51 protein-coding genes, 1 pseudogene and 1 riboswitch (1 of these 53 cut by a window edge) are annotated in these 56,295 nt (G+C 72.5%); of the genes and pseudogenes, 28 read left to right on the plus strand and 24 right to left on the minus strand.

The genetic code is table 11. The features are described 5' to 3' along the window. The first annotated feature begins 131 nt into the window (after positions 1-131). On the plus strand, positions 132-908 hold the full coding sequence (locus ACWEN6_RS18485; protein ID WP_452571286.1) for a maleylpyruvate isomerase family mycothiol-dependent enzyme: 777 nt from the start codon (positions 132-134) through the stop codon (positions 906-908). Between the two features lie 186 nt (positions 909-1,094). After that, positions 1,095-1,949 (plus strand): alpha/beta fold hydrolase, encoded by an 855-nt coding sequence (locus tag ACWEN6_RS18490; protein ID WP_452571287.1) that lies wholly within the window; start codon positions 1,095-1,097, stop codon positions 1,947-1,949. A 137-nt stretch (positions 1,950-2,086) separates the two neighbouring features. Here ACWEN6_RS18490 and rbsD read toward each other — a convergent pair whose 3' ends face one another. From rbsD to ACWEN6_RS18520, 6 genes are all read right to left on the minus strand, one after another. Beyond that, on the minus strand, positions 2,087-2,476 hold the full coding sequence (gene rbsD, locus ACWEN6_RS18495; protein ID WP_354840999.1) for a D-ribose pyranase: 390 nt from the start codon (positions 2,474-2,476) through the stop codon (positions 2,087-2,089). Beyond that, positions 2,473-3,492 carry a ribokinase gene (locus ACWEN6_RS18500; RefSeq protein WP_452571288.1) on the minus strand — a complete coding sequence of 340 codons (1,020 nt, stop codon included), beginning with the start codon at positions 3,490-3,492 and terminating at the stop codon, positions 2,473-2,475. The genes rbsD and ACWEN6_RS18500 overlap by 4 nt, the downstream gene beginning before the upstream one ends. A gap of 5 nt (positions 3,493-3,497) precedes the next feature. Continuing rightward, entirely contained in the window at positions 3,498-4,466 is a 969-nt protein-coding gene (locus ACWEN6_RS18505; protein ID WP_452571289.1) for a substrate-binding domain-containing protein, read from the minus strand. A gap of 131 nt (positions 4,467-4,597) precedes the next feature. Next, positions 4,598-5,566, minus strand: a complete 969-nt coding sequence (locus ACWEN6_RS18510; RefSeq protein ID WP_452571290.1) for an ABC transporter permease — start codon at positions 5,564-5,566, stop codon at positions 4,598-4,600. Then, positions 5,550-7,079, minus strand: coding sequence for a sugar ABC transporter ATP-binding protein (locus ACWEN6_RS18515; protein ID WP_452571291.1), 1,530 nt, complete (start codon positions 7,077-7,079; stop codon positions 5,550-5,552). The genes ACWEN6_RS18510 and ACWEN6_RS18515 overlap by 17 nt, the downstream gene beginning before the upstream one ends. After that, positions 7,076-8,200: a LacI family DNA-binding transcriptional regulator gene (locus tag ACWEN6_RS18520; protein ID WP_452571292.1), complete on the minus strand. Its 1,125-nt coding sequence runs from the start codon at positions 8,198-8,200 to the stop codon at positions 7,076-7,078. Before ACWEN6_RS18520 ends, ACWEN6_RS18515 begins: the two co-directional genes overlap by 4 nt. A gap of 171 nt (positions 8,201-8,371) precedes the next feature. On the opposite strand from ACWEN6_RS18520, the gene ACWEN6_RS18525 reads away from it, so the two are divergent. Both ACWEN6_RS18525 and ACWEN6_RS18530 read left to right on the plus strand, forming a co-directional pair. Beyond that, positions 8,372-8,569 (plus strand): hypothetical protein, encoded by a 198-nt coding sequence (locus ACWEN6_RS18525; RefSeq protein WP_354919846.1) that lies wholly within the window; start codon positions 8,372-8,374, stop codon positions 8,567-8,569. A 432-nt stretch (positions 8,570-9,001) separates the two neighbouring features. Next, positions 9,002-9,532 carry a dihydrofolate reductase family protein gene (locus tag ACWEN6_RS18530; RefSeq protein ID WP_452571293.1) on the plus strand — a complete coding sequence of 177 codons (531 nt, stop codon included), beginning with the start codon at positions 9,002-9,004 and terminating at the stop codon, positions 9,530-9,532. Positions 9,533-9,652: 120 nt separating this feature from the next. Here ACWEN6_RS18530 and ACWEN6_RS18535 read toward each other — a convergent pair whose 3' ends face one another. The 10 genes from ACWEN6_RS18535 to ACWEN6_RS18580 form a co-directional block, all read right to left on the minus strand. Continuing rightward, a complete protein-coding gene (locus tag ACWEN6_RS18535) occupies positions 9,653-10,546 on the minus strand; it encodes a hypothetical protein (protein WP_452571294.1) in 894 nt (297 codons plus the stop codon). Between the two features lie 52 nt (positions 10,547-10,598). Next, a complete protein-coding gene (locus ACWEN6_RS18540; RefSeq protein ID WP_452571295.1) occupies positions 10,599-11,102 on the minus strand; it encodes a hypothetical protein in 504 nt (167 codons plus the stop codon). A 179-nt stretch (positions 11,103-11,281) separates the two neighbouring features. Beyond that, positions 11,282-12,550, minus strand: a complete 1,269-nt coding sequence (locus ACWEN6_RS18545) for a hypothetical protein (protein ID WP_452571296.1) — start codon at positions 12,548-12,550, stop codon at positions 11,282-11,284. Further along, positions 12,540-12,959, minus strand: coding sequence for a hypothetical protein (locus ACWEN6_RS18550; protein WP_452571297.1), 420 nt, complete (start codon positions 12,957-12,959; stop codon positions 12,540-12,542). The genes ACWEN6_RS18545 and ACWEN6_RS18550 overlap by 11 nt, the downstream gene beginning before the upstream one ends. 257 nt (positions 12,960-13,216) lie before the next feature. Beyond that, complete coding sequence (locus ACWEN6_RS18555) at positions 13,217-13,384, minus strand: hypothetical protein (RefSeq protein ID WP_452571298.1); 168 nt, start codon at positions 13,382-13,384, stop codon at positions 13,217-13,219. A gap of 321 nt (positions 13,385-13,705) precedes the next feature. Next, entirely contained in the window at positions 13,706-14,350 is a 645-nt protein-coding gene (locus ACWEN6_RS18560; RefSeq protein WP_452571299.1) for a restriction endonuclease, read from the minus strand. Positions 14,351-14,442: 92 nt separating this feature from the next. Next, on the minus strand, positions 14,443-15,195 hold the full coding sequence (locus ACWEN6_RS18565; RefSeq protein WP_452571300.1) for a maleylpyruvate isomerase family mycothiol-dependent enzyme: 753 nt from the start codon (positions 15,193-15,195) through the stop codon (positions 14,443-14,445). 191 nt (positions 15,196-15,386) lie between these two features. After that, positions 15,387-15,761 carry an MmcQ/YjbR family DNA-binding protein gene (locus ACWEN6_RS18570; RefSeq protein ID WP_452571301.1) on the minus strand — a complete coding sequence of 125 codons (375 nt, stop codon included), beginning with the start codon at positions 15,759-15,761 and terminating at the stop codon, positions 15,387-15,389. Between the two features lie 170 nt (positions 15,762-15,931). Next, positions 15,932-17,299 carry a lectin gene (locus ACWEN6_RS18575; protein WP_452571302.1) on the minus strand — a complete coding sequence of 456 codons (1,368 nt, stop codon included), beginning with the start codon at positions 17,297-17,299 and terminating at the stop codon, positions 15,932-15,934. Between the two features lie 598 nt (positions 17,300-17,897). After that, positions 17,898-18,491: a dihydrofolate reductase family protein gene (locus ACWEN6_RS18580; RefSeq protein ID WP_452571303.1), complete on the minus strand. Its 594-nt coding sequence runs from the start codon at positions 18,489-18,491 to the stop codon at positions 17,898-17,900. 91 nt (positions 18,492-18,582) lie between these two features. Between ACWEN6_RS18580 and ACWEN6_RS18585 the strand changes: the two genes are divergently transcribed. Beyond that, entirely contained in the window at positions 18,583-19,035 is a 453-nt protein-coding gene (locus ACWEN6_RS18585; RefSeq protein WP_452571304.1) for a winged helix-turn-helix transcriptional regulator, read from the plus strand. Between the two features lie 105 nt (positions 19,036-19,140). Here ACWEN6_RS18585 and ACWEN6_RS18590 read toward each other — a convergent pair whose 3' ends face one another. Next, positions 19,141-20,844: a SpoIIE family protein phosphatase gene (locus ACWEN6_RS18590; protein ID WP_452571305.1), complete on the minus strand. Its 1,704-nt coding sequence runs from the start codon at positions 20,842-20,844 to the stop codon at positions 19,141-19,143. A gap of 501 nt (positions 20,845-21,345) precedes the next feature. Here ACWEN6_RS18590 and ACWEN6_RS18595 point away from each other — a divergent pair. The 3 genes from ACWEN6_RS18595 to ACWEN6_RS18605 all read left to right on the plus strand — a co-directional run bounded on the left by ACWEN6_RS18595 (position 21,346) and on the right by ACWEN6_RS18605 (position 23,934). Then, positions 21,346-22,359 (plus strand): methionine ABC transporter ATP-binding protein, encoded by a 1,014-nt coding sequence (locus ACWEN6_RS18595; protein WP_452571306.1) that lies wholly within the window; start codon positions 21,346-21,348, stop codon positions 22,357-22,359. A 53-nt stretch (positions 22,360-22,412) separates the two neighbouring features. Next, positions 22,413-23,012 carry a methionine ABC transporter permease gene (locus tag ACWEN6_RS18600; RefSeq protein WP_452571422.1) on the plus strand — a complete coding sequence of 200 codons (600 nt, stop codon included), beginning with the start codon at positions 22,413-22,415 and terminating at the stop codon, positions 23,010-23,012. Between the two features lie 82 nt (positions 23,013-23,094). Continuing rightward, positions 23,095-23,934, plus strand: coding sequence for a MetQ/NlpA family ABC transporter substrate-binding protein (locus tag ACWEN6_RS18605; RefSeq protein WP_452571307.1), 840 nt, complete (start codon positions 23,095-23,097; stop codon positions 23,932-23,934). A 26-nt stretch (positions 23,935-23,960) separates the two neighbouring features. Here the strand turns inward: ACWEN6_RS18605 and ACWEN6_RS18610 are convergent, their stop codons facing one another. Continuing rightward, complete coding sequence (locus ACWEN6_RS18610) at positions 23,961-24,605, minus strand: TetR/AcrR family transcriptional regulator (protein WP_452571308.1); 645 nt, start codon at positions 24,603-24,605, stop codon at positions 23,961-23,963. A 261-nt stretch (positions 24,606-24,866) separates the two neighbouring features. On the opposite strand from ACWEN6_RS18610, the gene paaZ reads away from it, so the two are divergent. From paaZ to paaE, 6 genes are all read left to right on the plus strand, one after another. Further along, positions 24,867-26,900 (plus strand): phenylacetic acid degradation bifunctional protein PaaZ, encoded by a 2,034-nt coding sequence (gene paaZ / locus ACWEN6_RS18615; protein ID WP_354919892.1) that lies wholly within the window; start codon positions 24,867-24,869, stop codon positions 26,898-26,900. Positions 26,901-27,007: 107 nt separating this feature from the next. Next, positions 27,008-28,039 (plus strand): 1,2-phenylacetyl-CoA epoxidase subunit PaaA, encoded by a 1,032-nt coding sequence (gene paaA / locus ACWEN6_RS18620; protein WP_452571309.1) that lies wholly within the window; start codon positions 27,008-27,010, stop codon positions 28,037-28,039. Continuing rightward, positions 28,036-28,317: a 1,2-phenylacetyl-CoA epoxidase subunit PaaB gene (gene paaB / locus ACWEN6_RS18625; RefSeq protein WP_354841075.1), complete on the plus strand. Its 282-nt coding sequence runs from the start codon at positions 28,036-28,038 to the stop codon at positions 28,315-28,317. Before paaA ends, paaB begins: the two co-directional genes overlap by 4 nt. Before the next feature lie 7 nt (positions 28,318-28,324). Then, positions 28,325-29,308: a 1,2-phenylacetyl-CoA epoxidase subunit PaaC gene (gene paaC, locus ACWEN6_RS18630; RefSeq protein ID WP_452571310.1), complete on the plus strand. Its 984-nt coding sequence runs from the start codon at positions 28,325-28,327 to the stop codon at positions 29,306-29,308. Next, a complete protein-coding gene (gene paaD / locus ACWEN6_RS18635; RefSeq protein ID WP_452571311.1) occupies positions 29,302-29,838 on the plus strand; it encodes a 1,2-phenylacetyl-CoA epoxidase subunit PaaD in 537 nt (178 codons plus the stop codon). The genes paaC and paaD overlap by 7 nt, the downstream gene beginning before the upstream one ends. Position 29,839: 1 nt before the next feature. Next, positions 29,840-30,937: a 1,2-phenylacetyl-CoA epoxidase subunit PaaE gene (paaE, locus tag ACWEN6_RS18640; protein ID WP_452571312.1), complete on the plus strand. Its 1,098-nt coding sequence runs from the start codon at positions 29,840-29,842 to the stop codon at positions 30,935-30,937. A gap of 79 nt (positions 30,938-31,016) precedes the next feature. On the opposite strand, the gene ACWEN6_RS18645 is transcribed toward paaE, so the two are convergent. Next, positions 31,017-31,748 carry a histidine phosphatase family protein gene (locus ACWEN6_RS18645; protein WP_452571313.1) on the minus strand — a complete coding sequence of 244 codons (732 nt, stop codon included), beginning with the start codon at positions 31,746-31,748 and terminating at the stop codon, positions 31,017-31,019. A 77-nt stretch (positions 31,749-31,825) separates the two neighbouring features. Next, positions 31,826-31,938, plus strand: a riboswitch (cobalamin riboswitch). Positions 31,939-31,972: 34 nt separating this feature from the next. On the opposite strand from ACWEN6_RS18645, the gene ACWEN6_RS18650 reads away from it, so the two are divergent. From ACWEN6_RS18650 to ACWEN6_RS18690, 9 genes are all read left to right on the plus strand, one after another. Further along, positions 31,973-32,194, plus strand: coding sequence for a CbtB domain-containing protein (locus ACWEN6_RS18650; RefSeq protein ID WP_354919907.1), 222 nt, complete (start codon positions 31,973-31,975; stop codon positions 32,192-32,194). Positions 32,195-32,213: 19 nt separating this feature from the next. Then, positions 32,214-33,017, plus strand: coding sequence for a CbtA family protein (locus ACWEN6_RS18655; RefSeq protein ID WP_452571314.1), 804 nt, complete (start codon positions 32,214-32,216; stop codon positions 33,015-33,017). A gap of 71 nt (positions 33,018-33,088) precedes the next feature. Next, positions 33,089-35,464 carry a VWA domain-containing protein gene (locus tag ACWEN6_RS18660; protein ID WP_452571315.1) on the plus strand — a complete coding sequence of 792 codons (2,376 nt, stop codon included), beginning with the start codon at positions 33,089-33,091 and terminating at the stop codon, positions 35,462-35,464. A gap of 77 nt (positions 35,465-35,541) precedes the next feature. Continuing rightward, positions 35,542-36,144 (plus strand): cob(I)yrinic acid a,c-diamide adenosyltransferase, encoded by a 603-nt coding sequence (gene cobO / locus ACWEN6_RS18665; protein ID WP_354841096.1) that lies wholly within the window; start codon positions 35,542-35,544, stop codon positions 36,142-36,144. Continuing rightward, positions 36,138-37,814 (plus strand): cobyrinate a,c-diamide synthase, encoded by a 1,677-nt coding sequence (locus ACWEN6_RS18670; RefSeq protein ID WP_452571316.1) that lies wholly within the window; start codon positions 36,138-36,140, stop codon positions 37,812-37,814. Before cobO ends, ACWEN6_RS18670 begins: the two co-directional genes overlap by 7 nt. Next, on the plus strand, positions 37,801-39,045 hold the full coding sequence (gene cbiE, locus ACWEN6_RS18675) for a precorrin-6y C5,15-methyltransferase (decarboxylating) subunit CbiE (protein ID WP_452571317.1): 1,245 nt from the start codon (positions 37,801-37,803) through the stop codon (positions 39,043-39,045). The genes ACWEN6_RS18670 and cbiE overlap by 14 nt, the downstream gene beginning before the upstream one ends. Before the next feature lie 85 nt (positions 39,046-39,130). Next, positions 39,131-39,958, plus strand: coding sequence for a precorrin-4 C(11)-methyltransferase (cobM, locus tag ACWEN6_RS18680; RefSeq protein ID WP_452571318.1), 828 nt, complete (start codon positions 39,131-39,133; stop codon positions 39,956-39,958). Further along, the gene (locus ACWEN6_RS18685) at positions 39,955-40,581 is read left to right on the plus strand and encodes a precorrin-8X methylmutase (protein ID WP_354919925.1); all 627 of its coding nucleotides are present in this window, start codon (positions 39,955-39,957) and stop codon (positions 40,579-40,581) included. Before cobM ends, ACWEN6_RS18685 begins: the two co-directional genes overlap by 4 nt. Positions 40,582-40,588: 7 nt before the next feature. After that, positions 40,589-42,358 carry a precorrin-2 C(20)-methyltransferase gene (locus ACWEN6_RS18690; RefSeq protein WP_452571319.1) on the plus strand — a complete coding sequence of 590 codons (1,770 nt, stop codon included), beginning with the start codon at positions 40,589-40,591 and terminating at the stop codon, positions 42,356-42,358. Between the two features lie 166 nt (positions 42,359-42,524). Here ACWEN6_RS18690 and ACWEN6_RS18695 read toward each other — a convergent pair whose 3' ends face one another. Both ACWEN6_RS18695 and ACWEN6_RS18700 read right to left on the minus strand, forming a co-directional pair. Then, positions 42,525-43,325 (minus strand): cobalt-precorrin-6A reductase, encoded by an 801-nt coding sequence (locus tag ACWEN6_RS18695; protein WP_452571320.1) that lies wholly within the window; start codon positions 43,323-43,325, stop codon positions 42,525-42,527. A 55-nt stretch (positions 43,326-43,380) separates the two neighbouring features. Beyond that, entirely contained in the window at positions 43,381-44,214 is an 834-nt protein-coding gene (locus ACWEN6_RS18700) for a GNAT family N-acetyltransferase (RefSeq protein ID WP_452571321.1), read from the minus strand. Positions 44,215-44,325: 111 nt separating this feature from the next. On the opposite strand from ACWEN6_RS18700, the gene ACWEN6_RS18705 reads away from it, so the two are divergent. Continuing rightward, complete coding sequence (locus tag ACWEN6_RS18705) at positions 44,326-44,508, plus strand: hypothetical protein (protein WP_452571322.1); 183 nt, start codon at positions 44,326-44,328, stop codon at positions 44,506-44,508. Positions 44,509-44,730: 222 nt separating this feature from the next. Beyond that, positions 44,731-47,561, plus strand: a pseudogene (locus tag ACWEN6_RS18710) (Tn3 family transposase). A gap of 404 nt (positions 47,562-47,965) precedes the next feature. On the opposite strand, the gene ACWEN6_RS18715 reads toward ACWEN6_RS18710, so the two are convergent. From ACWEN6_RS18715 to ACWEN6_RS18725, 3 genes are all read right to left on the minus strand, one after another. Further along, positions 47,966-48,373, minus strand: coding sequence for a hypothetical protein (locus tag ACWEN6_RS18715; RefSeq protein WP_452571323.1), 408 nt, complete (start codon positions 48,371-48,373; stop codon positions 47,966-47,968). A gap of 120 nt (positions 48,374-48,493) precedes the next feature. Then, positions 48,494-49,726: a serine hydrolase domain-containing protein gene (locus tag ACWEN6_RS18720; protein WP_452571324.1), complete on the minus strand. Its 1,233-nt coding sequence runs from the start codon at positions 49,724-49,726 to the stop codon at positions 48,494-48,496. 256 nt (positions 49,727-49,982) lie between these two features. Further along, complete coding sequence (locus ACWEN6_RS18725; protein WP_452571325.1) at positions 49,983-50,750, minus strand: SDR family oxidoreductase; 768 nt, start codon at positions 50,748-50,750, stop codon at positions 49,983-49,985. A 120-nt stretch (positions 50,751-50,870) separates the two neighbouring features. Here ACWEN6_RS18725 and ACWEN6_RS18730 point away from each other — a divergent pair, with 120 nt between their 5' ends. The 3 genes from ACWEN6_RS18730 to ACWEN6_RS18740 form a co-directional block, all read left to right on the plus strand. Further along, positions 50,871-51,758: a LysR family transcriptional regulator gene (locus ACWEN6_RS18730; protein ID WP_452571326.1), complete on the plus strand. Its 888-nt coding sequence runs from the start codon at positions 50,871-50,873 to the stop codon at positions 51,756-51,758. A 274-nt stretch (positions 51,759-52,032) separates the two neighbouring features. Further along, entirely contained in the window at positions 52,033-53,073 is a 1,041-nt protein-coding gene (locus ACWEN6_RS18735; RefSeq protein WP_452571327.1) for a tyrosine-type recombinase/integrase, read from the plus strand. Positions 53,074-53,234: 161 nt separating this feature from the next. Beyond that, positions 53,235-56,295 carry the 5' portion of a type 2 lanthipeptide synthetase LanM family protein gene (locus ACWEN6_RS18740; protein ID WP_452571424.1) on the plus strand. 146 nt of this gene lie beyond the right edge of the window, so 3,061 of the gene's 3,207 nt are visible here — the first part of the coding sequence; it begins with the start codon at positions 53,235-53,237; its stop codon lies off the right edge, out of view.

Genomic DNA, 56,295 nt, shown 5'->3' on the forward strand with positions numbered 1-56,295 from the left:
GAAGGGCGACGCACCGGTGATGAGACAGGTGAGAGGGCCGGATGATCTGGTGTCCGAAGCGTCACCATGTAATGCCGCCGGGGCCGGTTTCCCTCTCGGTGTGGGGACGGTGCGGGGTTACGCTCACGGGCATGACTGTGGGAGTTGGCTGGTCGCACGAGAGGTACTGTTCGGCGGTCGAGGCGGAGGTGGCGCGGCTCGCGAAGGTCGTGGAGGGGGCCGCCCTCGCGGTGGAGGTGCCCACCTGTCCGGGGTGGACGCTGGGGAAGCTGGTCAGGCACGTTGGGATCATCCATCGGTGGGCGGAGCACATCGTCCGTGAGCGGACCCGGACGCCGGTCACCTCGCGGGAGGTGCCGGTGAAGCTGCCGGAGGACGACGCGGAGTACTCCTCCTGGCTGGCAGAGGGCGGCGAAACCCTGGTGGCGACGTTGCGGGCGGCGGGGGGAGAGGTCCCGGTGTGGTCATGGGGAGGGGAGACGAACTCGGTGTTCTGGGCGCGGCGGATGCTGCACGAGTCCACGGTGCACCGGGCGGACGCCGAGATCGCGCTCGGGCGCGAGCCGGACATCGCCGTGCCGGTGGCGGTGGACGGGGCCGAGGAACTTCTGGACAATCTGCGGGTCGCCCCGTGGCTCGCCGAGGGGCTCGCCGAGCCGGCGGGGAGCGGAGAGCGGCTGCACTTCCACGCCACGGACGCCGGTGAGGCGGGGGAGTGGACGGTCACGCTGGTGCCCGGTGGCTTCACCTGGGAGCGGGGCCACGGCAAGGGCGAGGTCGCCGTACGCGGGACCGCCGGTGACCTCCTTCTCCTCCTCTACGGCCGCCGCGAGCCGGCCGAGGACCGCTACGAGGTCTTCGGCGACCGGCCCCTCCTCGACCGCTGGCTGACCAAGACCGCCTTCTGAGCCGACGGGAAGGGTTACGGCGGTGGCGGCGCCTGGTTGTGGTGGGGGAGCGGCGTCCTTCTGCCGCCATGGGGATGGTAGGCAGTGCACTTATTCGAGAGCGGTGCTCTTGACGGTGATGGGTGGTCTCGTATTGACTGGTCCTGCGGGAGAGCGGTGCTCTCGTCAAGCGGGAGGAGAGCGGCGATGGGGACCAGGTTTCTGGAGACGGCCGGCGGGCGGGTGGCGTACGACGTGACGGGGCCCGAGGACGGGCGGCCGGTGATCCTGGTGCACGGGATGGGGGACACGCGGGCGACCTTCCGGTTCCTGGGGCCGCGTCTGGCGCGGGCCGGGCACCGGGTGGCGGCGATGGACGTGCGTGGGTATGGGGAGTCGAGCGCCGACTGGCAGAGCTACGACGTCGTGCCGATCGGAGAGGACGTGCTGGCCCTCGCCCGCGTACTCGGCGGTCCGGCCGTCGTGGTCGGGCACTCCATCGGGTGTGCCTCAGCGGTGTGGGCGGCCGCGCGGGAGCCCGGGCTGGTCGCCGAGCTGGTGCTGATCGGCTCGTTCTCCGGGGACACGCCGATCAAGTCGTGGATGAGGCTCGCCTCGCGGGCGGTGGGGCGCAGTCCGTATCTGTGGAGCATGTTCCTGCGCTCGTCCTACCCGACCGCGCGGCCCGCCGACCTCGACGACCATCTGCGCGGGATCAGGACCAACCTGCGCGAGCCGGGACGGGCGGCGGCGCTGCGCGCCCAGATCGAGGTGTCCCTGGCGGGGGTGGTGACCCGCTATCCGGAGGTGCGCTGTCCGGCGCTGATGATCATGGGTACCAGGGACCGCGACTTCGCCGACCCGGCGGCCGAGGCGCGGTCGATCGCCGCCAAACTAGGTGGTCCTGCCGGAGTGCTGCTGATCGAGGGGGCGGGGCACTACCCGCACGCCGAGATGCCCGAGGCGACCGCGAAAGGCATTCTTGCTGCCCTTGACCATGGTCCTTCCGGCGGCCGCTTCGGTGGCGGGTCGGCCATGGGGTGTGCTGAGGCGACCGCGTGAGGCCTCCTCGCTGCTATTGGCCATGGTCTTCCCGGGGTCGCTTCGCTGACGGGCCGGCAACCGGGGTGTGCTGAGGCGGCCGCGAGGTGAAATGACAGGCTGCTGGGGGAGGGCGTCCCCGGGAGGGGGCCGACCGGTCAGAAGGCGACGCCGCAGCGGAGGATGACGTTGGCGTAGGGGTGAGCCTCGCCGGTGCGGACGATGAGCTTGCAGGCGCCGGTCAGGTGTTTGAGCCGCTCGTGCGGCACATGCGACAGGCGGGGGAGCCGTTCGGCCAGCAGGGCGGCGCAGCCGGGGTTGGCCGAGCGGACCTCCTGGGCGGCGATGGCGCTCTCGACCACGATCTCGGCCAGGATGCCGTCCAGCACGTCGGCGAACGAGGGGATCCCTGGCAGGAACGCCAGGTCCACGACCTGCGCGCCGGACGGCAGCGGCATGCCGCTGTCGCAGATCAGCACCTCGTCGGTGTGCCCGAGCCGGGCGATGGCCCCGGCGAGGGCGGCGTTGAGGATGCCCGTGCGTTTCATGGTCCCTCGACCTCCTCCAAGGTCGGAAACGAACTCTGGGCACCCGCCGCGCGCACCGTCGCGGCGCCGACCCGCACCGCGAACGCCGCGGCGGCGGCGACGCCGTCACCGCGCGCCAGCCGCCAGGCCAGCGCGCCGGTGAACGCGTCCCCGGCGCCCGTGGTGTCCACCACCTCGACCCGCGGGCTGGGGATCGCGGTGATCCCCGAGGCGTCGGCGACGAGGGCGCCGTCCGCGCCCAGGGTGATCACCACCGACCGGGGGCCGAGGGCGAGCAGCGCCTTGGCCTGGACGTGCGGCCGCGCCGTCACGCCGAGCACCATCGCGGCCTCGTGCTCGTTCACGACGAGCGGATCGCACCGGGCCAGCAACTCGTCCGGCACGGGAGCGGGCGGCGAGAGATTGAAGACCACGCGGCGCGCCGCCCGCGCCGCCGCGAGGACCGTGGGCAGGGGCGTCTCCAATTGGAGGGAGACGACCGGGGCCGAACGGAGCAGGTCGCCGGACTCCGCCACGTCCTGCTCGCTCAGCCGTGCGTTCGCGCCGGGGGAGACGATGATGCTGTTGTCGCCCTCCGGCCCGACCGAGATCATCGCCACCCCGGTCGGCGCGGCCGTCGGCCGCAGGTGGCGGAGGTCCACCTCGTCGCGTTCGAGGGCCTCGCGGAGCAGCCCGCCGTAGGCGTCGTCGCCGACCCGGCCGAGCATCGACACGCGCCCGCCGAGCCGGGCGGCGGCCACGGCCTGGTTGGCGCCCTTGCCGCCGGGATAGGTGGCCAGGTCCGAGCCGAGGACGGTCTCGCCGGGGCGGGGACGCCGGTCGACGCGGACCACCAGGTCCATGTTGACCGACCCCACGACCACGACGTCGTACGGCCACGGCACTCCACCACCGCCCGGCCCGGCGCCGGTGATCGTGGCGGGTCCGTCGGGTCGCGGCCACGGTGCGCTCCCGGTGGCATGGGGGTCGCCGGGCCCGTCCGGGGGGCGGTCGTTGATCACTTCATCGGTGGCCATGACGGTCAGGAGGCCGAGAACTCGGAGAGATTGTCCTTGGTGGCGATCTTCACCGGCACGTCGAGGGTGGCCGGCAGCTTCTCGCCGCCGGCGGCCTTGACGGCGTTCTGGACGGCCTGCTGACCGAGCAACGCGGGCTGCTGGGCGACGCTGGCGGCCAGGGTGCCGTCCTGGATCGCCTTGAGACCGTCGGGGGTGCCGTCGAAGCCGACGACCTTGACCTGCTTGCCGGCCTTGGCGCCGAGGGCCTTGATCGCGCCGAGAGCCATCTCGTCGTTCTCGGCGAACACGCCGGTGATGTCCGGGTGGGACTGGAGCAGGTTGGTCATGACGTCCAGGCCCTTGGTCCGGTCGAAGTCGGCCGGCTGCTGGGCGACGACCTGGATGCCGGCGTAGGCCTTGACGCCGTCGATGAAGCCCTGCCCGCGGTCGCGCGCGGCGGAGGTGCCCGCGACGCCCTGCAGGACGACGACCTTGCCCTTCTCACCCAGTTGCCCGGCCAGCTCCTTGGCCGCGAGCTTGCCCCCGGCCACGTTGTCGGAGGCGACCGTCTGGGCGACCTGGGCGTTGTTGACGCCGCGGTCGACGGCGAGGATCGGGATGCTGGAACGTTCCGCCAGCTTGACGGCGGGCGCGGCGGCGTCGGAGTCCACCGGGTTGAGGATGATCGCCTTCATGCTCTGGCTGGTGAAGTTCTGCACCTGATTGACCTGCTGGGACGCGTCATTCTGCGCGTCGGTGACGGTCAGGGTGGCGCCGAGCTTCTTGGCCTCGGCCTCGGCTCCGTCGCGCAACTGCACGAAGTAGGGGTTGTTGAGCGTGGAGATCGACATCCCGATCTTCACGCCCGAGCCGCTTGAGCCGCTTGAGCCGCCTGAACCCCCGGAGGAGGCGCCTCCGGAGGAGCCGGAGCCGCAGGCGGCGAGCCCGAGGGTGAGCGCCGCGCCGGCCAGGACAAGGGCGGGGATACGCATGATGGTCTACCTCGTTGGTGTCGCGGTGGTTCGGAAGGTCGGGGAAAGAGGGCATGGACGGTCTGGGCGGGCGGTGCGGCCGCGGGCGTATGGCGTGGTGGCGCGGCGACGGTGGCGCGGCGCCGGGGCGTTCAGCCGGCGCCGCTGCGGCGGAGGGTGTCGACCAGCACCGCCAGCGCGATCACCACACCGATGACGACCTGCTGCCAGAAGGCCGAGACCGACAGCAGGTTCAGGCCGTTGCGCAGCACGGCCAGGATCAGCGCGCCGACGAGGGTGCCGAGCGCCCGGCCCTTGCCGCCGGACAGGCTCGCCCCGCCGATGACGACGGCGGCGATGGCGTCCAGCTCGTAGCCGGACGCCGCCTGCGGCTGGGCGGAGGCCAGGCGGCTGGCCAGGACGATGCCGGCGATCGCGGCGAACGCCCCGGACAGGGCGTAGGTGATCAGCTTCTGCCGGTCCACCTTGATGCCGGACAGCCGGGCGGCCTCCTCGTTGCCGCCGATCGCGTACATCGCGCGCCCGGCGTACGTGCGGTTCAGCACGACCGCCGTGACCACGCCCATGAGGGCCATGACCAGCACCGGGACCGGCAGGTACCCGCCGAGCGTGTCGCCGAGACGGGAGACGGCGTCGGGCATCGCGATCGGGCTGCCCTGCGAGACGACCAGCGCCAGCCCCCGCGCCACGCCCAGCATGGCCAGCGTGGCGATGAACGGGGGCAGCCGGCCGTAGGCGATCAGCGCGGCGTTGACCAGCCCGCAGGCCAGGCCGACGACCAGCGCGACCACCGCCGCCACCGGCCAGGGAAGCCCGGCGGAGGTGGCCGTCCAGGCCAGCGTGATCGCCGACAGCGCCGCCACCGCGCCGACGGACAGGTCGATGCCGCCGGTGATGATGACGAACGTCGCGCCGAACGCCAGGATCGCGGTGACCGCCGCCTGGACGCCCACGTTGAGCAGGTTCGTCACGGTCAGGAAGTCGCCGGACATCAGCGACAGCGCGACCGCGAGCACGACCAGCGCGACGACCGGGCCGTTCTCGGCGAGCAGCCCGCGCAGCGCCGGGCGCCGGGTGAGCACGTCAGTGGACACGAGCATCCTCCACCTCGGTGACGGCCAGGGCCATCACCGAGTCCTGTGTCGCCTCGGCCGCGTCGAGCTCGCCGACGAGCCTGCCTCTGGCCATGACCAGCACGCGGTCGCTCATCCCGAGGATCTCCGGCAGGTCGCTGGAGATCATGAGGACCGCGTGCCCGGAGGCGGTGAGCGAATTGATCAACTGGTAGATCTCGACCTTGGCTCCGACGTCGATGCCGCGCGTCGGCTCGTCCAGGATGAGCACGCGGGCGTCGGCGAGCAGCCACTTGCCGATCACGATCTTCTGCTGGTTGCCGCCCGAGAGCGTGCGGACCTCCTGGCCGAGATGGCTCATCCGCACGCCGAGCCGCGCCGCGACCTGGCCGGCCGCGGCCCGCTGTCCGGAGCGGTCGACGAACCCGCCGCGGGTCGCGCGGCGGAGGGTGACCAGGCCCAGGTTCTCCGCGACGTCCGCGCCGAGGACCAGCCCCTGGCCTTTGCGGTCCTCGGGGACCAGGCCGAGCCCGGCCTCCATCGCGGCGTGCACGTCGCCGCGGGGGAGCGGGCGGCCGTCCATCAGCACCTGGCCCGAGTCGTAGCGGTCGGCGCCGAACACGGCCCGCGCCACCTCGGTGCGGCCGGCGCCGACGAGGCCCGCCAGGCCCACGACCTCCCCCGCCCGCACCTCGAAGGAGACGTCGGTGAAGGCGCCGACCCTGGTCAGGCCGCTGATCCGTAGGAGAGGCGGGCCCGCGTCGGCGGCCTGCCTGGGGTACTGCTGGTCGATGGGCCGGCCCACCATGAGCCGGACCAGTTCCTCCTGCGGCGTCGTCGCCGGCACCTCGTCGACCGAGCGCCCGTCCCGCAGCACGGTCACCCGGTCGCCGACCTGCGCGATCTCCTCAAGGTGGTGGGTGATGAACACCACCGCCACCCCCTGGTCGCGCAGTTGGCGGACGATGGCGAACAGCCGCTGGACCTCGGTGGTCGTCAGCACGGCGGTCGGCTCGTCCATGATCAGGACGCGGGCGTCCAGCGCCAGCGCCTTGGCGATCTCGACCATCTGCATGCGGGCGATGCCCAGGTCGGCGACCTTCGTGCGCGGGTCCACCTCGACGCCGACCCGCGCCAGCAGCCCGCGGGCCTGCTCGTGCATCCGCCGGGTGTCGACCAGGCCGAACCGGCGTGGCGGCCGTCCGAGGGCGAGGTTCTCCCCGACGGTGAGCTGGGGGACGAGGTTGAACTCCTGGTAGATGGTGGCGATGCCGAGCCGCCGGGCGTCGGCCGCCGAACGGATCTCGACCGGCGCGCCGTCCACCAGGATGCGGCCGGAGTCGGGGTGGTAGGCCCCGGAGAGCATCTTGATCAGCGTGCTCTTGCCGGCGCCGTTCTCGCCCAGCAGGACGTGCACCTCTCCCGCGCGCAGCACGAGGTCGACGCCGTCCAGGGCCACCACGCCCGGGAACCGCTTGCCCAGGCCCTCGACCCGCAGGACCTCCCGCGCGTCCGTGCGGCCCGCTCCCCGCTCGCTCATGCCGTTCCCCTTCCGACGACCGCGTCCGGTGTGTCCGCGTGCCCGTCCGATGTGGTCGGGTGCCCCTCCGGTGTGTCCAGGTGCCCGTCCGGTGTGCGGTCGTGCCCGTCCGGTGGACGTGCGTGCGGTCGGCGTTCGCCGCAGGACTCGCGGACGACCAGGTGGGCGGGGAGCACCACCGAGTCGGCGCGCCTTCCCCCCAGGATGTCCAGCAGCACGCGCACCGCGCCGCGGCCCAGCTCCGCCGTCGGCTGGCTGATCGCGGTGACCGGCGGGTCGGTGTGACTGAACCACGGCACGTCGTCGAACGACGCCAGCCCGATGTCGCCGGGTATCCGAAGCCCCCGCTTCCGGATCTCGTCCAGCGCACCGAGTGCCATGAGGTTGTCGCCCAGGAAGATGACCTCGGGCGGCTCGGGAAGGTCCAGCAACGCGGCGGTGAGCGCCTGCCCGCTGCCGGCCCGGAAGTCGCCGACCCGGACGTACTCCGGGGGCACCTCCAGCCCGGTCTCGGCCGCCGCCATGAGGAACGCCCTGGTCCGCTCACGGCCGGTGGACAGCGTGCCGGGCCCCGAGATGAACGCGACCCGCCGGTGGCCGAGGCCGCGCAGGTGGCCGGCCAGCCGTCTGATCGCCTCGGTCCCGTCCGCGCGCACCGAGGGGACGTCCAGGCCGGGAAGGGTCCGGTCCAGGAAGACCAGCGGCCGCCCGCCGCGCGCGACCTCCTCGATGAGCGGCGTGACCTCGGCGGTCGGGCAGATGAGCAGCCCGTCCACCCGCTGCTCCAGCAGGGTGCGCACGTAGTGGTCCTGCTGGTCGGCCCGCTCGTCGGCGTTGCCGATGACCACGGTGTATCCGGCCTCCCGCGCCCCGTCCTCGACGGCCCGCGCCAATTCGGTGAAGAACGGGTTGAGGATGTCGCCGATGATCAGCCCGAGCGTCCGGGTCGCCTCGGTGCGCAGGGAGCGCGCCACGGCGTTCGGCACGTAGTTCAGGGCCGTCATCGCGGCGTACACCCGGCTCCTGGTCTCCTCGGTGACGGACGGACTGTCGTTGAGCACGCGGGAGACCGTGGCGACGGAGACGCCGGCGTGCGCGGCGACATCCTTGATCCGGGCCATCGGTCCTCCATGTAATCGATTTCATGAGGGTATGTAATCGATTACATGGCTGTAAACCGGACATCTCGTGACCTGTGTCACATCGTGCGACCTCGGAAACGTGTGAAAGGTCCGCATTGCGGCTCCGGCTGGCCGCCGGTGACAATGGATCCGGCACCGAGGAGGTCACCGATGGGCCAGGACGACGACGCGCCCGCGGAGCGCTTCACCGACGAGGAGTACGCCTTCCTGCGCTTCGTCAGGTTCGGGCAGCTGCCCGAGCGAATCCTGCCGAGCCAGATGGTGGAAGAGATCAAGACCGACCTGCCGCAGGACGTCCCGGAGCGTGCCTTCGACGCCCGCAAATGGGGCGAGGCCGGCGGCCTCTGATGACGGCGGCCGGCGCGTCGGGCTCGGGCGCGGTGCCGCGCTCGCACAGCGTGGCGATGGCGCGCACCGGATAGGTGATGATCGGCCGGCCGGGTGAGTCGGTGCGGTAGAACAGCCCTGGCCAGACGAAGATGGACGGGGTCAGCAGCATCCCCTCGCCGGCCGGTACCCGGGACATCTCCTCAGGACGCTGTTCCAGGTGCAGGTCGCGGCCTTCCCAGCGGATGAGCGAGCGCATGTCCGCGAACACGCCGGCGGGGCCGTGTTCGGCGTATCGCCTGGTGCGATACGCCGCTCCCTTGGATTCGGCTGCGGCCGAATGTGTCGCACGGGCCCTGCGCCAGGTCACATCATGGTCCACAACGGCTCGCCCCTACCGGCGGGAGCGGCACCATCTCCGCCACGTACGTGATCGACCACGAGGAGGACCACATGCGCAAGGTCGTGCTCTACCATCTGATGTCGCTGGACGGGATCGCCTACGAGGACGGCGACTGGATGGCCGACGACGGCCCTCAGCTCATCGCCTACCTCGGCCGGGTCATCGCCACCCAGGACGACATCCTCCTGGGGCGCGGGACCTACGACTACTGGGCCGGCTACTGGCCCACGTCCGACTTCCAGCCCTTCGCCGACTTCATCAACGGCACCCGCAAACACGTCGTCACCTCCAGCGTGCCCACCCAGGAGTGGGCGAACTCCATGCCGGTCACCACCCCGGTGCGCGACTACGTGACCGCCCTGAAGCGGGGACCCGGCGGCGACATCGGCATCCACGGCAGCATCGACCTGGCGCGTTCCCTGCTGCAGGCCGGGCTCGTCGACGAGTTGCGACTGGTCGTCGCACCGGCGGTGGTGGGGCACGGCAGGCGGGTGTTCGAGGGCGACGACGTACGGTCGTGGACGCTGCTCGAGGTCGAACGGGGCAAGAACGGCACGCTGTTCCTGGACTACGGCCGCTGACCCATTCGCAGCGCCTCACACACATCGCCGGGCGGGGCGACCCCGGGACGTCCTGGGAGGCGGGCGTGGCGACCGGCGCCCGACCGCCTCTCCGGGGCCGGCGGGCCGGCCCGTCGCGGGTCAGCTCTCGCGGGTGTCGATGACGCGCTTCCAGCCGGGGCCGAGGGCGCCGGCGTAGGCGGCGCGCTCGTGGACGAGCTGCGACCAGCTCTCGGGCCGCTCGGCCACCGCCAGGCAGTCGCTGCCGTGCAGGCCCCACACCTCGGCCTCCAGCCAGCACAGCCGCCGGTACTTGCCCGGCGCGGTCACCTGCGAGCCGAAGTCCCATCCCACCGCCGAGACCGCCTTGCCGGAGAACTGCCGCGCGGCCCGTTCCACGTACGCGCGCCGGGTGACCGTCTCAGGGTGCAGGAAGGACAGGTCGAAGCCGTTGAGGCCGAGGCCGAAGGCGGCCAGTCCGAACAGGAACGTCGGACGCACGCCCCTGGCCGCGCAGTACGCAGCGATCCGCCGCGCCCCGCGCAACGCCCCGGCGTAGGACAGGACGTACAGCCGCTTCAGCGCGTGCGTCTCCAGGTAGCGGCCGACGGCGGCGATGACGGTGGCTCCGGAGGCGACGGTGTCGGCGATCAGCAGCGTCTCGGCGGGCGCCTCGATCTGCGCGTAGGGCACCTCGACGTGCGCCGACGCGCCGGACACGGCCACGCGCGAGGTGGCGACCAGGTTCAGCGGCAGATTGTGCCCGCTCTGCCGCAGGACAGCGTCCCCGAGCTGGTACACCAGCCCTTTGCTCAGGATCACCAGTTCGGCCGTCCGGGCCGGGTCGTACTCGTCGGCGAGGTGGCCGGCGAAGTGACGGCTGGACGCCAGGCAGGCGCGCCGGAAACCGGCCCCGATGAGGTTGCGGTCGAAGAGCATGCGTTCGAGCGCCTCGTTGCGCACGACGTAGAGGCGGGAGCCGTGCGTCCCGGCCTCGAGCAGTTCCGCGGTGCTGCCTTCGGTGTCGAGCACCATGGGCCCTCCTTCGGGTCGTCCAGGATCCGGGACGGCCCTGCGGCGGTCCTGGTCATCCTGGGGTTCGGTCGAGCAGCCGCAGCGCCTCCAGCATCGGGACGTCCCCGTGGAGGACGTTGTGGCGGTATTCGCTGATCGCCCCGCCGAGCCAGCCGGGCACGTCGCCCGTCGCGGGCACGCCACCGGCCTCCACCAGCGCCGCGAGGGCCTCGCCGGCGCGCAGGAAGTCCTCGACGACGGCCGCCGACAGCGCGGCGACGTGCGGATGGACGTAGTCGCGGACGGTCGCTCCCCGATATTCGAGCAGGTCGGCCCGGTACTTGGAGTTCGGCGGCGCGACAGTGACGACGGGCGTGCCGAAGGCCGCCGCGGCGGCCATCTCGACGCCGATGCCCAGGCCCCGCCTCTCGCGCGCGTCCACCACGACCGCTGTCGCGATCATGACCTGGTACATGTCGCGGCCGAACTGCCCGAGGATGTTGCCCGGGTCGGTGATCGGGTCGTCGGGGTTGAGGAAGACGACCTCGTGCGGCGCGGCTCCCTTGGCGACCTCCATCCTCTCCGTGTCGGACCACGTGAGCTTCCCGCGGTCGCGAGAACCCTTGGTGATCGAACCGGAGCAGTACACCGAGACCTTCACTGGTGCTTTCCCTCGCCCTGATCGCACCGCCCGCGGCGCTCACCCGCCCCGGACGCCCGGCCCGCGGCCGGTCCGGCGCGGGATGCCGGGAGCGGTCAGCCGAGCGCGCGGGCCATCCGGTCCACCACGGCCGCCACGTTGGACAGCGCGTCCCCACAGGTGACGGCGGGACCGAAGCGCCGCGACCTCCCGGCGCCGATGACCGCGAGCCTGAAGGCGTCCGCCGAGCCGTTCCCGAACAGCATCGAGGTCATCATGCCGAACTCAGGGCTGGATCTCAGAAGAACGAGCTCCTTCCAGGTCGCCGTGCGGTGCACGAAGTGATCGACGCGCAGCCATCGGAGCGCGAGGTCGAGGCGGCGGGAGGACAGCACCCGCCCTTTCATCCCCTCCTCCGTCTCGCCGAGCCGGCACGAGAGCGGCCCGATCGGCAGGTCCATGAGAACGGCGGTGTCCAGGTCGCGGACATAGCAGCGCAGGTAGGCGGCAGACAGGAACAGCGCCAGCAGGCTCCCGGCGTCCCCCGGCACCGGTCCGGGCAGCGTCCTGGCGACGAAGCGGGCGACGAACGCCTGCCCCTCCAGCCGGTCGGGCGACTTCGCCAGGATGTTCGCGACCCTGCCGTGCGGGCGGCGCCATGCCCGCGCCATCGCGTGCACAACGCCGGTCAGGTCGCCTCCGGGGGCCAGCGCCCGCACCCACAGCTCGGCGATGCCGGCGGCCGTCGGCCTGCCGAAGCGCGGGTACCACATGGGCTCCGGCGCCGAACGCAGCCGGGGCGGCGCCGAGTACGGGTTGCGCTCGTCGTGGCGGTACTCGCGGGCCTTGAGGTCGCGGTAGGCGGTCAGCTCCGGCGTGGGCGAGGTGTGCCGGACCAGTCCTGCGCGGACCAGCGGCGCCATCCGCTCCAGGAACACCGCGAACCAGGGCAGTTCGAACATGTACGAGGAGGGGAAGATGAGGTAGGCGTCGGTCAGCAGGACGGCCAGGCGCGTCGTGCGCAGTGCCTGTTCGAGGATGCGGCCGGTGTCGTGCCCGGTGGCGTCCCAGCCCTGACAGGCCAGGATTTCCGGGTTGACGTAGTGCATGAACAGCGACCGTTCCCGCCGATAGACGCCCCTTTCTTCCCCTTCGCGACCCTTGTGCATCGTCCCGAGCCCGTCGTACGTCGTCCCGCGATGGCCGGGTGCCGCCCCGCGGTCGTCGCGCGGGGCGCGCCCGGGGGCACGGGAGACCCCCGGCCGCGCCGGCGCGAGGGCCCCGGACGGCCCCGGCTGTTCGCGCACGACGGTCACGTGCAGGTCGCGTCCGGCCGTGTACGCGTCGCGCCGGGCCGCCACCCGCTGGACGCGGTCACCGTTCATCGTCGTCCGCGCCCGGGGGCACGTTCTGGTCGCGGCCGGCGGTGTAGGCGTCCCGCCCGGCGGTGATCCGCTGCACCACGGTGAAGGAGTCGCGCCCGGCGAGATGCAGGTCGCGCACGAGCTCCTGGACCTCGGGGGCGGCCTCCCCGTGTTCGGCCAGGAAGTCCGCGAGCAGGCCCGCCCAGCGGCGGCCCTCCTCTTCGGCGACCGGCGCGAGGACCACGGGGGACTCCCGCAGGCGCCGTTCGCTGCTCTCGAGCTCGCGCGCCAGGTCGGGGGCGCGGGCGGCGGCGTGGTGGCCGAAGATCCTCCCCAGGCGCGCCTTGGTCGCCTCCCAGGTGTCACGGGTCATGGCCTGGACCAGAGCCGCTCCCGCGGCGGCGGCGAGGCCGGCCAGGGCGGGATCCATCGCTTGAACTCCTCTGCGTGCGACGCGTTCCCCACTGGACGGCTGATGCCAGGCCAGTATGCAGCTCCCCGCGGAGTTTTTCCACGCATCGTGGCATTTCGCATGAATGTTTACTGAGTAAGGAACCGACAATCATGTCAACGACGAGTTATGGACATCGGTCGGGCCTGACGAAGGCGGCGGGAGTGCGTTCGTGGACGGCGCCGAGCCCCAGTTGGGGACCCGTTCCGCTGGTCGCCGGGCCGTCGAACGCTATATCACTCGATCGACGGGCGCCAATCGCCGAGGTGCGTGCGGACGGTCCGTTCGGTGGCCTGCGCGGGCGTCAGCTGGGGCCGGTTCCCCGGGACGGGCATCGCGGCGCCAGGGCCGAAATTGCGATATTCGGCGAATCGCGCGTCCTGCCAGTGATAGCCGGAGCTCATGTCCACGAAGGCGAGGGGGATGACGACATGGCCTCTCCTCGTACACGCATATGAACGGCTTCCATGTATGAGAACCCCTGAAAGCTAAGGAGCCACCATGGCCCTGTCAATTCTTCGACCAGCGCGACGACCCTTCCGGCCTCGGGTACGGCGACATCGACGCCCTGCTGCACAAGGCCGCCAACGCCGTGACCACCTGGCCCACCACCGACCTGTTCCCTGCCTACTCCCTCTGACTCCCTACCTCCCTCTGACTCCCTACGACGGCCGTGCCGGCTGGCGGCGGTTCATGCTTGGTGCGGGCCGGCGCGGGCCGCCGCCTCAGACGCTGAGGCGGTGGTGGGTCAGGAGGGCAGGGAGAGAAGTGCCGAGGGCCCACTCGGCGAGGTCGCCGCGGTCGACCATCGCCAGGGCCGCGGCCTGGCCCTCGCGGAGGGCGGGCGGGGTGAACCCGCTGGAGGTGACCAGGACGCCGGTGTGACCGGCGAAGGTGTGGGCGAGAGCGCCGAGGAACTCGCGGACGTGCGGAGCGCCGAGATTGCCGGTCCAGCGTTTGCACTGCACGGCGAACGGGCGGCCGTCCGGGGCGGTGGCCAGGATGTCCACCCCGCCGTCCCCGGCCTTGCCCACCACGCGGACCTTGCGGAAGCCGTCGCGCCGCAGCAGCTCGGCCACCAGGTGCTCGAACCGCTCGCCGCTCATGCGGTCGATGGCCTCCAGGCGGGCGTTGGCCTGGAGGTAGTGGTCGCGATGGCGGCGCGCCCGGCGGGCCGCCAGGAAGGCCACCCCCAGCAGGACGGCCCCGGCGGCGAGGGTGGCGACCAGCAGCCCCGGCCACGACGCCCGCACGAACTTCACCGTCGCGTTGACCAGGGGGACCGCCGCCACCAGCCCCGCGACCGCCCACATGATGCCCTCACCGCCGGAGCCGCGCCCTCCGCGCCGGGCGGGCCGTCGTCGCGCCATCGGGAACCTCCTCGAAAGTCAGGTGGTCTCGCCGATGAGTGTGAACGCCGCCACCGACAATTTCGGCCCCGCTCAACGGCCCGGGCGGGCGGTCATTGGGTGGCGGCGGTGCGCAGGGCCTGGAACTGGGCCAGCAGTGCCTGGTCGCCGGACAGGCGGACGGCGTCGCCGCCGCCGCGGTTCCACAGCCACAGCAGCAGCGGCTCGGCCTCGCCGCTCACCAGGGCGTCGCCGTCGAAGCCGGTGGCGGCGTCCCGCACCTCCACCTCGCCTGGGACGGCCCGCAGGGTCCAGGCATGGTGGCCGGTGGCGACCGACAGCGGCCGGGAGTCGGGCGCGTCGAGCAGCGTGCCGAACTCGTCCTTCCAGCGGGTGCTCCCGTACCCCAGGAAGAGCTTCAGCACCTCGTCCACTCCGTCGAAGGCCAGGTCGCCGGCGATGGGGGAGAGGCCGCCCCCGGCGGCGAGCTCGGCGTCGACGCGGTGGATGACGGTCTCCTGGGTCATGCGGCGGATCCAGAACCCGACCGTCTGGTCGGGCTCGTGCCAGGTGGCCGCCGGGTCGGTGGGGGTGTGCTCCGCGAAGATGGCGGTCAGCCGCTCGTAGTACCTGTCGAGCGCGGTGACCGGGTCCGCGGGGATGGCCTCGGGCCAGTCGTCGGGGAACGCGCCGAGCCGGATGCACTCGACCTTGTGCAGATAGACCTTGGCGACATGCTCCACCAGATCGGCCACGGTCCAGTCGGGGCAGGACGGCACGGGGGCCGTGGGGTCGGTGGCGACGACGGCGGCACGCAGAAGCGAGAAGTTCTCCGCGAGATGCTGGAGAAGACGGGAGGATTCCATGCCCCCATCGAACCAGCCCACCCGACTTCCGCGCTCACCCATTTCCCCGCCCCTCCCGACTCGGCGGATCAGAGAGGTCCTTCCTCCCCACTCGTGGGTCCGGGAGGACTTGCCTTCCGATCGGTCAGTCAGGGAGGACTTGCCTTCCGATCGGTGGGTCAGGGAGGTTCCTTCCCCTTCCGGCCGGTGGGTCAGGGACGTGCCTGCCGTTCGTCGTGGGCGCGGACGAGGAACTTGGGGACGACCATGCGCCAGGCGTCGGTGACCAGCTCGCGCATCTCGTCGTGGCCGAGGGCCGACAGCCGGGCGCGGACCCAGTGGTAGCGCTCGTCGGACGGCAGGGGCATGAGGAACTTCTCCGGCTCGGAGGCGACCAGGGCGGCGCGCTCCTCCTTCGGGAACCCGAACCCCATCAGCGTCTCGTCGGGGGAGATCGAGGCGTAGACGATGCCCCGCACCCGGAACTTCACGTGGTCGCGGACCAGCGCCTCCTCGGTGCGGGCGAGCGACATCGCCACCCGCCGCACGTCCTCGACCGTGATCGTCCGCTCGTCATCGATGGTCACGATCGGCACGGTAACCGCCCCCACCGACATTCCGCAGGGGCGCCCAGAACCGCCGGCCGATGGCCCGCGGGGATCCAGGCCGAACGCCTGGCGGTCATCGGAAAAAGAGACCTCGCCGGGCCGATCGGCCGGCCCGGCGAGGGTGGTGCCCGAGGATCTCTGCGCTGGGATCAGGTACGGGTCCAGCGCTGGTTGGCGCCGCCGTTGCAGTCCCAGATGGCGAGCTTGGTGCCGTTGGCGGTGGCGTTGTTCGGCACGTCCAGGCACCTGTTGGCGCCGACGGCGGTGATGGTGCCGTCGGAGTTGAACCGCCACTTCTGGTTGTTCTGCCCGTTGCAGTCCCAGATGATCACGGTGGAGCCGTTGGCCGTGCCGCCGCCGTTCACGTCCAGGCACTTGTTGCCGTACACCCGCAGCTCACTCGCGCTGGTCGTGGTCCACTGCTGGTTCGCCTGCCCGTTGCAGTCGGAGATCTGCGCCTGCGCGCCGTTGGCCTGCGAGCCGCCGGTCACGTCCACGCACCGGCCCGATCCGACGCCACGGATGGCGCCCGCGCCACCTGCGGTGGGAGTGGGGGTCGGGGTCGGGGAGACCGTGGGCGAGGGAGAGGGCGACGGGCCGCCGGACTGGAACTGCGTGAAGAACTTCCACACCTCTGCCGGGGTCCAGCTCCTCCAGCCGCCGCAGGTGCACCCGTCGATCGGACCCGGGTCGTGGCCTCCGTCGAACGCCGCCCAGGCGACCGGATACCCGGCCCGGCACCCCGAGTAGTACGTGACGACGTGCGTCAGGCTGCCCTGCGCCGGCTCGGGCGGGTTCTGCGCGGTGCAGCCGTTGTTCCTGACGAAGGTGTCCCGCAGCGACCGTCCTGTGGCGATGGACAGCGTGCCATCGCGGAGTCCGTGGACTCCTATGTAGGCGACGGGCTGAGTGCCGCCGCTGCACCCGCTGAGCTGTCCGCCGGAGTAGACCGCGACCGCGCGGAAGACCGTCGGGCGGGCGCAGGCGAGCGCGTACGTCATCGAGCCGCCGTAGCTGAACCCGGCGGAGAAGACCTGCGAGGTGTCGACGCACAGGCCGGCCTCGATCTGGCTCAGCATGTTGTCGACGAAGGTCACGTCCTGGCCGCCGGAGTTGCCCCAGCCGTTGCCGATGCCCTGCGGCGCGACGAAGATCGTGCTGTTGTTCGCGGCGTCCGCCAGTCGCCTCAGGCCGTAGTACGACCAGTTGTACCCGTCGGTACCGCCGGAGTCCACGTCGTTGGCCGTGCCGCCCACCCAGTGGAACCCGAAGATCAACCGGTATTGGCGGTTGTTGTCGTAGGAGGGCGGGACCCGCAGGATGTAGCTGCGGTTCTGGCCGCCGCTGCTGATCGTGTGCGAGCCGCTCGCCAGCGTGGGGGCCTTGCCGCATCCGCTGGTCGGCGCGGCCGCGGCCGACGCGCTCTCGCGGATGCTGCTGAGCGCCGCCTGACCGGTGGCGAGGACCAGGAGTGCCGCGACGGCGACCGCCCCGAAGATGGATCTGTGTCTCAACATGGGGCGGTCCCCTCGGCGAGGGACGGGGGAGAGAAAATCATCATTTCTCCTTGATCAGGGGGTGAGACATCGGCCGGCAGGCATGGTCGGCCGTTGATCCGGCACCTTCCGGGTGAACGCGGCGGCGCCGGATCCCGGCGGAAGGGGATGCGTCCCGGGGCCCTCACCGCGGCCGGACCGCGTTTCGAGGGTCGAGCGTCCGGAGCGTGTCGAACCGTTTCGCATTCTCTTCGCGCTGGTGTGAGGTGACGCACAGCGGAGCACATCCGACGGTGACGGGACCTGTCAACGACGCCCCGTCTCGTCGCGATGCGCTCCTCACTTGTCTCTTGCCTTGACCAGGTAAGACGTATGACCACATTTGACACATGTAGTGAAATTTTCACCGGAACGGTTCGCGTGTTCGATGACGTGGCGCCAGGCCATTTTCCGCCTGCCCCGGCCGCGCACGGGCGCTGCCGGCATGGGCGCTCGGATCACATCGGTTCGTCGTCCGACGGCCACCTGCCCAGCCGGTGTCAGGCGGGGACGGAGATGGGGCGCTGTGGTCAGGTCGTCCGGGCCGGCGCGGGCGGCGCGAGGTCGCCGGTGGCGGGGGTCATCGCTCGATCTCGTAGTGCAGGTGGGTGACCCCGGGCGCCGGGACGGCTTCGATGAGGCGGAGCCGTACGTGCTCGGGCAGCGCCTGGAAGAAGGGCCGGCCGCCGCCGAGCAGGACCGGCACCTGGTGGAGGACCACCTCGTCGAGGAGCCCCGCCTTCAACGCCGCGGTCACGACCCCGCCGCCCATGAGGAAGACGTCCCGCCCGCCGGCGGCCTCGCGGGCCGCGGCGACCGCGTCCTCGATGCCGGTCGTGACCAGGGTCTGCCGCTCGGTCATCTCCGGCGCCGGCCGGTGGCTGAGGATGAACGGCCGGGCCGTCGGGTGGGGTCCGCCGCCTCCGAAGTGGTCGGAGTCCTCGTAGGTGTTGCGGCCCGCCACGAGCGCGCCGACGCGCCCGGCGAGGGCGTCGAACAGGCGCGCGCTGGGCCCGCTCAGCTTGAACCCCTCGAACACCTGGCTGGGGGTGTCGCCGTCGAAGTACCAGTCGAAGAGCATCGTCCCGTCGCCCAGGCCGCGCCCCGCGCCCGGCTCGCGACCGGTGATGTACCCGTCGACCGACACCGCGTGGGCGCTGATGACCTTGCTCATCCGCGTGATCCTTCCTGGAGTTCCTTGAAGAGACTTCATGACCGTAGCAGGCGACGTTCCCTAAGGGAACCCTGATTGCTATGCTGATTCCATGCAGCGCACGGACTTCAGCAGAATGGCGTGCTCGATCGCGCGCACGCTCGACGTCATCGGAGAGCCCTGGTCGCCGCTGGTTCTGCGTGACATCTGGGTCGGCCTGACCCGCTTCGAGCAGCTCCAGGCCGACCTCGGAATCTCACGCAAGGTCCTCACCGAGCGGCTGAACCACCTGGTCGAGCATGGAGTGATCGAGCGCCGTCCCTATGACCGGCGCCCCCGCTACGAGTACGTCCTGACACAGAAGGGCACCGAGCTGGTGGACCTGCTCATGGTCATGACCGGCTGGGGAGACAAATGGCTCGCCGGCGAGGCCGGTCCGCCGGTGCTCTACCGCCACCACGCGTGCGGCGAGGTCAGCGCGGTAGACCTGCGCTGCGCCCACTGCGGCGAACCGATGCACGCCCCCGACGTCGACCCCCTCCCAGGGCCCGGCGCAGCCGTGTGACCACTTCCCCGTTCGGCCGTAAGCGGTCGTGGGTGGGCGCGGCATCGGTCACCGGCGGCGGGGGCGATGGGTGGGGTTCGCCTCCTCGCCGCCGGACCCGTTCCGTCAGGAGGTGGTGCGGGTGAGGAGGAGGGCGACGTCGTCGTACTGGCGGGGGAGGGCGGCGATGATGGATTCGCAGGTGGACTCGAGGGTGGGGCCGGGGGAGGCGAGGGCGCGCCGGAGGGTGGCGATGCCGGTGTCGATGTCCTGCTCGCGGCTTTCGACCAGGCCGTCGGTGTAGAGGGCCAGGGTGCTGCCGGGCGGCATCGGCACCTCGGTGGTGGTGAAGGCGCGGGCGAAGGCGGGATCGCCGAGGCCGAGCGCCAGCCCCGCCGGGAGGTCGAGCACGGACGCCGTGCCGTCGGGGCTCACCAGGATGGGCGGCGGGTGCCCGGCGCAGGAGAGCGAGCAGGTGTGGGTGGCGAGGTCGACGATGGCGTACAGGCACGTCGCGCACTGGATGGCATCCATGTCCTCGGCCATGTGGTCCAGCCTGCGCAGCACCGCGTCCGGGGGCTGGTCGGTGCCGGCGAGGGCGCGGACGGCGGCGCGCAGCTGCCCCATCGCGCCGGCGGCCACGGCGCCGTGCCCCATGGCGTCCCCGACGACCAGGGCGATGCGGGTGTCGGACAACGGGATGACGTCGTACCAGTCGCCGCCCGCCCGCATGGCGCTCGCCGGGAGGTAGCGGTGGGCGACCTCCAGACCGGGCGGTGCGGTGAGCGTGCGCGGCGCGAGGTTGTCCTGCAGGGCCTGCGCGGTGCGCCGCTCGCGGGTGTAGAGCCGGGCGTTGTCGATGGAGATGGCCGCCCGGACGGCGAGGTCTTCGGCGAGCGCCTTGTCGTGCTCGTCGAAGCGGCTGCGGTCGGGGAAGCGCGACAGGGCGATGAAGCCGAGGACCATGCCCCGGGCGGTCAGCGGCACGGTGAGGAAGGAGGACATCTCGAGGTAGCGCAGGGCGGGTTCGCCGAGGACGCCGATGATGCGGTCGAGGTAGTCGATCTCCAGTTCGGCCGCCGAGGAGAACACCGGCGCGTTCGCCGTCATGCACCGGGAGGCCGGATGGCGGGCGCTGTAGCCGACGACCTCGTCGACGGGGAAGGCGGCGTGCCACTTGACCTCGTCGGTCTGGCGGGCGCCGAGCTTGAGGGCCAGGCGGCGGACGCGCATCGACCCGTCGGGGGCGCGCTCGGGGTGTTCCTCGTCTCTGAGCAGGCCCTCGATGACGTAGAGGGTGGCGGTGTCGGCGACGCGCGGCACGGCGAACGCCGTGAAATCCTCGGCGGCCTGCCGGGGGTCGAGGGTGGCGCTCATGTGGGTGCTCAGCTCGTCGAGGAGGGCGAGGCGCTCGCGGGCCGAGGCGTCGGCGCCGTCGTGCCGGGGCGGGGAGGCGTCCACGGCGGTGACCATGACCGCGCCCCAGGGACCGGGATGGGCCAGCGGCTCCCAGGTGAAGACGACGTCGTGGACGCGGCCGTCGGCGCCTTCGGCGGACAGCACGTCGCACCAGCGCACGCCCGACGCGACCTGCCGCAGCGCCCGCTGGACGGTCTCGCGGCGGGTGCCGCGCAACAGCAGGTCGCAGATGTCGTGGCCCATGGCCCCTTCGGGCGGGCGCCCGAACAGGCGCACCGCCCCTCCGCCCCACTGAGTGACGCGCCCGTCGGCGTCGAGCAGTATGGCGGCGCAGCCGGCCAGGTGCCGCACGCTCGGGCGCGGCCGGCGGACCTCGTCCGCAGGTGCCTCTGTTCTCGTCGCAGGCGCCATCGGACCCCCTGGGAAACGAATGGGACATCGTGCCCGGCGCCGCGAGGAGGTGCGTCGACTCCTCCCCGTGCGGGTCTGCGGCTACCGTGAGTAAATTAGCACCTACCGTTGGTTTCCTTTCGCGAGAACTCCTCAAGCGATGGTCTGTGGCCTCGCTGGGACGACGGCGCGACAGCACGGCGCGGTCATCGTGGAACCAGCTCTGGACCGGGTGATCGTCCGCTGTGTGACCTGGTGATCAGCCATGAAGCGACGGGTGACGGCGGGTGAGGTCGCATGTCCGGCGGGCCGAGTGGCCGGTATCACACCGCGCCACGGGAATTGTGTTACCGCGTAGGAGGGTTGGGCCCACCGTGACGCTTGCCCTGCCTTTGACCTGGCCCATGCCGGAGGCCGACGGTTCCATGCGCGCGCGTCGCTGTTCGGGCTGAAGCGGCAGCCCCGCCCCTTGTCCCTTTTCTCCTGGTAACAACCATCTTCTATTCAGGATATAACCTACCTGTGATACATGTTTCTGGCCTGCGCAAGGTTTACGGCAACGGCGTCGTCGCCCTCGACGGGATCGATCTCGACGTCCGCGAGGGTGAGATCTTCGGCGTGCTCGGACAGAGCGGGGCCGGGAAGAGCACCTTGCTGCGGTGTGTCAACCTGCTCGAACGCCCGACCGCCGGCACCGTCACGGTCGCCGGCCAGGAGCTGACCGCGCTCGGCCGCGCAGAGCTGCGCCGCGCCAGGCAGGGCATCGGCATGATCCACCAGCACTTCGCCCTGCTGTCGTCCCGCACGGTGGCGGCGAACGTCGCCTTCCCGCTGGAGGTCGCCGGCCTGCCCCGGGCGCGGCGCGCGGCCCGCGTGCGTGAACTGCTCGAACTCGTCGGGCTGGAGGGCAAGGCGTCCGCCTACCCCGCGCAGCTCTCCGGCGGGCAGAAGCAGCGCGTCGGCATCGCCCGCGCGCTCGCCGCCGGGCCGAAGGTGCTGCTGTCGGACGAGGCCACCAGCGCGCTCGACCCCGGCACCACGCAGTCCATCCTCGCCCTGCTCAAGCGCCTCAACGCCGAGCTGGGGCTGACGATCCTGCTGATCACCCACGAGATGCACGTCATCAAGGGCGTCTGCGACTCGGTCGCGATCATGCGGGACGGCCGCGTCGCCGAGGCGGGCACGCTCGCCGACCTCGTCGCGCGTCCAGGGTCGCTGCTCACCCGCGAGATCTTCCCGCTGCCCGAGCCGGCGCCGCCGGGCACCGTCACCCTCACCTTCGCCGGTTCGGCGGACGAGCCGGTGATGTCGAGCCTGGTACGCGGATTCGACGTGGACGTCAACGTCCTGGGCGGCTCGCTGGAGGACCTCGGCGGGCGGCCGGTAGGGCGCCTTCGCGTCCGAATGGACGGCGGCGACCAGGCCGGCGCCCTCACCTACCTGCGTGAACGCGGCGTCATCGTCGAAGAGGCGCCGCCGGGGGCTGAGGGGACCGTGCCGGTCCAGGCCTGGACGATCACGGAGGAGGCCCGGTGAACGGCGACGAACTGCTGCCCGCGCTGACGCAGGCGACCGGGGAGACGGTCCAGATGGTGTTCTGGTCCGCGCTGCTGACCCTGGTGCTCGGCCTGCCGCTGGGGGTCTTCCTCGTCACCACCGACCGCGGCAGCCTCACCCCCGCCCCCGCCGTGAAGGCCGTTCTCGGCGGGATCGTCAACGTCGGGCGTTCGCTGCCGTTCATCGTGCTGATGGTCGCGATCCTGCCGTTCACGCGCCTGGTCACCGGCACCACGATCGGGACGGTCGCCGCCATAGTGCCGCTCACGCTCGGAGCGGTGCCCTTCTACGCCCGGCTTGTAGAGACCGCCCTGCGCGGCGTCGAACGCGAGGTCGTCGAGGCCGCCCAGGCGATGGGCGCCGGCCGCGCGCGCGTGGTGGGCCGCGTCATGCTGCCCGAGGCGCTGCCCGGGCTGGTCGCCGGGCTCACCGTGACCGTCGTGGCGCTGATCGGCTACTCGGCGATGGCCGGGGCCATCGGCGGCGGAGGGCTCGGCGACCTGGCCATCAGGTACGGCTACCAGCGCTTCGACACCGCCGTGATGGTCGTCACGGTCGTGCTGCTCGTGGTGGTCGTGCAGGTCATCCAGAGCCTCGGCGACCTTCTGGCCCGCCGGCTGTCCCACCGATGAGACTTCCCGCCGCCGCGGACGAGCCCTTCGCCCGTCCGCAGGCCGCAGGACCAACCCGCAGTTGAGCGCAAGGAGATATCAGATGCGTAAGTTGATCGGCGCCGTGGCGGCGGCCGCGCTCGCGTTGACGCTGGCGGCGTGCGGCGCGTCCGGAGAGCCCGCGGGATCCGGCGGTTCGCCGGCCGCCGGCGACGGTGTGCTGAAGGTGGGCGTCAGCCCGGTGCCGCACGCCGAGATCCTGAAGTTCGTCAAGGACAAGCTGGCGCCCGCCGCCGGGCTGAAGCTGGACATCGTCGAGTTCACCGACTACGTACAGCCGAACGTGCAGTTGCAGGAGGGACGGCTGGACGCCAACTACTTCCAGCACCGGCCCTACCTGGCGGACTTCCTGAAGTCCAAGGGCGGCGCCGAGCTGACCTTCGTCCAGGCCGTCCACCTGGAGCCGCTCGGCCTGTACTCGCGCAAGGTCAAGAGCGCCGGCGAGCTGGCCTCCGGCGCGACCGTCGCCGTGCCGAACGACGCCACCAACCTCGGGCGCTCGCTCAAGCTGCTGGAGGACAACGGGCTGATCAAGCTCAAGCCGGGCGCCGGCACCGCGGCCACCGAGCGGGACGTGGCGGACAACCCCAAGAACCTGCAGTTCAAGCCGCTGGAGGCCGCTCAGCTGCCGCGCTCGCTCGAGGACGTCGACGCGGCCGTGATCAACGGCAACTATGCGCTGGAGGCCGGGCTCAAGCCGGCCTCCGACGCCCTGGTGCTGGAGAAGGCCGACGACAACCCCTACGCCAACGGCCTGGTCGTCCTCAAGGGCCACGAGAGCGACCCGCGGGTCAAGAAGCTGGCCGAGCTCCTGGCGGGCCCGGAGGTGAAGAAGTTCATCGAGGACACCTACCAGGGCTCGGTCATCTCGGCCACCGCCTGACCAACCCCTGGTCCCCTCTGGGGCGGTCAGGCGTCCTCTCGCCGGGAGGGAGCCGGTCGCGGGGCCGGAGGGTGGCGGAGGCCGGTGAAGGCGATCTTGCAGACGGCGTCGGCCAGGGCGTCGGCGCCCATGCCGCCGCGCGGCCTGTACCACTCGGTGAGGGAGTTCACCAGGCCGAACAGCAGGCGGCTCACCACCGCCGGGTCCACGTCGGAACGGACGTCGCCCTCCGCGCCGGCCTGCCGCACCAGCTCGCCGACCATGTGGTCGAACTCGCGGCGGCGGGCCAGTGCCCGGCGCTCGACCTTGGTGTTGCCGCGCACCCGCAGCAGCAGCGTGACGAACGGGAGGCGCTCGACCAGCACGTGCACGCTGCGGCGCACGAGGTGCTCCAGCCTGTCCATCGCGCGGCCCTCGAGGGCGGCGGTCTCCCGCGCGGCCTCCGACAGCCCGTCGAGGGCGCGGTCGACGGCCAGGCGGAGCAGTTCGTCCTTGCCCGAGACGTGGTGGTAGATCGCCGACTTGGTGATGCCGAGCCTGCGGGACAGGTCCTCCATGCTGGTGGCCTCGTAGCCGCGCTCGTTGAACACCTTGACCGCGACGGCCAGCAGCGACTCCAGGTCGTAGCCGGGACGTCCCCGGCGGGGCGGGGTGACCGGGGCGGTGGTCACCGACGGTCCCGGTGGGATGGCGCGACGTGGGTGGTGGTCATCGACGGCCCCCGTAGGACGGCGCGACGTGGGCGGTGGTCATCGGGGGAAGTATCGCAGAAGGCCCGCCTCGGCCCCCATGCCGCGAGGGGTGTCGCGAGGCTTCGGGAGTGGGTAGGAGGCAGAGGGCGGCCGTGCCTCGCGGCTCCCCGCGCCCGGCCGGCGCGGGGTTACCATCCTGGCGAACGGCCCGCATGGTGTTCCTCGATGGGGAGGTCGGCTATGGCCCCGCTCAGCAGCTATGTCACCGGTTCCTGGCACGTCCCGCGCGACGAGGGGGCCCCGCTGCACGACGCGGTCACCGGGGAGGAGGTCGCCACCATCTCCTCGGCGGGCGTCGACTTCCGCGCCGCGCTGGAGTACGGGCGCCGCACGGGCGGACCCGCCCTGCGCGAGCTGACCTTCCACCAGCGCGCCGCGCTGCTCAAGGCGCTGGCCTCCCACCTGCGCGAACATCGGGAGGAGCTGTACGCGCTGTCGCTGCGCACCGGCGCGACGCTGAACGACTCCCGCTTCGACGTGGACGGCGGCATCGGCGCGCTGTTCTCCTACTCCAGCAAGGGCCGCCGCGAGCTGCCCAACGCCACCGTCCACCTGGACGGCGGCGTGGAGCCGCTGAGCAAGGGCGGCTCGTTCGTGGGACAGCACGTCTACACGCCCCTGCGCGGGGTGGCCGTGCAGATCAACGCCTTCAACTTCCCCGTCTGGGGCCCGCTGGAGAAGCTCGCGCCCGCCTTCGTGGCCGGCATGCCGTCGCTGGTGAAGCCGGCCGGGCAGACCGCCTACGTCACCGCGCGGCTGGTGGAGCTGATCATCGCCTCCGGCATCCTGCCCGAAGGCGCGCTGCAACTGGTGTGCGGCAGCGCGGGCGACCTGTTCGAGCACCTCACCGAGCAGGACGTGGTCGCCTTCACCGGCTCGGCCTCAACCGCCCAGAAACTGCGCACCCACCCGGTGGTCGCCGCCCGTTCTGTGCGCTTCAACGCCGAGGCCGACTCGCTGAACTGCTCGATCCTCGGCCCGGACGCCGCGCCCGGAGGCGCCGAGTTCGACCTGTTCGTCGAGCAGCTCGTGACCGAGATGACCGTCAAGGCCGGGCAGAAGTGCACGGCCATCCGGCGCGCGTTCGTCCCGGCCGGGCTGATGGACGCGGTGGCCGAGGCCGCCGCCGCCCGGCTGGCGAAGGTCACGGTCGGCCACCCGGCCGACCCGTCGGTGCGCATGGGCGCCCTCGCGGGCCTCGGCCAGCGCGATGAGGTGCGCCGCGCGCTCAAGGCCCTGATCCCCGCCGGCTCGGTGGTGTACGGCGATCCCGAGCGGGTGGAGGTCGTCGGCGCGGACGCCGAGCGCGGGGCGTTCGTCTCGCCGCTGCTGCTGCGCGTGGACGACGCCGACCGTCCCGAGCCCCACGAGGTGGAGGCGTTCGGACCGGTCAGCACGCTCATGCCCTACACCTCGGCCGCGCGGGCCGTCGAGCTGGCCGCGCGGGGCCAGGGCAGCCTGGTCGGCTCGGTGGTGACCGGCGACCGCGACTTCGCCCGCGAGGTGGTGCTCGGCACGGCTCCCTGGCACGGACGCCTGCTCGTGCTGGACGCCGAGGCGGCCAAGGAGTCCACCGGGCACGGGTCGCCCCTGCCGGTGCTGGTCCACGGCGGCCCCGGGCGGGCCGGCGGCGGCGAGGAGATGGGCGGCGTCCGCGGGGTGCTGCACCACATGAACCGCACCGCCGTCCAGGCGAGCCCGTCCATGCTCGGCGCGATCACCGGCCGCTGGGTGCCCGGCGGCGAGCGCGCGGTGACCGGCGTCCACCCGTTCCGCAAGCACCTGGAGGAGCTCAGGCCCGGGGACACGGTCGTCGCGGGGCCGCGTCGCGTGGACCTGGCCGACATCGACCACTTCGCCGCGTTCACCGGCGACACCTTCTACGCCCACATGGACGAGGAGGCCGCCAGGGCCAACCCGTTCTTCGACGGCAGGGTCGCCCACGGGTACCTGATCGTCTCGCTGGCCGCGGGGCTGTTCGTCGACCCCGACCCCGGGCCGGTGCTGGCCAACTACGGGCTGGAGAACCTGCGTTTCCTCACCCCGGTGTACCCCGGCGACGAGCTGACGGTGACGCTGACCGCCAAGCAGATCGACCCGCGCGAGGGCGCCGGGTACGGCGAGGTGCGCTGGGACGCCGATGTGACCAAGCAGGACGGCTCGTCGGTGGCCAAGTACGACGTGCTCACGCTGGTCGCCCGGCGCGAGGGCTGACCGGCGGCCGGTGCGGCCGTGCCCGTCCGGAGGGGCGGCCTTGCGCGGGACGGGCCGCTGAGCGAGACTGATAACTGACCGAATGTTCGGTAAAGGGGTGACGGCGGATGGCTGACCTCCAACGGCATTTCGACCGGACGATCGAGCAGGACCGGCGCGTCGAGCCGCGCGACTGGATGCCCGACGGCTACCGCGCGACGATGGTCCGGCAGATCGGCCAGCACGCCCACTCGGAGATCATCGGCATGCAGCCCGAGGGCGAGTGGATCACCCGCGCGCCGACGCTGCGGCGTAAGGCCATCCTGCTCGCCAAGGTGCAGGACGAGGCCGGGCACGGGCTCTACCTGTACTCCGCCGCCGAGACGCTCGGCGCCGACCGCTCCGAGCTGACCGCGATGCTCATCGAGGGGCGGCAGAAGTACTCCTCGATCTTCAACTACCCGACGCTGAGCTACGCCGACGTCGGGGTGATCGGCTGGCTGGTCGACGGCGCGGCCATCTGCAACCAGGTGCCGCTGTGCCGCAGCTCGTACGGCCCCTACGCGCGGGCCATGATCCGCATCTGCAAAGAGGAGTCGTTCCACCAGAGGCAGGGGTACGAGCTGCTGCTCACCATGATGAAGGGCACCCCCGCCCAGCGCGACATGGTGCAGGACGCGGTGAACCGGTGGTGGTGGCCGTCCCTGATGATGTTCGGGCCGCCCGACGACGCCTCGCCCAACACCGCGCGGTCCATGGCCTGGAAGATCAAGCGGCACACCAACGACGAGCTGCGCCAGAGGTTCGTCGACATGACCGTGCCCCAGGCCGAGGTGCTCGGCGTCACCCTGCCCGACCCCGAGCTGCGCTGGAACCCCGAGCGCGGCCACCACGACTTCGGTCCGGTCGACTGGTCGGAGCTCAAGCGGGTGATCAGCGGCGACGGGCCCTGCAACGCGCGGCGCGTCGCCGTACGCCGCGCCGCGCACGAGGACGGCGCCTGGGTGCGGGAGGCCGCCGTCGCCCACGCCCGCAAGACCGCACGCCGCACCGCCCCGGACGCCGAGACGACGAGCGCGGACGCCGGGGCGACGGCCGTGGACGCCGGGACGACGAGCGCGGACGCCGGGACGGCCGCGGGGGCGGAGGCTAGGGCATGAGCGACTGGCCGCTGTACGAGGTGTTCGTGCGCAGCAAGCGAGGGCTCAACCACGTCCACGTCGGCTCGCTGCACGCCGCCGACGACGAGACGGCGCTGCGCCACGCCCGCGACCTCTACACCCGCCGCAACGAGGGCGTGAGCATCTGGGTCGTCCGGTCCGACCACATCGCCGCCACCAGCCCCGACGAGAAGGACCCGTTCTTCGCGCCGAGCGGCGACAAGGTCTACCGGCATCCGACCTTCTACACCCTGCCCGACGACGTCCCGCACATGTGAGGCCACGATGTCCTCCGAAGCCTCCGCCACGCCGGATCCCCGTGAATCCGCCACGCCCGACGTCCGCGTTCCGTCAGCGTCCGATGTTCACGAGCCGTTTCCGGCCGATCTTCGCGAGCCGTCCCTGGCCGACGCCTATGAGGCGATCAACGACGCGGACGATCCCCGCTGGGCGTACGGGACCGGGTTCGCCGACCCGCTGGCCGGTGTGGACACCCGGCTGCCCGGCGGTGTGGACGCCGGCGACCTCTCGGCCTACTGCCTGATGCTCGGCGACGACGCGCTGGTCATGTCGCACCGGCTCCAGGAGTGGTGCACGCACGCCCCCGAGCTGGAGGAGGAGGTGGCGCTGGCCAACATCGCGCTGGACCTCCTCGGGCAGGCCCGCCTGCTGCTGTCCCGCGCGGGCGCCGCCGACGGCTCCGGACGCGACGAGGACGCGCTGGCCTTCCTGCGCGGCCCGGAGGAGTTCCGCAACGTCCGGCTCGCCGAGGCGGAGAACGGCGACTTCGGGCAGGAGATGGCCCGCCTGCTGGTCTTCGCGACCTGGCGGCTCGCGTTGCTCGACCGGCTCGCGGGCTCCCGCGACCCGGTGCTGGCCGCGGTCGCCGCCAAGGGCGTGAAGGAGGTCGCCTACCACCGCGACTACGCCGCCGGCTGGGTCGTCCGCCTCGGCGACGGCACGCCGTACTCCCGCGAGCGTGTCACCGAGGGGCTCGCGGCCGTGTGGCCGGACGTGGCGGAGCTGTTCGTCCCGCACGAGGTCGAAGCCCGGCTCGCGCGGGCGGGCGCCGGCGTCGACCCCGCCACCCTCCGCGAGGAGTTCGACGACGTCATCGGCCAGGTCCTCACGGCCGCCACCCTCACCCGGCCCTCCACCACGGTCGCAGGCTCCGGGCGGGGGCGCGACGGAGAGCACACTCCCGCCCTGACCCGCCTGCTCGCCGAACTGCAGAGCGTCGCCCGCGCCCACCAGGGGGCGACATGGTGAGCCCGCGAGCCCGGTCAGGGCCGCCGGGACGGGGAGCGTCGAGCGCGTGGGAGGTCGCGCGAGGCGTCCTGGACCCGGAGCTGCCCATGCTCACTCTGGACGACCTCGGCATCCTGCGCGGCGTCGAGGAGACCGGTGACGGAGGCGTCGTCGTCACCGTCACCCCGACCTACAGCGGCTGCCCGGCGATGGCGGCCATCAGGGCCGACCTGTCCGCCGCTCTGCGCGCCGCCGGATACGCCGATGTCGAGGTGCGCACCGTGCTCGCCCCGGCCTGGACCACCGACTGGATCACCGAGGAGGGCAGGCGCAGGCTCGCCGACGCGGGGGTCGCGCCGCCCGGTCAGGCCCCTGCGCGCCGGAGCGGGCCGGTGCCGCTGACCCTCGGCCCGGTCCGGCGGAGCGTCGGCTGCCCGCGCTGCGGGTCCGGCGACACCGAGGAGGTGTCCCGGTTCGGGTCCACCGCCTGCAAGGACCTGTGGCGGTGCCGCGCGTGCCGGGAGCCCTTCGAGCACGTCAAGGAGCTGTGACGTGCCCGGCACCGGAGCGGCCGGAGACGGCGGGCGGCGGCGCAGGGGGCGGTTCGCCGCTTTGCGGGTGGCACGGGTGGATCGCTTGTGCGAGGACGCAGCCGCGATCACCTTCGACGTGCCCGGCGAACTGGCGGAGGAGTTCGCCTTCCTCCCCGGCCAGTCGCTCACGCTGCGCGCGTTCGTGGACGGCCGCGAGGAGCGCCGTTCGTACTCCATCTGCGCGCCGACGGGCGGACCGCTGCGCATAGGGGTCAGGGAGATCCCCGACGGGCTGTTCTCCACCCGCCTGGTGCGCCGCCTGAGGCCGGGGGAACAGGTGGAGGTGCTGCCGCCCACCGGGGGCTTCACCGCCGACCTGTCCCGCCCGGCGGACCACGTGTTCGTCGCCGCCGGTTCCGGGATCACCCCCGTGCTGTCGATCGCGTCGTCCGTGCTGAGGGTGCCCGGGTCGTCGGTGACGCTGTTCTACGGGAACCGCACGACGCGAACGGTGATGTTCGGGGAGGAACTGGCCGATCTGAAGGACTCCGCGCCCGCCCGCGTCCAGGTCGTGCACGTCCTGTCCAGGGAGCCCAGAGAGCCCGAGCTGTTCACCGGCCGCCTGGACCGTCCGAAGCTCCGCCTGCTGCTCCCCGCCCTGACCGACGTGCCGGCCGTCGCCCACTGGTGGCTCTGCGGCCCGTACGGGCTGGTCAAGGACGCCAAGGCGGTGCTCGCCGAGCTGGGCGTCGCTCCGGAGCGCGTCCACCACGAGCTGTTCTACGTGGACGAGCCGCCGCCACCGCCGGCCCGCCGGGTCGCTGGGGTCCCCGAGGAGGCGGTCGCCAAGGTCACGGTCGTCCTGGACGGCCGGGCCACGTCCATGCCGCTGCCGCCGGGCCTCACCGTGCTGGAGGGGGCGCAGCGCGTCCGGCCCGACCTGCCGTTCGCCTGCAAGGGAGGCGTGTGCGGCACCTGCCGCGCCAAGGTGACCGACGGGACGGTGGAGATGCGCCGTAACTTCGCCCTCGAACCCGCCGAGGTGGCGGCAGGCTACGTGCTGACCTGCCAGTCCATCCCCCTGTCCCCCGACGTCACCGTCGACTTCGACGCCTGAGCCCGCGCGGCGCCGGGGGATTTCCACGGTTGCCGGGTGGGCTGGGGCGGCCGCTCGGGCGTGGGGCGGTGCGGAGGTGTCAGGCCGGGCGGGGGAGGCGGAGGCGCCAGCGGCCGGCGTGGGAGGTGAGGTGGACGCTGGTGAGCGGCTCGGCGTCGATGCGCCAGAACGTCTCCGGGGGCGCGCCGAGCACGTGCACGAGGGCGGCCCTGATCACGTCCGGATGGGTGACCGCGATGATCCTCCCGCCGCCGCCGCCGCCACCACTGCCGCCGCCACCATCACCGCCACGGTCACCGCCACCGGCCTCGCCGTGCGCCGTGTGCAGCCAGGCGGCGACGCGCTCGATCAGGGCGAGCACCGATTCCCCGTCGTGCGGGGCGGCGGCGGGGTCGGTCAGCCAGGCCACCAGTTCCTCGGGCTCCCGGGCCTGGATCTCGGCCAGCGTCCGCCCCGCCCACCGGCCGGCGTCTCGGTCGCGCAGCCCGTGGTCGACCACGGCGGTCAGGCCGAGCCCGGCCGCCGTCTGGAGGCACCGCACCGCCGGGCCGCACAGCACGGCGGTCCGCCGGCGTGCCGCCGGGCCGCGAAGGGGAGCGCTCGTCCCCGGGACGGTCTCGGGGGTCGTGCCCGGGGCGATTCCGGCGGTGTCGCTCGGGTTGGGGAGGGTGCCGGTCCGGGTGAGGAGGGACGCGGCGCGGATCACTTCCTGTTGTCCGCGGGCGCTGAGTTCCTCGTCGTCGAAGGGGAACGCGGCTCGCTGGAGCGAGTCCGTGAAACCATGACAAATCAGGATAAGTCGGGCTGACACTGCATCCTCTCTGTGGCATAAGAGGGGCGATTGTCACTCTTCGCCCCATTGACGAGACCATGGTTCACGCGTAGCGTCCAACCGACATTGTTGACGGTGTGGGGAAGCCAGCGAGACTCTGGCACGGCCGCGCCACTGTGACCGGTCCCTCCGGGCCGGGAGTCAGACCCTCCGTCGTCACCGCCACCCCGCATGGGACGCGTGATCCCGAGGAGGCACGACAAATGGCTCAGGCCGTTCCGCATTCCCCGTCCGCTCCGCTGAGCATCCCCGTTCGCATTCCCGTCCGGGAGTTGCTGCCGTGGGCCGTCTTCGCCGGAGTGCTCGCCCTCGCCCTGCTGTACTTCGTCGGCGCGGAGCAGGGGGCCACCTCCCTGATCTCCGGCAACACCGTCCACGAGTTCGTGCACGACGGTCGTCACCTGCTCGGCTTCCCCTGCCACTGACACGGGAACCGGCAACGGCATGGTGAAGAACCTGCTGGTCCGCGGCATGCTCGCGGGCCTCGTCGCCGCCGCCCTCGCCTTGGTGTTCGCCTGGATCTTCGGCGAGCCCCAGGTGGGGGCCGCGGTCGCCCTGGAGGGGCACGCCCACGCGGGACAGGCCGGCCACGCGCTCGTGCCGGCCGCCGGAGCCCTCCCCGCGCCGGACCTCGCTCCGCACGCGCACGCCGATGCGGCCGGGGACACCGACCACGGAGCACCGTTCAGCCGGGCCGTCCAGTCGACCGCGGGCCTGGCCACGGCGGTCGGCGTCTACGGGCTGGCCGTCGGAGGCGTCTTCGCGCTCGTGTTCGCCTTCGCCTACGGACGGCTCGGGGCGTTCACGCCCAGGGTCACGGCCGCTCTGCTGGCCGCGGCCGGGTTCGTCGCGGTCGAGCTGGTCCCGTTCCTGAAGTATCCGGCGAACCCGCCGGCCGTCGGCGATCCCGCCACCATCGGGCGGCGTACCGCCCTGTACTTCGTGTTCGTCCTGATCGCCGTCCTTCTCGCGGTCGCGGCGGTGTCGCTAGGCCGGCGGCTGGCCCCCCGCTTCGGCAACGGTGACGCGACGGTGCTGGCCGTGGTCGGCTTCCTGGTCGCGGTCACCGCCGCCGGACTGCTGATGCCCGGGGTCGAGGAGGTGCCCGCCGACTTCCCCGCCGTGTTGCTGTGGAGGTTCCGGCTGGCGTCCGTCGGCATCCAGGCCGTCCTGTGGAGCGGCCTCGGGCTCGCGTTCGGCCTGCTCGCCGACCGGGTGCTCGCTCCGCGCCGCGCGCCCGCGCTGTAGCCGACGAGAACGACAAGCGCCGACCCGAGCCGGCGGCCCGCTGGGGCGCGCCGCCGAAAGGACACCGACACATGCCGGACCGGCCCATGACGGCCGAGGGACTCCTCCACTACCCGTTCACCGCGGTCGTGGGGCACGAGAACCTCAAGCTGGCCCTGATCCTCAACGCGGTGTCCCCGCGCACGGGCGGCGTGCTCATCCGCGGGGAGAAGGGGACGGCCAAGTCCACGATCGTGCGAGCCCTGGCGGCGCTGCTGCCCCCGGTCGCGGTCGTCGCCGGATGCCGCTTCTCCTGCGACCCGGCCGCTCCCGACCCCGGCTGCCCCGACGGGCCGCACGACACCGACCGGCCGCACGACACCGAAGGAGTGCATGACACCGAAGGGCCGCGCGACGAAGGGCGGCGCGACGCCGAAGGGGCGCGGGACGACGACGGCCCGCGGGACGACGACGGGGCGCGGGACGACGACGGGCCGGGCGCGCTCGTGCGGGCCGCCCGGCTCGCGGAGCTGCCGGTCGGCGCCTCCGAGGACCGGCTCGTCGGATCGCTGGACCTCGAACGCGCGCTGACCGAAGGGGTGAAGGCCTTCGACCCGGGCCTGCTCGCGACGGCGCACCGGGGCGTCCTGTACGTCGACGAGGTCAACCTGCTGCACGACCACCTCGTGGACCTGCTGCTGGACGCCGCGGCGCTCGGCACCTGCTACGTCGAGCGCGACACCGTGTCGGTCCGGCACGCGGCCCGGTTCATCCTCGTCGGCACGATGAACCCGGAGGAGGGGGAACTGCGTCCCCAGCTTCTCGACCGGTTCGGACTGACCGTCGAGGTCGTGGCCTCCCGGGACCCGGCCGAGCGGGCCGAGGTGGTGCGCCGGAGGCTGGCGTACGAGGAGGACCCCGAGGGCTTCGCCGCACGATGGCGGGAGGCGGAGCGGGCGCTCGCCGCGCGCGTCGCCGAGGCGCGCGACCGCCTGGGGCAGGTCACGCTCACCGATGCCGCGCTGCGGAGGATCGCCACCGTCTGCGCCGGCCTGGAAGTGGACGGGATGCGCGCCGACCTCATCACCGCCCACGCCGCCGTGGCGCACGCGGCCTGGCGGGGGGACACCCGGGTCACCGAGGAGGACATCCGGCAGGCCGCGCGGCTCGCCCTGCCGCACCGCCGCCGGCGCGACCCCTTTGACGCTCCCGGCCTGGACGAGGCCGAACTCGACGACCTGCTCCGCCGCGCGGCGGCCGCCGACGCGGACCCCGACCCGGATCCGGACCCGGACCGTGATCCCGACCCGGACTCCGCGTTCGATCCCGGCTCCGACCCGGACCTCGACCCTGATACCGGCGCCCGCCCGGATGGCGGCTCCGGTCCGGATTCCGCCGCCCGTCCGGATGGCGACTACGGCCCGGACCCCGGCGCCGGACCGGCTCACCGTGCCGATCCCCGCCAGGACGGCTACGGCGCCGACCACGCGTCCCGTCCCGACCATGGATCGGGGTTCGACCGGGAGACCGCCTCCGACCTCGATGACTCGGGGCGGCAGGACGTCAGTACCGGAATGGCCGGTACGGGGTCCGCCTCCGAGCACCCGGACGGGCAGGAGGCGCCCGGGCGGTCCGGACGTGGCCCGACCGGAGAGCGGCGGACGACGCCGGCGGGTGAGCCGTACCGGGTACGGGCGCTGACCGTGCCCGGCCTCGGCACGGGCGCTCCCGGACGCCGCTCCCGCGCCCGCACCTCCCATGGACGCGTCACCGGGTCGCGCGCGCCGACCGGCCGGCTCGGCACGCCGCACCTGACGGCGACCCTCCGCGCCGCGGCGCCCTACCAGCGGGAACGCGGCAGGACCGGGCCGGGGCTGATCGTGCGGCCCGCCGACCTGCGCGAGGTGGTGCGCGAGGGCCGCGAGGGCAACCTCGTGCTGTTCGTCGTGGACGCGAGCGGCTCGATGGCCGCCCGCCGCCGTATGGGCGCGGTCAAGGGAGCCGTGCTCAGCCTGCTGCTGGACGCCTACCAGCGCCGCGACAAGGTCGGCCTGGTCACCTTCCGCGGCGCCGGAGCCGAGCTCGTGCTGCCCCCGACCTCGTCGGTGGAGGCCGGGGCGGCCCGCCTGCGCGATCTGCCGACCGGGGGACGCACCCCGCTCGCCGCGGGGCTGCGCCGGGCCGCCGCAGTGGTGCGCGCCGAACGGCTGCGCGACCCCTCGCGCCGGCCGCTGCTGGTGGTCGTCACCGACGGCCGGGCCACCAGCGGCACGGACGCCGACGTGCGGCGGTCCGCGGCGCTGCTCAAGGGCGTCGCCGCCGTGGTGGTGGACTGCGAGACCGGCCCGGTGCGGCTCGGGCTCGCCGTGCGCCTCGCGGGGCTGCTCGGCGGCGAGGCCGTACGGCTTTCGGACCTCGCGGCCGGAGGGCTGCGCGATCTGGTCCGTGAACGACGCAGGGCCGCCTGACATGCGGCACAGGGTGAGCGGCGGGCGGCAGGAGAACACCCGCTCCGCGGCCGCGACGACCGGAAAGGTGGCATGAGGTGCCTCAGGGGAAGCCGGAGCGCGTGCCGGACGACGGCCTGACCACGCGGCAGCGCCGCGCCCGGCCGCTCGTGCTCCTCCACACCGGCCCCGGCAAGGGGAAGTCCACGGCCGCCTTCGGGCTGGCACTGCGGGCATGGAACCAGGGCTGGCCGATCGGCGTGTTCCAGTTCGTCAAGTCCGCCAAGTGGCGCGTCGGGGAGGAGCGCGCCCTGACGGTGCTCGGCGCCTCCGGCGAGGGCGGCACGGTGGCGTGGCACAAGATGGGCGACGGCTGGTCCTGGGTCAGGAAGCCCGGCGCCGAGGAGGACCACGCCGCCGACGCCCGCGAGGGTTGGGAGCAGATCAAACGGGATCTCGCCGCCGAGACCTACCGGCTGTACGTGCTGGACGAGTTCACCTACCCGCTCACGTGGGGCTGGATCGACGCCGAGGACGTCGCCGCCGCGCTCGCCGCGCGGCCGGGCACGCAGCACGTCGTGATCACCGGCAGGAACGCCCACCCGCGCCTTGTGGAGATCGCCGACCTGGTCACCGAGATGGGCAAGGTCCGGCACCCGATGGACGCGGGACAGAAGGGTCAGAAGGGCATCGAATGGTGACCGCGCTCCCGCGCCTGGTGATCGGGGCTCCGTCCTCGGGCGCGGGCAAGACCACGGTGGCGACCGGGCTGATGGCGGCGTTCACCGCCAAAGGCCTGGTGGTCTCCCCGCACAAGGTCGGACCTGACTACATCGACCCCGGCTACCACGCCCTCGCGGCGGGCCGGCCCGGGCGCAACCTGGACCCGTGGCTGGTGGGGGAGGACCTGATCGCCCCTCTGCTGCTCCACGGGGCCGCCGGGGCGGACATCGCCGTCATCGAAGGCGTGATGGGCCTGTTCGACGGCTCCGCCATGACCGGCGTGGGCGGTGGGACGGGCCCTGTGGCCGTGGCCGGCGCGGGCACGGACCTGGCGTCGACGGCGCATGTCGCCCGGCTGCTGGACGCGCCGGTCGTGCTGGTGGTGGACGTGTCCGGGCAGGGCAGGTCCGTCGCGGCGCTGGTCCACGGCTTCATGTCCTACGACACGCGGGTGCGGATCGGCGGGGTGGTACTCAACCGGGTCGGCTCCCCCCGCCACGAGCGGATCTGCCGGGACGCGCTCGCCGAGACCGGCGTGGAGGTGTTCGGGGCCATCCCGCGCACCGGCGTGGCGGCGACGCCCGCGCGGCACCTCGGCCTGATCCCCCCGGCCGAGCGGGCCGGCGCCGCCACTGAAGCCGTGGCCGCGATGGGCGAACTGGTGGCCGCCACCTGCGACCTCGCCGCGCTCGTCCGCCTCGCCCACACCGCGCCCCGGCTCACCGCCTCCCCATGGAACCCCCACGAAGCGCTCGCCATGAACCCCCACGAAGCGCTCACTGCACAACTCCATCCCTCGCACGTGGACGCGTCCCAGGACGTGATCCGCGACGTGGCATGGGCGCAGGACGTGATTCGCGACGTGGCATGGGCGCAGGGCGGGGTGCGCGACGTGGACGGGGTGCCGGGCGTAGCGGGCGGCCTGGACGGGGTGCCGGCGCCGGGCGCCATGCCCGGCCAGGACAGGGCGCCGGCCCCGGAGGTGGTGGTCGCGGTGGCCGGGGGGAAGGCGTTCACGTTCGGGTACGCCGAGCAGGCGGAGCTGGTCCAGGCGGCGGGCGGCATCGTCGTCCCCTTCGACCCGTTGCGTGACGAGCGCCTGCCGACGGGCACGCGGGCGGTGCTGCTGCCCGGCGGCTTCCCCGAGGTGTACGCGGCGGAGCTGTCGGCCAACGAGCCGCTCCGGCGCGAGATCTCCGCGTTCGCCGGGCCCATCGTCGCCGAGTGCGCGGGCCTGCTCTACCTGTGCCGCGAACTGGACGGGCGTCCCATGTGCGGGCTGGTGGACGCGACCGCCGCGATGACCGACCGGCTGACGCTCGGCTACCGCGCCGCCGTGGCCGTGCGGGACTCGGTGGTGACCCGCGAGGGCGAACGCTACCGGGGGCACGAGTTCCACCGCACACGGATCACCGCCGCCGCCGGCCCGGTGACCTCGGCGGACTCCTCCCTGAAGGGGGCGACGCCCGCCCCTTCCTCCGGGATGGCGTCCGCGCATCTTTCCGGCGCGGCGCGCGAGCCCTTGTTCCGGTGGCGGGGCGGCGCCGACGGGTACGGCGGTCCCCGGCTGGCGGCCTCGTACCTGCACCTGCACTGGGCCGGCAGTCCGTACCTGGCCGCGAGGCTGGTGGCCGGTGCCCGCCGCTAGCGTGCCGCCGGTCGTCGTGGTGGGCGTCGGCGCCGACGGCTGGGACGGGCTGTCACCCGCCGCGCGGGCCGAGGTGGCCGGCGCCGAAGTGCTCGTCGGCAGCGTCCGGCAGCTCGCGCTCATCCCGGACACCGGCGCCCAGCGCGTCGCCTGGCCCTCCCCGATGCTGCCCGCCGTCCCCGGGGTCCTGTCCCGGCACGCCGGCCGGAAGGTGTGCGTGCTGGCCAGCGGCGATCCGATGTTCCACGGGGTCGGCACGACGCTCGTCCGGCTGCTCGGCGCCGGCCGGGTGCGCGTGCTGCCGCATCCCTCGTCGGTCTCGCTGGCCTGCGCCCGGATGGGCTGGCCGGTCGAGGACACCGCCGTCGTCAGCCTCGTCGGCCGGCCGGTGGAGTCGCTGAACCGCTCCTTGTGGCCGGGCGGGCGCGTGCTGGTGCTCAGCGCGGACGGGGCGACCCCGCGCCTGGTCGCGGGCCTGCTCCGCGACCGCGGGTACGGCGCGACCGTGATGACCGTCCTCGAACGGCTCGGCGGTCCCGCGGAGCGCACCCTCACCGGCAAGGCGACCGAGGCGGCCGGCGCGGGCGGGTGGTGTGCCGTCGTGGACGCGCTGAACATCGTCGCCCTGGAAGTGCGAGCCGATCCGGACACGGTCCCGCCGGTGCCCCTCTCCCCGGTCGCCGGCCTGCCCGACGAGGCGTACGAGCACGACGGGCAGCTCACCAAGCGGGAGGTCCGCGCGGTGACGCTGGCGCTGCTCGCCCCGCTGCCGGGACGGCTGCTCTGGGACGTGGGCGCGGGCGCGGGCAGCGTGGCGATCGAGTGGAGCCGCGCCGCCCCAGGCTGCGAGGCCGTCGCGGTGGAGGCTCGGGCCGACCGTGCCGAGCGCATCGCGCGCAACGCCGCGTCGCTGGGGGTGCCCGGTCTGCGGATCGTCACCGGCACGGCGCCGGCCGCCCTTGCAGGGCTCGACCCGCCGGACGCGGTGTTCGTCGGCGGCGGCGCGACCGTCCCGGGCATGGTCGAGACGTGCTGGGCCGCGCTGCGTCCCGGCGGGCGGATCGTGGTCACCGCGGTGACCGTCGAGTCGGAGGCGGTGGTGGCGTCCTGGCACGCGAAGGCGGGCGGCGAGCTGACGCGCATCGCCGTCCAGCGCGCCGGGGGGCTCGGCGGATTCACCACCTGGCGGCCCGCGCTCCCGGTCACCCTGTGGACGGCCGTTCGCCCATGACCGGCCGGGGGCCGGGCGAGGCGAAGCGAAGCGCGAAGACCAGACAGATGTCCGGCTCCGGCCGGGAAGGAAAGGAAACGACGGCGTGACGGTGCATTTCATCGGAGCCGGGCCCGGTGCGGCCGACCTCATCACCGTGCGCGGGCGCGACCTGATCGCCGCCTCACCGGTGTGCCTGTACGCCGGTTCCCTGGTGCCCAAGGAGCTCCTCGCGTACGCGCCCACCGGGGCCCGGCTGGTCGACACGGCCCGGCTCACGCTGGACGACATCGTGGCCGAGATGCTGAGCGCCCACGCGGCGGGACTGGACGTCGCGAGGTTGCAGTCGGGCGATCCGTCGATCTACAGCGCGATGGCCGAGCAGATGCGCCGCCTGGACGCCGCGGGGGTGCCGTACGACGTGACCCCCGGCGTCCCCGCGTTCGCCGCCGCCGCCGCTTCGCTCAGGCGCGAGCTGACGGTGCCCGGGGTCGGGCAGACGGTCGTGCTGACCCGCACGTCCGCCCGCGCGACCCCGATGCCCGACGGGGAGGATCTGGCCACCTTGGGGCGCAGCCGCGCCACGATGGTGCTGCACCTCGCCGTCCAGCGGATCGCCGCCGTGGTGGAGGAGCTCATCCCCGCCTACGGCGCCGCCTGCCCGGTGGCCGTGGTCGCCCGGGCGAGCCGCGACGACGAGCTCGTCCTGCGCGGCACCCTGGCCGACATCGCCGCGAGGGTGGCCGAAGCGGGGGTCGTCCGTACCGCTGTGATCGTCGTGGGCGGCGTCCTGACCGCCTCCGAGTTCCCCGACAGCCACCTGTACTCCGTCGCCCGCGACCGCGGCCCGGAGCACGGCGACGCCGACCGGCACGCTGACGGCGCCCCATCCGACGGCCGGAGCGCGGACGCGGACGGCGGGGGCCGGTCGTGATCGAGTATGTGCGGGACGGGGCCGAGATTTACCGGCGGTCGTTCGCGACGATCCGGGCGGAGGCCCGCCTGGCCGGATTGCCCGGGGACGTCGCCCGCGTGGCCGTCCGCATGATCCACGCCTGCGGCATGGTCGATCTGGTCGACGATCTGGCCTGGTCCCCGGGCGTCGTGGCCCGCGCCAGGGCGGCCCTGCTCGCCGGGGCGCCGGTGCTGTGCGACGCCGCCATGGTGGCCTCCGGGGTGACCCGCCGGCGCCTGCCCGCCGGCAACGAGGTGATCTGCACGCTCGGCGACGCCCGGGTGCCTGAACTGGCCGTTCGGCTCGGCACCACGCGCAGCGCCGCGGCGCTGGAGCTGTGGCGCGACCGGCTCGACGGCGCCGTGGTGGCCGTCGGCAACGCTCCGACGGCGCTGTTCCGGCTGCTCGAACTGGTGCGGGAGGGGGCGGGCCGGCCCGCCGCCGTGCTCGGCGTCCCCGTCGGGTTCATCGGCGCGGCCGAGTCCAAACAGGCCCTGACGGAGTACGGCGGCGACCTCGCGTACCTGGTCGTGCACGGCCGCAGGGGTGGAAGCGCGATGGCGGCGGCCGCCGTCAACGCGATCGCGAGCGAGGAAGAGTGAGCTGCGCATGAACGACTCCGGCCCGTCGCGGGACGCCGCACCGGCGGCACCCGGGCGCCTGTGGGGCGTGGGGCTCGGCCCCGGCGATCCCGAGCTGGTGACGGTGAAGGCCGCCCGGCTGGTGCGCGAGGCCGATGTGGTCGCCTACCACAGCGCGCGCCACGGCCGCAGCATCGCGCGCGGCGTCGCCGAGCCGTACCTGCGCGGCGACCAGGTCGAGGAACCGCTGATCTACCCGGTCACCACCGAGACCACCGACCACCCCGGCGGCTACCGGGGCGCCATCGACGACTTCTACGCCGTCTGCGCCGAACGGCTGGCCGCGCACCTCGACGCGGGACGCGACGTCGTCGTCCTGTGCGAGGGCGACCCGCTCTTCTACGGCTCCTACATGCACCTGCACAAGCGGCTGGCCCACCGTTACCCCACCGAGGTGGTCCCCGGCGTGACGTCGATGAGCGGGGCGTCGGCGGCGCTCGGCCGTCCGCTGGTCGAGGGGGAGGAGGCCCTGACCGTCCTGCCGGGCACCCTGCCGCCGGACGTCCTCGCCGAGCGGCTCGCCGCCACCGAGTCGGCCGCGATCCTCAAGCTCGGGCGCACCTTCCCCGCCGTGCGGGAGGCGCTCGACCGGGCCGGGCGGCTGGGCGAGGCCTGGTACGTCGAGCGGGCGAGCACCGACCGCCAGCGGATCGCTCCGCTCGCCGAGGTGGATCCGGCCGAGGTGCCCTACTTCTCCATCGCCGTCATCCCCAGCCGCGCCGGCGCCTCCCTCACCCGGACCACCGGCACAGGCGACACCATGGGCGCCGGCACCCATGCCGGCGCGGCTGCCCACACCGCAGCCGCCCACACCGCGGCGCATGGCAGCCCAACGGACAGTGGTCCCCCCAGGGGTGGTATGGCGGAAGTCGCCCAGCCGGGCACTGCTCCGGCGGCAGCCGTCCTGGGAGGGGTTGATCCGGTGGGGACCGGTTCGGCTGGGGGTGGCATGGCGGAGGGCGTCGTGCCCCGGGCGTCCGGGGCGGAGGCGGGCCGTGGAGAGGTGGTCGTGGTCGGGCTGGGGCCGGCGGGACGGTCGTGGCTGACGCCGGAGGCGCAGGACGCGCTGGCCACCGCGGACGACCTGGTCGGCTACGGCCCCTACCTGGACCGCGTCCCGCCGAACCCGCGCCAGCGCCGTCACCCCACCGACAACCGGGCCGAGGCCGAACGCGCCGCGCACGCCCTGGAGATGGCGCGGTCCGGCGCCCGGGTCGCGGTGGTGTCCTCCGGCGACCCCGGCGTGTTCGCCATGGCGAGCGCGGTGCTGGAGGTGGCGTGCGAACCCCGGTTCGCGGGGGTGCGGGTGCGCGTGGTCCCCGGGCTGACGGCCGCGCAGGCGGTCGCCGCCAGGGCCGGCGCGCCGCTCGGGCACGACTACTGCGTGCTCTCGCTGTCCGACCGGCTCAAGCCGTGGGAGGTGATCGCCGGGCGCGTCACCGCCGCGGCGCGCGCCGATCTGGTGCTGGCGATCTACAACCCGGCCTCGCGCAGCCGTACCTGGCAGGTGGGCGCGGCCCGCGACCTGCTGCTGGAGCACCGTGCGCCCGACACCCCCGTGGTGGTCGGGCGGGACGTCGGCGGGCCCGGCGAGAGCCTGCGCGTCACCACGCTGGCCAAGCTGGACCCGGCCGACGTCGACATGCGCTGCCTGCTGGTGGTCGGCTCCTCCACCACCCGGATCGCCGAGCGGGACGGCCGCCCGGTGGTGTTCACCCCTCGCCGCTACCCCGCCTGAGCCGGAAGCCGGAGCCGGAGCGGACAGCCGGGCGGGTGCCGTCCGGTCCGGGTCACTTCTCGGTGTCACTCGGCCTGAGCGAGTGCGGGTCACTTCTCGGTGTCACCCGGCCTGAGCTGCTGAGCCGGCGGCGGGGAGGAGGGCGAGCGCCGTCGTCGCGGGGTGGTCAGTGTTCGGTTTCACCCGGATCGGGATCGGGGAGGTCGTCGAGCCAGGTCATGGCCTCTTCCACGGTGCCGGCGACCTGCGTGTCACCGGCGGGCAGGGGGAGGGGAGGGCGCCGCACCACGACGACGGGCAACCGCAGTTCGCGGGCGGCCCCGAGCTTGGCCATGGTCATGGTCCCCCCGCTGTCCTTGGTGACCAGGACGTCGACGCGGTGGGCGCGCATCAGAGAGAGCTCGCCGTCCAGGGTGTAGGGGCCGCGGTCGAGCAGGAGGTGATGGTGGCGGGGGAGCGGCGGTTCGGGCGGGTCCACGGTGCGGATGAGGAACCACAGCTCGTCCAGGCCCGCGAAGGCCGGCAACCCCTGCCGGCCCGAGGTGAGGAAGACGCGCCCGCCGAGGGCCGGCAGCGTCCCGGCCGCCTCCTCCAGCGACGCCACCCAGTGCCAGTCGTCCCCTGGGCCCTCGATCCATCCCGGACGCCGGAGCACCAGCAGCGGCACGCCCGCCGCCGCGCACGCCTGGACGGCTGAGGCGGTGATCCGGGCGGCGAACGGGTGCGTGGCGTCCACCACGGCGCCGATCCGCCGTTCGCGCAGCCAGGCGGCCATGCGCTCGGGGCCGCCGAACCCGCCGACCCGCACCTCGCCTTCGGGCAGCTTGGGATCACTCACTCGTCCGGCCAGGGACGACACCACCCGCGTTCCCGGCCTGCCGGCCAGTTCGGCCGCCAGCCCCCGCGCCTCCCCGGTCCCGCCCAGGACCAGCACCGTCCGCCCCACATGCCCGCGCCCACCGTCCACCGGCCGTCCCCCCTCACCCGAAGACCATTGTCCGCCCGGCGACAGGACGTTGACGTCACGCTTCTTCGGGGGCGTCCTGCTGCCAGATCCAGTTCCGCCGGTGATAGACCGGCCGCAGCCCGGCGCGCAGCATGTTGTTCAGCGAGGGGTTGCTCTCGCCCTCCCCGGGACGTCCGGCCTCGGCGATCAGCCATCGGCAGCCGGCGGCAGCGGCCTGCTCGGCGCGGGCCGCCATCAGGGCCGACTGCGCTCCCCGGCCGCGGTACTCCGGCAGCGTCGCCCCGGCGTTGAGCGCGCCGACGTCGCCGTGCAGGTAGAGGTTCGCGCCCGCGACGACGCGGTCGCCGTCCCACACCGCGAACGGCCGGAAGCGCGGGTGCCCGACGGTGGCCGTCATCATCCGCACCAGCCCTTGGTCGAGCATGCCGAACACCGACAGCACGACCGTGGCCCATTCTTCCGCGTCCTGCGGGCCGACCGGCCCGATCCGCATTTCTGTGCTTCCGGGGACGAAGGCGTCGACCGGTCCGCACACCTTGACGATTTCGCCTCCCGGGCGCAGGCCGTGCCGGGCGCGGATGTCCTCCCAGTCCGGCGGCAGCACGGACGGAGCGATCTGCAGCACCGCACGGCCGGCGCCCTCGCCACGGTAGAAGTCCAGCACGCGGCCGATGAGCTCGTCGGTGACCGGCTCCTCGAAGCCGAATCCGAGCGCCTTGCTCCAGTAACCGGACCGATCGCCGCGCATCGACAGCACGACGCCGCCCCCGACGCGGACCGTCGCGACGTGCAGCTTCGCGCTCGCGTCCGCCGGCATGCCCACCTCGTACTGGTACATGAACTCCGCCTCGGCGGCTTCCAGCACGGCGGCCGGCGGTGTGTTCGACATGGTCTTTCCTTGCTGCTGACATAGGTGCTGACATGGGTGCTGGCATCGCAGAAGGACACGAGATCGTGCCCGATGCCGCTGATAATCACCAAACGCATTGATCATGCGCTTTTGTTCAGATCTGTGGAGAAGTACCGCTTGGAGGTCGCGGCGGCCCGGCAGATGCGTCCGACCATCCAAGCCGGTACGGAGACGACGGACCGCTTCGGCCGCGCGCACCCCGGCGGGCACTGCGCGGGACGGCGGGCACTGCGCGGGACGGCCGGGGACCTGACACGCACCGTGTCGGCCTAGACCTCCTATAGCTACGGCGAGCCGCCACCCCAACGAGTCCCGCAGATCGCTCGTGCGATATGCGCGGAGTTAGCTATCGGTTTCAGTACGTAGCGATCTCAAGTAGTGCATACCTTTCGGTAACCACCTCGGTCTTCTCGACTCTGATCGGGCCGTTCATGGCATCGGTCGGAGAGGAGTTCCGTGGTGCGTGCCGAATGGGAGCAGGATGAGCTGATCAGCGTGTGGACGCTGGTCGAGGACGATTGGGACCTGGTCGGCGAAAAGGTGGGTGCCGGCAGGCTCGGTTTCGCTTTGACCTTGAAGTTTTACGAGATTGAGGGCCGGTTTCCCTCCTATCCCGAGGGATGCCCCCCGCCGCGGTGGAGTATGTGGCGTCGCTGGTGAAGGTCGAGGCGGGGTTGTTCGCGAAGTACTCCTGGCGGGGCCGGACGATCGAGCGCCACCGGGCGCAGATCCGTAAGAGATTCGGCACCCACTCGGCGACTGAGGATGATGAGGAGCGGCTGGCCCAGTGGCTGGCCGACAAGGTATGCCCGATCGAGACGAACCGGGATCGCTTGGCCGAGGCGATGCGGGAGCGGTGCCGTAGCACGAGCATCGAGCCGCCGACCAGCGGACAGGTGGAACGGGTGGTCAATTCCGCATGCCGCCGTTTCGAGGAGGCCTTCGCCGAGCAGGTGATGGCGCGGCTCGGGGCGACGGTATGTGCTCGTGTGGAGGAGTTGCTGGGGCGGCCGCACGTGCTGGCCGAGCTGAAGTCCGACCCCGGGCCGCTGGGGTTGGACACGCTGCTGACGGAGATCGGGAAGCTGGCGACAGCTCGTTCCCTGGGGCTCAGTGAGGCGGTGTTCACCGAGACTTCCGATCAGATCGTCGCGGCGTGGCGGGGCCGGGCGATGCGGATGTATCCCTCGGACTTCGCGGCATGCCGGCCGCCGGTGCGCTACACGCTGCTGGCGGCGTTGGGCTGGACCCGGCAGGCCGAGCTCGTCGACGGGCTGGTCGAGTTGCTGATCGGGTTGATCCACCGGATCAACGCACGCGCCGAGCGGCGGGTGGAGAAGGAACTGATCGGGCAGCTCGCCGCGGTGCCCGGCAAGCGCGGCATCTTCACCAAGATGGTGAACGCCGCGCTGAACAAGCCCGATGAGACCGTCCGGCAGGTGGTCTTCCCTGCGGTGCCGGGCGGAGAGAAGACGCTGCGGGCGCTGGCCAAGGAGCTGATGGCCACTGAACGCGTGGTCGCCGAGCGGGTCCGCTACCAGTTGCGCGGCTCCTACTCGCACTATTACCGGCGGATGCTGGCGCCGCTGCTGGCCGCGCTGGAGTTCAAGTGCCACAACACCGCCTACCGGCCGGTGATGGACGCGATCGATCTGCTGGCCCGTTACGCAGGCGTCGATTCCGACCAGCGGCACTATGCGGCGGCCGAGACGGTGCCGATCGACGGGGTGGTGCCCAAGGCGTGGCTGGACGGCGTGGTCGACGCCGGCAGTGGTCGGGTTGAGCGGATCCCGTACGAGCTGTGCGTGCTGATCGCGTTGAAGGACGCGCTCCGCCGCCGCGAGGTCTATGTCGAGGGCGCTGGTCGATGGCGCGACCCCGATGAGGACCTGCCCGGCGACTTCGAGGACAACCGGGACGTGCACTATGCGGCGCTGGCCAAACCGCTGGATGCGACGGAGTTCATCGCTGACCTGAAGACGCGGATGCGGGCCGCCCTAAACAAGCTGAACACCGGCCTGGCCATCGGCAGCACCGGCGGAGTGCGGATCATCACCCGGGGCGGCAAACCATGGGTGAGCGTCCCCGAACTCGACAAGCTGCCCGAGCCGAGAAACCTCGGCAAGCTGAAGGCCGAGGTCCAGCGCCGGTGGGGCACCATCGACCTGCTCGACATTCTCAAGGACACCGCCTTCATCACCGACTTCCCCGACGCCTTCACCTCGGTGGCCACCCGCGAGGTCTTGGACAAACAGACGCTGAACCGCCGGCTCCTGCTCGTGCTGTTCGCATTGGGCACGAACATGGGGATCCGGCAGATGGCCGCGACCGGCGACCACGGCCAGGACGAGGCCGCGCTGCGGCACGTACGCGCGACCTACGTCACCCGGGAGAACCTGCGGGCGGCGATCGTCGCGGTGGTCAACGCCACCCTGGAGGCCCGCGATGCGCGCTGGTGGGGCGAGGCGACCAGCACCGCGTCGGACTCCAAGCGGTTCGCCTCCTGGGACTCCAATCTGATGACGGAGTTCCACGCCCGGTACGGCGGTTACGGCGTCATGATCTACTGGCACGTCGACAAGGGCCGACTCTGCATCTACTCCCAGCTCAAGTCGTGTTCCTCCTCCGAGGTCGCGGCGATGATCGAGGGCCTGCTGCGGCACTGCACCAACGCCGAGGTCGAAGCCAACTACACCGACACCCACGGCGCGACAACGGTCGGGTTCGCGTTCACCGAACTGCTGGGGTTCAAGCTGCTGCCCCGGATGAAGAACATCGGCGCGATCGAGCTGTACAGCCCCGACGCCGCCCAGACCGTATGGCCGAAAGTGGACAAGATTCTCAAGAAGCGGCCGATCGACTGGGACCTCATCGCCCGCAACTACGACCAGATGATCAAGTACGCGACCGCGCTACGGCTGCGCACGGCCGAAACCGAGCAGGTGCTGCGCCGTTTCATGAAGGGCAACGGGCCCAAGCATCCGGTCTACCTGGCCCTGGAGGAACTCGGCCGGGTCGTGCGCACGATCTTCGCCTGCGACTATCTCGCCGACGAACAGCTGCGCCGGGAGATCAACAGCGGACTACAAGTCGTGGAGAACTGGAACAGCGCCAACGACAAGATCTTCTACGGGCGCGAAGGAGTCCTGACTGGCGCCGACCGCGAGCACGCCGAGGTCTCAATGCTCACCCTGCACCTGCTCCAGTCCTCATTGGTGTTCATCAATACCCGCTCCTGCAAGCCGTCCTGCGAGATCCGCAGTGGGCCGGCAAACTCACGCAGGAAGACCGGCGAGCGCTCAGCCCTCTCTTCTGGGCTCACGTGAACCCCTACGGCCGGTTCCGTTTGGACATGGAAACCCAGCTCGACCTCACTGCGGCGTGAGCGGATCTTCGGCGGGTCCGCGCGCTGGTTGTGGCAGCACCCCGGGCTCCGGGGAGGATTGGGTCGGATCTTGGTACGACCGGCTGCTGGCGATCGGGCCTGATGCTGCGGCCCGCATCGGCCGGTTGCGCCCGTGCTCGGCCCTTTCGCGGCCAAGCACGGCGGGGACTTCTCCGAGGTGCCGACGGACAATGAGGCAACTGCGCGAGCTGGGGTTGACGCCCTGACGGGGTCCTGCGCCGCGCTCGGCGCAGGGAGATGCGTAGGTGGTTGATCTCAGGAGGTGCCTGCGCCCGGCGCAGGCGCCTCCCAGCGGTAGCTGGGAGGTGCCTGCCGACATCTCCGTCAAGCGGCGTCGAGCGCTTCGGTGATCTTTCGGGTCATGTCCGCCACGGTGGGGCTGGGCTGGCCCTGGTGGGTGCGGGCGGCTGCTTCGACGGCGACGATGACGGTGCGGCGGAAGTTGTCGGCCTCTGCCGGAGCCTGCTCCTTGAGCAGGGCCATGGCCGCCGTCAGGGCCGGCAGCACCTGGTCGGCGATCGCGGCTACCGACTTGCTGTCCAGATTCATGTCCTTGGGATACGTGGCGAGCACGTGCCCGACCAGCCCGGTGGCGGAGGACAGGGCGATGGAGCCGTCGGTGGCGGACTTGTGGGGCTTGCCGGCGGCATCGGCGGCGGACATCAGCGCGACGGCGCCGTAGGCGGCGGTGCGCAGGGTGAGCTTGTCCTGGTCGGTCAGGGTGACGGACATGATCGTGTGCTCCTTGAATGTGTTCTGAAGTTCGATGGAACGGATGAAGGGTGGAATGCGGTCCTGGTGGTGCCAGGGGTATCTCAATGCTGGGCCGGGGCCGCCGGCGTGGGCTTGGCGTCAGTCGTCGAGCGCCTGGTAGAGGGTGGTCCAGAAGTCGTTCATCAGGTGCGCCGGGCTCGGCACGGTGTAGCCGAGCTGGCAGAGCAGGATGCCGGTGAGCTGGTTGGACGGGTCGGCGTAGGCCGAGGTGCCGCTGCCGCCGTCCCAGCCGAACTGGCCGATGGGGGCGTAGTCGGCGCGGTAGGTGCGCACCGCCATGCCGAAGCCGCAGCCGCCCTGCTGGCCTTGGCCGAAGGAGATGTGGACATTGTCGGTGGCCATGGCGGTGCGGGGGGCGTTCTGTTCGGGGGTGAGGCGGTTGGTGGTCATCAGCTCGACGGCGGGCCGGGACAGGATGCGCTTGCCCTGGTGGGTGCCGCCGTTGAGCAGCATCTGGAAGTAGGCGTGGTAGTCGTCGGCGGTGGAGACCAGTCCGCCGCCGCCGCCCTGGAACGCCGGCGGCCGGCTCCACCGTCCGCCCTTGGGCTCGTCCCAGGTGAGGAACTCGCCGGTCTGGGGGTCGGGCGCGTACAGGATGGGCAGCCGGTCGATCTGGTCGGCGGGCACGTGGAAGCCGGTGTCGGTCATACCGAGGGGCTCGAAGATGCGCTCGCGCAGGAACTCCTCGAACGACTGGCCGGTGACCCGGGCCACCAGCACACCGGCCAGGTCGTTGCTGAGGTGGTACTGCCAGCGCTCGCCGGGCTGGTACTGCAGCGGCAGCGCGCCCAGGCGGCGCATCCACTCGTCTGGCTCAGGCACCTCCACCGGCAGGTTGGGCGTGAGCTCTTGCTCGAAGATCGCATTCATGATCGGAGTGCCCAGCGCGGTGAAGTCCATGCCGAGCCCGAAGGTGGAGGTCAGCACGTCCCGTACGGTGATCGGCCGCCGCGCCGGCACGGTGTCGTCCAGCGGGGCGTCGGGCCGCGTCAGCACCCGCCGGTCGGCCAGTTCGGGCAGCCACGGGTCCACCACGTCGTCCAGCCGCAGCCGGCACTCATCCAGCAGCACCATCGCTGCGGCGATCGACACCGGCTTGGACGTGGAGGCCATCCGGAAGATGGTGTCGCGGCGCATCGGCGCGCCACCGTCATGCTGCATCGTGCCGAGCGCTTCGACGTGCGTCTGGCCGCTCCGGCTGACCAGGGCCACGACTCCGGGGATCTTCCCCGAATCGACATGCCGCGCCAGCACCTCACGCAGTCTGCGCAGGCCGGTGGCGGAGAAGCCGCTGTTGCCGGTTCCCATCATGAATCTCCTTTACCTACAGTGTTGGATCTTGCGAAACCCCGCCCTGGTGCGGCGCTCATGGGCATCCGTGCGCGACGCGCGAGGGCCGGGGATGAACTCGGCGTGGCCCGGTTCGCGACCCGAGGCCGTGAGCGCTGGACCGTTCATGGCATCCACCGTGGCCGACCGCTTTGATACCGGGCCGTCGCCGCCGCTGACACGACCGCCGCAGGGCGATGGCGTTGCCCGGTGTACAGCGGCCGGCGCTGCTGCCAGCTCAGATCCGGGGGCCGAGGAAGCAGCCGCCGGAGGCGTCGATGATCTGCCCGGTCACCCATCGGCCCGTCTCGGAGGCCAGGAAGGCCACCACGTCGGCGATGTCGGCGGGGCGGCCGGGCCGGGGGATGGCGTTGCCTTTGCCCACCATCTGCTGGATCTCGGGGTTGTCGAGCATCCATGGGTTCATGTCGGTGACCGTCGGGCCGGGCGCCACGGCGTTGACCGTGATGCCCCGCCCGCCGACCACCTGGGCCAGGGAGCGGCTGAGCACCTCGATGGCGGCCTTGCTCATCGCGTACGGCTGCTCGGGCATCGCGATCCTGGTCGCCGCCGTGGACAGGTTGATGATGCGGCCACCGTCGTTCAGCAGGGGCAAAGCCCGCTGGATGATGAACAGCGGCGCCTTGGTGTTGACCGCGATCAGCCGGTCGAACGCCTCCGGCGTGATCGTCTCGATCGAGTCGGCGGTGATGGCGGCGTTGTTGACCAGGATGTCCAGCCGTACCTGGCCGGCCCGCGCGAGCAGGCCCACCTCAAGGGCGGTGAACAGGGTGTCCACATCCCCGGCCACGCCCAGTTCGGCCCGGATCGGGAAGGCCCGGCCGCCGTCTTTGTCGATCAGGTGCACGGTCTCCCGGGCGGCCGCCTCGTTGCTGCCGTAGTGCACGGCCACCAGCGCCCCGTCGGCCGCCAGCCGCCGCGCAATCGCCCGCCCGACCCCGCGCGAGGCCCCGGTCACCAGCGCCGTCTTGCCCAGCAAAGGCATCTCGTCACCTCAGAAGTCATGTGATTCTTCCCGCCACTAGGATCAGCGCGAACAACCGCCTGAAACAACGACAACCCACGCAATGCGGCATTAACCGCCGGGTTAACGCGAAGGAGGATCGTGGAACTTCGCGACATCGAGATCTTCCTGACCCTGGCCGAAGAGCTGCATTTCGGCCGGACCGCCGAACGGCTGCGCGTCACCCCCGCCCGCATCACCCAGGCCATCAAGAAGCAGGAACGCCAGATCGGTGCCCCGCTGTTCGATCGCACCAACCGCACGGTCCGGCTGACCCCGCTCGGCCGACAGTTCCGTGACGACCTCTGGCCCGTCTACACCGGGCTGCAGGACGGCATGCGCCGCGCCAAGCTCGCCGCCCAAGGCATCACCGCCGTGCTGCGCGTCGGCATGCTCTCTATCAACGCCTACGACCTGCGCCCCTACTGGGACACCTTCCGCACCCGCCACCCGCAGTGGAAGCTGCAGATCCAGCACGCCTCCTTCGTCGACCCGTTCGCCGGGTTGCGCCGTGGCGACCTCGACATCCTGATCTGCTGGCTGCCGGTCGAAGAACCCGACCTGACGGTGGGCCCGGTCCTGTTCGCCGACCCGCGGGTGGTGGCCGTGTCCACCGACCACGAACTCACCCGGCGCACCTCCGTCTCACTGGAGATGCTCGCCGACTTCCAGCACACCGACGCCCCGTCAAGACCGGACTACTGGGCCGACAGCTTCATCCCGTCCCACACCCGCAAGGGCCACCGGATCGAACGCGGCTTGTTGGTACACAACACGGAGGAGATCCTCGCCCTGGCCAGCACCGGGGACCTCGTCAACCTCTTCCCCGCCCACATGACGCGCTTCTGGAACCGGCCCGACATCGCCTACCTGCCCGTCAGCGACATCGACGCCCTGCCGTATGCCCTGGTGTGGCGAAGCGAGGCCGAGAACGACCTCATCCGGGCCCTCGCCCGGGTCGCCGCCGACATCAGCACCCTCGCCATCTGAGCCGCGCATCCTGAGCACGTCGCATTGGCCGCGCATGTTGAGGAGCTCCGCGTCCGGTGGTGTCTCCGGGCTGCCGGTCGTCGACCAAAGTCATCCCGGGTCGTGGCAGGGACTGTTCATCGTGGCGACCATGTTCGCCGGACCGCGCTGTATCGCGTCGAGGCGGGTCAGATCGGCCATCGGCACATCGCCTGGGTGGCGCTGATACCGCTGGCGGAGACCCGCGCTCATGTACGTGATAACAGTCTATTATCACGTACATGAGCGATCATCGGTGGCCGCCGAGCAGGCGATCCACCTACCCGGCTACTGCGCGACTCCGGCACGTTATCCGGTACATCATGCCGGGCACCGCCCTCGCCCGGCGGTCGGCGTGAGCGCGGCGCCGAAGGTCGCTGTCTTGCGCGGCGGGCACGTCACGCTCGCCGCGGCCGCGGACGCCTTCCTGGCCACTCCGCGCACGGCCAACCCCAACACCCACCGCGCCTACGCCTCGGCCATCGACCGCACCATCGACCTGCTTGGCCGCGACCGGCCGCTCGCCGAGATTGCCGACGCCGAGATCGGCACCGCGCTTGCCGAGCTGTGGGGCGCGAGCTCGCCGGCGACGTGGAACCGCAACCGCGCCGCCGTCGCCTCATGGCTGACCTGGTCCCGCACCAAGAAGCACTGGGCCGCACCCGCGGTCCCGGCCGACATTGAACGCCGCAAGGAAACCGTCGACGAAACCCGCGCGGTCGCCAAGACCACGATCCACCGGCTGCTGTCGCGCCGCGACATCCCCTTGCGCGAGAGGACGCTCTGGCGGATGCTCTACGAAACGGCCGCCCGGGCCGCCGAGATTTTGGCGCTCAACGTCGAGGACCTCGACCTGGAGCATCGGCGCGCCCCCGTCCGCTCCAAGGGCGGCGCCATCGAATGGGTTTACTGGGACAGCGGGACCGCTCATCTGCTGCCTCGACTGCTCCGGCTCCCGGACGGCACCTCACGCACCCACGGCCCGCTGTTCCTATCCGAGCGGCGCCCTGTGCCGGCCCGCCGCCCTGCGGCCGCCGACATCTGCCCGCACACTGGCCGCGCCCGCCTCGGCTATGACCGTGCCCGCGTCCTGCTGGACAAGTACGCCGACCTCGACCTGCACCAGCTGCGCCACAGCGCCGCCACCCACCTCGGCGAGGCCGAGGTCCCGCTGCAGCTCATCATGGGCAAGACCCGCCACAAAAACCCCCGCACCTCCATGCGCTACGTCAAACCCGGCGCCGAAGCCATCGCCAAGGTCACCGAGGTTCTGGCGCCTCGTCGCCGTACTCACTAGTCAACCGAGTGGCGGCTCGCCGCAGCTATAGGAGTTCCGGGCCGTGTCAGGGCGCGAGTGGTGCGGGGCCGGGGGCGCAGGAGGCGGAACGCAGAATATGGGGGCTTCGCCCCCATGTCGGGTGCCGGGCGGGGAAGCGATACTCGGGCGCTGTGACCCCTATGAGCCCGTCCGTCGCCGCGCCGCCCCGGACCCGCACCGTGGTTCACGGGCAGACGCCTCCCGCTCCCTCGGCTCCCCCGGCGCCGGAGGCCGTCGCCCGCGTACCGGGCGGCTCCACCAGGCCGGCCGCGAGCCTGTCCGACGCCGTACAGCCGCTCGTCCGCCGCGCGGCGGACCGACTGGTGGCCGGCGGATCGCGCATCGAGGGCATCGAGGGCATCAAGGGCGGCAAGGGCGGCCGAAGCGCCGATGGCGCCGGACTCGTCCTCGCCTCGATCCGCGAACGGTTCGCGGCCGACCTGACGGCCGCGCTGACGCGCATCGCGGCCCGCGTCCTCGTGCACGAGCTGAACGCGCGGCGGGCCGGGGGGCGGCTTGCGGGCGGCACGCCGGCCGAGCGGTTCGCCGGCTTCGTGCGCCAGGTGGGCACCGGGGACGGGCTGGCGGCACTGCTGAAGGACTACCCCGTGCTGGCCCGCCTGCTGGACCAGGCCGCCGACCAGGCGGTGGAGAGCGGGCTGGAACTGCTGACCCGCTTCACCGCGGACCGCGCGCACCTGCGGGACCTCCTGGACGCCGATCCGGGCGGACTTGTGGAGTTCTCCGCGGCGGGCGACCGCCATGTCGGCGGTCGCGCGGTCGCCCTGGTGACGCTGGCCGGCGGAGCGAAGGTCGTCTACCGTCCGCGGCCGGTCGAGGCGCACGTCTGTTTCGGCGAGGTGGCCGGCTGGCTCAACGAACGCGTGCCCGGCCTCGGCCTGCGCACGCCGCGGGTGGCGCGCCGGGACGGCTACGGCTGGACCGAGTTCGTGCCCGCCGAGCCGTGCGCCGACGCCGCCGAGGTAGAGCGGTTCTACGTGCGGGCCGGCGCGCTGCTGGCCCTGCTGTACGCGCTGAACGCCGTGGACGTCCACTACGAGAACCTCATCGCCTGCGGAGGGCAGCCGGTGCTGGTCGACGTCGAGACGCTGTTCCATCCGGCGCTGCCGGTCGAGGCGTCCGCCGATCCGGCGCTGCACGCGCTGCGGGACTCGGTGCAGCGCACCGCCCTGCTGCCGAAGCTGATGGTCGGCGAGCTCGGCGCCCTGGACATCTCCGGGCTGGGCGGCGACAAGGACGAGGTGTACCCCTTCCTGGCCGCCCAGTGGGAGGAGGCCGGGACCGACACCATGCGGCTGGTGCGCGGCGTCGCCCGATTCGCCGGGGCGGCCAACCGTCCCCGTCTGGACGGGGTGGACGCCGACCCGGCCGACCACGTGCCGAGCCTGCTCGCCGGATTCCGCCGGGCCTACGACGCCATCGCGGCCGGGCGCGACGATCTGCTCCGCGGGCCGCTGTCGCGGTTCGGCCGGGCCCAGGTGCGCGTGCTGCTGCGGCCGACGCGGTTCTACGGGGAACTGATGATCGAGTCGACCCACCCGGACGTGGTCAGGACGGCCGCCGACAGGGACGAGGTGTTCGGCCTGCTGGAGGCCGTGTCCGCCGGCGACCCGGCGCGGACGGCGGCGGTGCCGTCCGAGCGGGCCGACCTGTGGGCGGGGGACATCCCCTACTTCAGCGCGGTCCCGGGTTCGCCGGAGATCCGCGACAGCCGGGGCAGACCGTTGTCGTGGCGGCCGGCGGAGTGCGGGCTGGACACCGTGGCCGCCAAGCTGTCCCGGCTCGGCACGGCCGACCGGGAGAACCAGGAATGGCTCATCCAGGCCTCGATGGCGGCCCGGTCGGCCGCCGGACCACGCGAGCCGGCGGACGGGACGACCGGCGGATCGCCGGAGCCGGGGGACGAGGCGTCCACCACACGGCGGGCACCGGGGGACGGCACGGCTCACGCGCGACGAGCGTCCGAGGAGGGCATGGCTCACGCGCGACGAGCGTCCGAGGAGGGCATGGCTCACGCGCGACGAGCGTCCGCGGAGGGCATGGCTCACGGGCGGCAGGGGCGGGGGAGCCGGGGGGCCGGTGGGCGGCACGCGCCGGGGGAGTCGCCGGGGGCGCCGTCCCAGGCGATGGTGCCCCATCCTGAGGCGCTCGTCGCCGCGGCGCGCGGCATCGCGGACCGCCTGTGCGCGACCGCCCACCGCGACGGCGGCACGGTGAACTGGCTCGGCCTGGAGCCCGTCGAAGACGGCCGCTGGATGGTCATGCCGCTGGGCGGCGGGCTGGCCGGCGGTTACCTCGGCGTCGCGCTGTTCCTGGCCCAGGCGAGCCGCGCGACCGGGATCTCCCGCTACATGGACGTCGCCCGGATGGCGGTGCGTCCCATCCCGGGGCTGCTGGAGCAGATCGGCGCGAACCCGGAGCTGCTCCGGGCGGTGGGGTGCGGCGGTTTCGGCGGGCTCGGCGGCATCGCGTTCGGCCTGTCACAGCTCGGCCTCCTGCTGGGCGACTCCGAGGTGACGAGCTGGGTCGCGCCCGCGGTGGAGGCCGCTGGTGCGGCGGTCACCGACGAGGCGCCGCTGGACGTCCACGACGGCCTGGCGGGATGCCTGGCCGCGATGCTCGCCGTCCGGCAGACCACGGGTTCGGCGCCGGCCGGCCGCGTGGCGGCGGCGTGCGCCGAGCGCCTGACCTCGGCGGCGCCCTCGGCGGATCTGCCGCCGGGGTTCGCCTTCGGCGCCGCCGGTGTCGGATGGGCGCTGGCCAAATACGGGCGCGGCGATGTGGGGGGCAAGGTGGGGGCTCGCCTGCTCGCGGACGCCCGGGCACGGGCGCCCGAAGAGAACACCTGGTGCCACGGCGCGGCGGGAGTGCGCCTCGCCCTGGCGGACACCGCCGACACCCCGGACATCCCGGCGGATGCCGCTCTCGCGGGCGGCTCCCCATCCCTCATGGGCGCGGGGGTCTCGCCGGGCGGGCACACAGGCGCCGGCGTTCCGGCGGGCGGCCCCTCAAGGTCGGCCGGGAGGACGCTGGGCGGCCATGGTCTGTGCCATGGCGAGACGGGGCGGTTGGAGGCGTTGAGTGCGCCGGCGCGGCGGGGAGACGTTTCGGCGCGGCGTGAGCTGCGCCGGGACGCCGGCAGGTTGCTGGCCTCGCTGGACACTCATGGAGCGCGGTGCG

This window comes from Sphaerisporangium sp. NPDC004334 (assembly GCF_053602655.1).

Bases quoted from the DNA above. Each gene is read 5' to 3' on its own strand.
- ACWEN6_RS18485 (WP_452571286.1), top strand. From the start codon at position 132: ATGACTGTGGGAGTTGGCTGGTCGCACGAGAGGTACTGTTCGGCGGTC.
- ACWEN6_RS18490 (WP_452571287.1), top strand. From the start codon at position 1,095: ATGGGGACCAGGTTTCTGGAGACGGCCGGCGGGCGGGTGGCGTACGAC.
- rbsD (WP_354840999.1), bottom strand. From the start codon at position 2,476: ATGAAACGCACGGGCATCCTCAACGCCGCCCTCGCCGGGGCCATCGCC.
- ACWEN6_RS18500 (WP_452571288.1), bottom strand. From the start codon at position 3,492: ATGGCCACCGATGAAGTGATCAACGACCGCCCCCCGGACGGGCCCGGC.
- ACWEN6_RS18505 (WP_452571289.1), bottom strand. From the start codon at position 4,466: ATGCGTATCCCCGCCCTTGTCCTGGCCGGCGCGGCGCTCACCCTCGGG.
- ACWEN6_RS18510 (WP_452571290.1), bottom strand. From the start codon at position 5,566: ATGCTCGTGTCCACTGACGTGCTCACCCGGCGCCCGGCGCTGCGCGGG.
- ACWEN6_RS18515 (WP_452571291.1), bottom strand. From the start codon at position 7,079: ATGAGCGAGCGGGGAGCGGGCCGCACGGACGCGCGGGAGGTCCTGCGG.
- ACWEN6_RS18520 (WP_452571292.1), bottom strand. From the start codon at position 8,200: ATGGCCCGGATCAAGGATGTCGCCGCGCACGCCGGCGTCTCCGTCGCC.
- ACWEN6_RS18525 (WP_354919846.1), top strand. From the start codon at position 8,372: ATGGGCCAGGACGACGACGCGCCCGCGGAGCGCTTCACCGACGAGGAG.
- ACWEN6_RS18530 (WP_452571293.1), top strand. From the start codon at position 9,002: ATGCGCAAGGTCGTGCTCTACCATCTGATGTCGCTGGACGGGATCGCC.
- ACWEN6_RS18535 (WP_452571294.1), bottom strand. From the start codon at position 10,546: ATGGTGCTCGACACCGAAGGCAGCACCGCGGAACTGCTCGAGGCCGGG.
- ACWEN6_RS18540 (WP_452571295.1), bottom strand. From the start codon at position 11,102: ATGGAGGTCGCCAAGGGAGCCGCGCCGCACGAGGTCGTCTTCCTCAAC.
- ACWEN6_RS18545 (WP_452571296.1), bottom strand. From the start codon at position 12,550: ATGAACGGTGACCGCGTCCAGCGGGTGGCGGCCCGGCGCGACGCGTAC.
- ACWEN6_RS18550 (WP_452571297.1), bottom strand. From the start codon at position 12,959: ATGGATCCCGCCCTGGCCGGCCTCGCCGCCGCCGCGGGAGCGGCTCTG.
- ACWEN6_RS18555 (WP_452571298.1), bottom strand. From the start codon at position 13,384: ATGAGCTCCGGCTATCACTGGCAGGACGCGCGATTCGCCGAATATCGC.
- ACWEN6_RS18560 (WP_452571299.1), bottom strand. From the start codon at position 14,350: ATGGCGCGACGACGGCCCGCCCGGCGCGGAGGGCGCGGCTCCGGCGGT.
- ACWEN6_RS18565 (WP_452571300.1), bottom strand. From the start codon at position 15,195: ATGGAATCCTCCCGTCTTCTCCAGCATCTCGCGGAGAACTTCTCGCTT.
- ACWEN6_RS18575 (WP_452571302.1), bottom strand. From the start codon at position 17,299: ATGTTGAGACACAGATCCATCTTCGGGGCGGTCGCCGTCGCGGCACTC.
- ACWEN6_RS18580 (WP_452571303.1), bottom strand. From the start codon at position 18,491: ATGAGCAAGGTCATCAGCGCCCACGCGGTGTCGGTCGACGGGTACATC.
- ACWEN6_RS18585 (WP_452571304.1), top strand. From the start codon at position 18,583: ATGCAGCGCACGGACTTCAGCAGAATGGCGTGCTCGATCGCGCGCACG.
- ACWEN6_RS18590 (WP_452571305.1), bottom strand. From the start codon at position 20,844: ATGGCGCCTGCGACGAGAACAGAGGCACCTGCGGACGAGGTCCGCCGG.
- ACWEN6_RS18600 (WP_452571422.1), top strand. From the start codon at position 22,413: ATGGTGTTCTGGTCCGCGCTGCTGACCCTGGTGCTCGGCCTGCCGCTG.
- ACWEN6_RS18605 (WP_452571307.1), top strand. From the start codon at position 23,095: ATGCGTAAGTTGATCGGCGCCGTGGCGGCGGCCGCGCTCGCGTTGACG.
- paaZ (WP_354919892.1), top strand. From the start codon at position 24,867: ATGGCCCCGCTCAGCAGCTATGTCACCGGTTCCTGGCACGTCCCGCGC.
- paaA (WP_452571309.1), top strand. From the start codon at position 27,008: ATGGCTGACCTCCAACGGCATTTCGACCGGACGATCGAGCAGGACCGG.
- paaB (WP_354841075.1), top strand. From the start codon at position 28,036: ATGAGCGACTGGCCGCTGTACGAGGTGTTCGTGCGCAGCAAGCGAGGG.
- paaC (WP_452571310.1), top strand. From the start codon at position 28,325: ATGTCCTCCGAAGCCTCCGCCACGCCGGATCCCCGTGAATCCGCCACG.
- paaD (WP_452571311.1), top strand. From the start codon at position 29,302: ATGGTGAGCCCGCGAGCCCGGTCAGGGCCGCCGGGACGGGGAGCGTCG.
- ACWEN6_RS18650 (WP_354919907.1), top strand. From the start codon at position 31,973: ATGGCTCAGGCCGTTCCGCATTCCCCGTCCGCTCCGCTGAGCATCCCC.
- ACWEN6_RS18655 (WP_452571314.1), top strand. From the start codon at position 32,214: ATGGTGAAGAACCTGCTGGTCCGCGGCATGCTCGCGGGCCTCGTCGCC.
- ACWEN6_RS18660 (WP_452571315.1), top strand. From the start codon at position 33,089: ATGCCGGACCGGCCCATGACGGCCGAGGGACTCCTCCACTACCCGTTC.
- ACWEN6_RS18670 (WP_452571316.1), top strand. From the start codon at position 36,138: ATGGTGACCGCGCTCCCGCGCCTGGTGATCGGGGCTCCGTCCTCGGGC.
- ACWEN6_RS18690 (WP_452571319.1), top strand. From the start codon at position 40,589: ATGAACGACTCCGGCCCGTCGCGGGACGCCGCACCGGCGGCACCCGGG.
- ACWEN6_RS18700 (WP_452571321.1), bottom strand. From the start codon at position 44,214: ATGTCGAACACACCGCCGGCCGCCGTGCTGGAAGCCGCCGAGGCGGAG.
- ACWEN6_RS18715 (WP_452571323.1), bottom strand. From the start codon at position 48,373: ATGTCCGTCACCCTGACCGACCAGGACAAGCTCACCCTGCGCACCGCC.
- ACWEN6_RS18720 (WP_452571324.1), bottom strand. From the start codon at position 49,726: ATGATGGGAACCGGCAACAGCGGCTTCTCCGCCACCGGCCTGCGCAGA.
- ACWEN6_RS18725 (WP_452571325.1), bottom strand. From the start codon at position 50,750: ATGCCTTTGCTGGGCAAGACGGCGCTGGTGACCGGGGCCTCGCGCGGG.